The sequence below is a fragment of the Enterococcus sp. C53 genome, assembly GCF_040887425.1.
GTDB classification, from domain to species: Bacteria; Bacillota; Bacilli; order Lactobacillales; family Enterococcaceae; genus Enterococcus_B; species Enterococcus_B hirae.
The window spans coordinates 57,672-113,554 of sequence record NZ_JBFOFT010000002.1 but is presented as its reverse complement, the minus strand read 5'-3'; the positions used below and the strand labels follow the sequence as shown (position 1 = coordinate 113,554).

The following is a 55,883-nucleotide window of genomic DNA, read 5'->3' as shown; positions in this document are numbered from 1 at the left end:
TATTTTACGTGCCCTGTTGTATGGTGATCCTACAGCTGGTTGGCCTTCCATGGTCTCGATTTTCTTGTTTATCGGAGGTATCCAATTATTGTGTCTTGGAATAATTGGTAAATACATTGGAAAAATCTTTTTAGAAACCAAACAACGTCCAGTGTATATTATCAGAGAGACTGAAAAAATTAATCCAAAAAACTATCAAAGCGAGAAATAAAAAAACTCAAGTTGTAACGATCTCAATAGTTAGTGTTCTAACTGTTGGATTTCCTACAACTTGAGTCTTTTTTTATTTTCATCTATTTATGATGGTCAAAACAATGGTCCCAATCCCCAGCATAGTCAAACTAAATTGTACGAGTTCTGCTTTTTGCGGATTCCAGGTTTTCAACAATTCTTTTACCAGCATTAACACTAAAATTCCTACAACAATATATAAAATATAATAAGTTCTCATTCCTGAAGCCCAGATCGTAGGAGAAAATCCCATAATTATTCTTGAACAAGCGCCCATCATCATTAACAATATAAGAAAAGATGCTGTTTTTTTATTTTCAAAACTTAAGTAAATCCCTAGAAGCAAACAAGCCAATAAACCTAAAACAAGTAGAGTCGCTAGCCATGATCCAGGACGGGTAAGTGACAGATTCGTTCCAGTATCGGTAAATAGCTTTGTTAAGTGACTGCTATCCCATATTTGTGCACGACTATTGCCACGAATGTGTATAAAACTTTCACCCATCGTATTCCCTAGATAGATAATCAGATTCAAGAAAAAAGGTATAGCAGATAATAAGCGGCCATAATAATTTTTGCACTTGTTATAAGAAAGTAAAAAAACAAATAAGAACAAAATTAAGAACAATACATTTGTATCTAGAAAAAAAGGCTTTCCAAAAGAAGAAATACCCAAATCCAATTTAGTAATAAACCCAAATTGATCATATTGAGGAAACCACTTACTAATTTCTTGAGATGTCCTGATGGCATTCCCCGGTGTTGTCAACGAAAATAGTAACTCAATAAAACTTATGAGCAGTGGGAAAATCAATAAGCGATGATATGCTCTTTTATATAATAAATAGCCAGTTATAATGGCCGTTAAAGTAAAAAAGCACGCATTCACTTGTTCTTGGTTAGCAGCAAATATCAGGAAAGGAAAACTAAACCAATAAATACTAGGAGTGATAGCTCTTCCTTTTAAGCGTTGGAAGAATGGGAAAAAAGCGAATAAGCAAAATGAAACGGACCATTGATAATTCAAAGTTGTCGACTCCCAGCCTGTTTCCCCCATCACGGTAAGTGGAACTAAGCAGTAGACAGATGTAACTAGCAACACGTTCTTACCATCCAATTTTTCAAAAACATACTTACAAATCATCAGAACCGTGCCCAACATGATGATTGAATTGACAAATTTCCACAGCAGAAAATGTTTAGAAAAAAACATCATAAACAGCTCTATGATCATTCTCGAACTCCAAGTTTTATAATGTTCGATCGAAGCTCCTAAATACCCTAGTTGGTCTAATCTATTTGAGTAAACTAAATCGTCTGCTCTAAATGATGGCATATATAGATTGAAAAATAAAAAACCAAGCCAAATAACTAAAAGCAAAAAAAATAATTCTTTATTAATTCTTTTTTTATTCCAGTACATTATTAAACTCCTTTTTATAATTTATCCCAGCAATTATAACACAGAGGCTTCTGTTTCCTATATTTTTTTCATCCTTTTATTTTTAAATAATGAACAAACTGGTCACTTTATCAAAAATAAACATAACAATTAACAGGTTTCATTCATTGGTTTTCCAAAGCGTTTGATCAACCATATTCGGCTAAAAGAAGATTCATTACTTGTTAATAAAACTTTACAAGAAAAATAAGTACTCCAAACAAATAACACCGCATAATTTTTGAAACATTCATAAATTCTCCATTCTAAATGATATCGTTCATGAAGAGACAAAAGTTACAATAACTATCGATAGGCATCTGACGGAAATTCGGAATACAAAAAGAGGTTATGAAAACTTTGGGTAGCTCCAATGACAATAAGCTTCTGCTTAAACACTATTGATTCATTTTTTGAGTAAAGTGTGAGTTTAATATCTCACCATAAAAATATTCTTTCAGGGGAGTCAAAAAATATTTCAGATAAAAAAATACAACAAAAAAGACACGACCTAAATCGTGTCTAACCGTTGGTATATAAGGAAGGTACAGGATTTATATATAACTGGCAATAAAAGAAAATTACTAACATATTTTAGCAAAATACCCTATTTTTTGCTTCTAGTTATAAAATACTAGCACTAACTAAATTTCAAAACGTAGTCAAAAACGTATTTAAAATTCTAATCGGGTAAGTGTTCGACAAACGGTTAATGAACTGAATTTATCTTATGTACCCTGTAGGACTCGAACCTACGACCGGACGGTTATGAGCCGTCTGCTCTGACCAACTGAGCTAAGGGTACAGGTTATTACCAACAATGTGTTTACTAAAAAGGAGGAACATTGTTGGCAACCAACCTATTATCGCATAGCTCGAAATATGATTAGTTATGAGTGAGAGTAAAACTATGCGATAACATCACTATTTTATCGAATAATTTTTATAGTTGTCAATACGGTTATGTACTGCTCCTCAACGAGGAGCTATTTTTATCGTTTAGGAATATTTAAATACCAACGTTTGTCATGGAAATCTTGCGCACCGCCTTTAGTGTTTCCTTCTGGATCATTCGTTGCCCGCATCATGACATAGACTTTCTTATTAGGGAAGTTGCGCATGTTAAAAGATACATGATAGCCAACGTTTCCAAATGTCCCATACGCTTGATTTACATCTGGTCTATAAATTCCATCAGCTTTTACTCTAGCTAATTCTTTCCCAGTATTGTAATCCATAATGAAGATATACTCGTATTTATAGTTAGCAATGTGCCATCCAGCTACATGCAAGTTTGCGTTTTCGATTTCTCCAAACTGATCAATGTGGGCGTAATTTGTTCCATCTGTCAGCGTAGGATTTGCAGCACCTGCTCTAGTTGGATCAATGACTGGTTTATCATCTGAAGTAGTTGGATTTTCATCGGTAAATCCATGAGCTAAATCATATGCTAATTTTTCTTTACTTACGCCCATTTCAGAAAGATAACCGTAAGGATCTGTATGATCCCCCCAAATATTTTGTGTTACCCATAAATGCGATTTGATTCCTGGTTGGTTATAAGGCGTGTCCAATGTTAATGGAATACCATATTTCATTGCTGAATCTCTAGCCAATTCAACGTATGCCTTGTAGTTTTTCTCAAACGTTGCTTTATCATGTGTGTGCTGTAACTCAATCTGCACAGGACTGTTGGCATTAGCGTACGAACCAGCACCGTACTGTACATAACCAGGTTGACCGACTTGATAAACAATTCCGCCATCTCCCACAATGTAAGCAGTGTAAGCACTAGTCCATGAACGTTGCATATACTGCGCTTCATTGCGTCCGGTTGCTGTTTCGTTAGCCGTTTCATGAAGTAAAATATACTGATTATTTGCTACTTGTGAGCTACCTTCGTTTGGGCCCAAATTAAATTCATTGTTAATCGTATAGGCGAACCCATTAATTGGCAATAAAAAAAGAGCCGTTAATAGGCTCATCGCAGTAATAGTAATTTTCTTCTTCATTTGTTTCCTCCTATTTTTTTAAATTATAAGCCGACACACCAGTGATAACGCCTAAAAATGTTGCTACTGCATTGATAGTGAGTACTGTCATATCTGTTCCATTCCATCCATATGCTTTCCCTAACGTCGCTACTAATACAGATGCAGCTGGCAATACTGTTAAAACTGTCCATTTAATAATTTGATAATATTTATCGGGTAAAATCATTACTTCTCGCCTCCTTTCATTTCCTGAATATCATGTTCTGCTTCATTCATCCGTCCTTCTAATAGAAAAGTCCGTTCAACAATATGGTTATGCTTTTCAACTTTTTTCTCCAATTGTTCAATTCGATAAATGGTCAGTTTGTTTGAAAAAACAATGCCTGCAAACGTACCAACTAAGGTTCCTGCAATACTTAAAGCAGAAATAATCGCATCAATACTCATAGTTCACCAACTTTCCATTAAATAAAAAATGCGCTGATCAGCGCACTGTAATTGCCTTTTTTTAACGAATAACCGCTTTAAGATGGCCAACTATCATTTGTAAAATAGCTGACGGTTCCAGAACACTCTTGATTTTCTGGTAAATTTGTAGTAGAAACCATCACAACAATTCCCGAAGCATTCGCATAAACAGATAATGCAGGATTTCGATTGGTTTTATTCGCCAAAGTTCCACCCCAATCCTTTAGCGAAGTTGGAGTATATCCTTTTGGAAAAGCCATTAAGTTTTTCCATCCAGCAAAATTTGCTGATTTATTTGTGATCGAAAAATTGGCTACTACACTTCGTCCATCTCGTTCAAATCTGACTGAACTTTCATTGGTGAAATCTGTTGTATTCGTTGTTTTTACTGTTTTTGAAACAAAACGATCTAAAGCTACTGGTACATTATTCACTGTTGGTGTTTGTCGAAAGTCTTTAAAGCCATCAATAGATTCATTTCCTGAAGAATGCACAACCGAAGCATCACTCGCTAATTTGCTCCAAGGATTCCATGCCATAGGATAACCGATCATCGCACGTTTATAAAACATACCATTCGATAAAAATTGTTGGATAATTACTCCGGCAGATTTAATGACAATAAGATTACCGTATAATGGGCCTTGAACAGGCATATTTTCACCGGTTGCACCAGCACAATAATAAATCCCACTCTCTTGAATATCATCCCAATTTTCGGTTGTAATATATTGATTTTTATATACCATTAAGCCTTTTTCAGTGCTAGATTTAGTGACAAAATATTGTTCACCATAATCAGGCGTGATATTCCAGCTGTAATCATTTGGATTATCGCTATCTTTCAAGCCTTCACCGAAGTATTTAAACTGACTAATATTAGGGGTTCTGGTGTCTCCTTTTTCAATCTTGAGCCAGTCTATTTTTACAGTACCTTTTGTTTTACTTGGAAACTGATATACAGCTAGAGTTCGTAGTGCGCCTGCGTCTATGCTAGCCTGTGTTACTGTGAACTCTCCTTGCCATGTATCTGTTAATCCTTCAACTGGATACAAAACAGCAGCTTTAATTGTACCGCCGTTTAGATATGCTATAAATCGCTGAGTTGCTGGCTTGGTTGCTTTCATAGTTAACACATATTTCTGGTTAACTTTGTAGTCTTCTACATTGGCTTTTGAATAAACAGAGTATTCAGTTGTAGTAATAGGAAACTGAACATCTTTGTTTGCGATATTCTCACCCAAAGGCGCTTTACCCAACCAGTAAGGGGCATCAAGTAAGTTTGGCTGATATGGTGTGGCTGTAGAGCCACGTTCTAACTTAATTTCATAGCTTAGCTCTATTTCACCAGATAACCCTTCTTCTACTAAAACTTGGAAATAGTAGCTATTTGGGTTAATCAATGTATCTGTAGTAAACGTTTTTGTGTAAGTTGTAAACTCTTCAGTTAAGCTAGTGCTATCCAGGATTAATTCTCCAAGATTATTTGTAACCACATTTTGATTTAATCTATACCTTACAACTATACGCTTGCCAGGTTGTGGTACAAAATTTGAAGATTTACGTAGAACATAAGTTATTGTGTAAGTAGTGTTTGAAAGTACAGGTGTCAAATAATAGGCACTATTTTTGTATCCTGCAATAATATATAAATTATTTCCTGGGGTCTTATTTATTTTTAAAAATTTACCACCATCACTTAGAGTTCCACTACCTACTTGAATAGCAAAATCAGAAAAAGAGAGGTTGTTCATTAAATTCGGATTACCACTATAATCATAGCCCCCGAAATCGATGCTGTTACTGTACATTTTCTTCAGCTTGCCTAGATCGCCGATTTGCTGATTGGTTTGGTTCATCTTATCTTTGATTAACGTTAATTCATTTTGTGTTGAAACAACGTTTTGAGAAACAGTATCAATATTAGATTGAGTTGTTTTTAATTCCTCTGTTACCTCGACAACATTTTGATCAATTGACTGTGCTGCATTCTCTACAAAGTTATTTATTTGCTGGTTGGCCTTTTCGATTGTAGAATCTACATTTGTTAAGGCCTCATTCACTGCATCTGTTGTTTCTTGCTTGATTCCATCGAGCAGTTGTTGAAAGTCTTTGAAATAATATTCTCCATTTAGTTGAACATCTCTATCGATGATAGATTTCTCAATATTGAAAGTAAAAGCCAAGTTGTCGGTGTGACTGCCATCTGGAAAGTCAATATAAACATTCGCATCAACTTTGCCTTCATAAGCAAGTAACATATCAGGAATGAAGTATTTTACAATACCTTGCATGTAGCTTTCAGTAATGATTTGGTTGTCAAAAATAGGAAATTCTTTTTTCTCTTCACCAGAATAGATATACATAAAAAGACGGACAGTCGCATTGATTAAATCAGTTGGACTTCCGTCTTGATTTTTAATTTCAAATTGTAATAAGCCAGCTTTTTTGTCATAGGATTTGAAAGTAAATCCAGTGACTTTCGCTGGTGGATTTGTCGGTTCTGTTGGAACAATGATTTCTCCTGTCTTTTTTTCCATTGAATCACCTTCCTTAATAATTAAATAGAGGAGTCACCGTATTAATAAATCCCTTCGATACCTGCAATCGTAAAACCTGTGTCATCTGTAAAATCTATAGTTCCATTTCCATGAATAGTGGCCAATCGACATTTAGTAAAACGTAACACCACGTTGTCACGATAATTAGTAAGTTCTATTCGAATATTCCAAATACTTTTTTCGGATGAACCTATACCCGTGAACATAATAACTGGGTTATCTACCGCTGGTGTTTCAAGCGTAAATTGTGTACCTAAACCCTTGACATGAAATCGTAAACGACTAAAACGACGTGTACTAGCCGTTAAATTCATGTTTTGTCCTACCTTACAATCTGAATCGCCCGCTTTCCACAGTTTCGTTACTTGTTCAATTCGTTTCCAATTTCTTGAATTGTAGCCACCTTCTCCGCCTTCCTTGCTTGAATTGATATAAAAAATACTTCCGTTTGATACGTCAATCATCACATAAGTCTTACGTTGAGAGTGTTCCCCGAAAACGTGTAACTGGATAATTTGTCCAGGGATCATTGGATCGGGCGTTCCCATTTCGTCAGCCCATGCCCACACAGTAGCGTAATGCCCAAATGGAATATTCCAGAAACTATACTTCTCACTTAAGTAATTATCCTTAATTAAATGACCGGTTGCTTGTGCTACGGTCTCAGGTGAAGCAAAACCTGCATTTCTCTCAGTAGCAAGCGCATGTGCTTGTTGGTCGTTACCATCACAATGAATAGCAAATTGTTCTAACATGTGATTAATTGCTTGATCTCTTGTCATATTTTCAAACATTATCCACCACTCCTTCAATATAAAAATGATCGTTTGGTTGCTCGTCCCACACCGTTCATTATCAATTTTCTTGCTGTCTTATCAATTGACAATTGATAAAAAGCTTCAAAATCAACACTAGTGTCTTTAGTAAATGCACAAGTTCCAACTATCATTTTCAAAGTACCGAGATTTCTCACCGTTTCCCAATGTTCATGCCCGCAAATGTAGGCAATAATGACACCTGGTCCTTTTGTGCTAAAATCAAATACTTCACTTCCTATAACGGATTCCGATGGTTCTCCAGTTAGCGAATCATAATCAATGGTTACTGACACACCTTGTTTAAACCCATCAATAAGTGTCCGTAATGCTGCAGTATTCCATACACCTGTTGCGGAATCATCTAATGGAATATGACCTACTAATAAAACATGATAGCTACGATCTAAGTTCGTGAGGAAAGTACCGAAGTCTTTCAATTGTTCTGCTCCGATTTTCCCTATTTCCCCATCTTTTGTATGGCCACTGAATTCTTTATACTGACCGTTGCTATCAAGTGCATCACTATAATCATCTGTATCAATGCGATAGATTGCAATTCCTTTATCTGGGAATAAACGACCACCGAATGTGCCATTATATAAATGGTGCATATCCGCACTATTTAAACAAGTTTCTGGTGTATGCCCTATCCAAGCATAAGGAATTTTTCCAGTATCATGATTTCCACGACAAACGATGACATCTTTTTTCCATACACTAGCAAAATTTGCGAAACGTTTTTGTATGGCCATTGAATGTGTTCGCCCAAAGTCACGAACACCAATCTTGAACTCTCCTGTACGCCCACTATTACAATCACAGTTATCTCCACCGTAAACAGTCACATCACATTGTTTGGCCATTTCTTTAAATTTTGCTAAAGTACTCCAACGCCTTGGATTCGTCGAACTATCTCCTGTTGTAAAAGCACTGTCTTTCCCCATCCCATCGACGTGAGTATCTGTGATGAACGCAACGTTAAATAACTGATGATCAATGTTGGCAATAACTTCATCAAAATTAGACGGAACAGAATATCCACCGTCTGTAATCTGTCGCACAGAACTAGACACAGAAAGGTTTTTATTTTGAATGTCATTTAAGCGATCAGCTAAACTATCATAATTTCCTTTCGCTTCATTCAGAATGTTAATGATCGTACCACCAGGATCTATGTTTTCCAGTAATTCACGATTCTCTTCTAACCACTGCTCCCAGTCATTTTTGCCCTGAACCATGTAATCTTTGAATTTTCTTAGCAAATCCTCAAAGGTCCACACATAGCCAGAATCACGTAACTGGCTTCTAGATATTCCAGAAATGACTCGATAGGTAAAATCCTGTGTGCTAAATTGTTCACTCCAAGTTCCATCACCATTAAGTGATCGGAAACTGAAATGTGCGGTGTTTTCACCGCCCCATTGCCAGTCAGGCTCACTTAACGTATAAACAAGCCTTGCTTGTCCTGGACTGTATTCTTGTACTTTTTGTTCAACAGGTTGGTTTTCGCCAAATTTTGTTGTGTTAATAAAAAATGGCACTAGGCCATCGAATGTTTTTAATATCCCATGTTCCACCACTTCAACAACCAATTTTTGGGTTGAAACATCTCCTTGTCGAACTTGAATCATCCCCACATAATTATATGGTTCTGTTGTACTTAAAACGACATTCCATTTACTCATAGAATCACCACCTTAAAATTGGATATAATTTCTTGGATTCTCAAAATCAACAACTGGCTGTGGCCAATAATTTTTCATAATTTGAAAATGTAGATGTTCTCCTGTAGATGGACCAGTTGTTCCCATCAAGCCTATTTGAGCACCTTTCTGGACTTTTTGTCCAACAGAAACATCAATACGAGACAAATGAGCATAACCTGTCCACTTCCCATTATTATGTTTAATAACCACGTAATTACCATACCAGTCATAATAATTAGCACCAGCCTGAACAACTTCCCCATCTAATGCTGCAAAAACAGGTGTATTAGGATTTCCATTTACAAGATCAATTCCATTATGAAATTCTTGGCCGCCATTTATTGGACTAGTTCTCCATCCACATTCTGAAGTAACTGTCACTGGTTTTTGAATTGGACAAATGAAATTCCCTCCAGGTTCTGGACTAGTTAATCCATGTAATTTGTTAAACCAAGATTGGGCATAATTTTGGCGTTCTGGATGTGCAGAAGCTGGACGTTCAAAGTTCATTTCAAAAGCATATGCTGCACTTTTGGCATCATTGATCGATTTAAATCCTGATACTGTGGTTGGATTTACTTTTCCGAGCCATTGACCGTTGAACATACACCAATCTAATAATTTTACTTGGGCTTCAATACTTCGATAATCTTCTTGAATCCCTGCGGTGTTCATCAAACGCTGAACATACTCTCGTCCGTGCCAAGTTGGTGATCCGACTAACGGATAAGCAGAACCATCCCATTGAACAATCCCATAAGCTGGACCACCAAGTTGTTCTGTATCAGGGTTCATACTTGCTCCAACTTCCCCTTGAATATTTCCTAGAATACCTGCAGCTGCATATTCAGAATAGCCACGAGCTTTCAGCATTGTCCAAATTTTCCATGCTCTTTTTTCAGCTTCCGTTGTTAATTGAGGGGGAGTAGTTCCAGGATCACTTCCTCCGCTTCCTCCACCGCCTTGGCCTGGAAATACTTTTTGTCCATTGATTCTAAGTTCACCTTGAATATTCAAATTGCCTAAGTGCAATGTTGATTTCCCTTGTAAAATAAATCCATAATCTTCTTTAGAAGAAATTAAGATATACTTAGGGGAATTGTCAGTTCCGTTAGTTTTAATTACTAATGAATTATCTGTTAAAGGCACAGGTGTAGATTCGTCTGAAACTTTAGGAAACGGATTACCGGCAGAATCGGTTGTTCCAATCGTTCCGATAGATCCCTTACTGTTCCAAAACTCCATACCTTTTTTTGTTAATTCCATAATTTTTTTGTTCTCATTCCAGATTTGCAGTGTGCCTTTTACAAGTTTTAACACATCACCATAAGAATTGAAGGAAGATTCAAATACTTCTGCGTTGATTGTGCCGACTTTAATAAAATCAGCAACAATTTCTCCTTTAGAAGTCATCGCAATACCGAATGGACCATTTACGCCATTATCTGAATAACCTAACCCATTCAAATTCCAGCGCCACACACGTTTTGCACTCGCTACGTCATCGGTATCCATTATAAGTATCTCGGATGGTGCTTTCTCTGGACGAAAAACGACATGTCCACCAGAATTTCCAGTGATCCATGCCGTTGCATTTAGTACGTTTTGCACTAATGTTTCTGTCCGATTATCAATTTTCTTTTTGAGTTCTTGAGTTTGCGAATTGACTGTCGATGTGTAAAGAGATAGATCATTGCCTAAAACGAGGTCTTTATACTTTCCTAACGTTGGAAAATAGGTATATTCAACGACCCTTTCTTTTATCTCGATATTTAGCTCTTTCGCTCTCACGTGAGCGACATCACCAAAGCTTAGAGTTGAAAGCTTTCGATACATTTCACCGTATTCAAGCGTATGCTCAAGCGAAACCATGCTTACCTGATGAGTGGCTTTTGGTTCGTGGATTCTGTCGTTATCAAATAGTGTTTTCCCCCACTTAATAAGCTCATCGATAGTTTTACAATCGGCATTTTCTCTTTTACCGATTCTGCGGTTTTCATCTGTTACGCCTGCCACCTCTAAATAGCCATACGAAATTGGTTCTTTGTCCTGGTCATAGTCATTATCAGGAACACCACCAACTAGAAACAGACTATTTACAATAGATTCCTCGTCTATTTCCTCTTCGATTGATTCTAAATTGACACCAAAATCAATGCGAAATCCGTTATCTGCACCGATCTGCTTCACTAGATTTAAATTGTAATTATTCATGTCCAATTCTGCACTAGCAACACCAGTCAAATTTTGATTTCCGTTGTTCGAACCAATAATCGCTTCAACTGGTGGGACTTGCTTCGCAGTGAATTGATGAGTGGTTCCGACATTTGACAGGTAATTGAATTTTTGTTTGAACGCCAAATTATTTTTTAAGCTATTCATAATTTGCGTACCATTCCCATTGCTAGTAAATGATTCCACGATGAAATTTTTGTTGGCCATAAATCCAATATGACGAGCCGTAACAGATACCGAAGTCAAATTCTTTTTGATATTGTAAATTTCGAAATATTGCCATGAACCATCAGGAACTTTTGCTTTTAAAAAATTTCCTTTTTTCAAATAGGATCGATATTGACCATTCCTAGCGTAATTTCCATAAAAACGATACTGACCGTTTAACACTCGATTAATTTCTGGCAAGTCTTCCCAATCAACCAGAGAAAATCCATTCACAGATAAATCATCTGGCATTTTGTCATAAGCATAAATAAATTCTTTTGTCACAGATACACACTCCTATTCCAAAATCGAATTTGATTGAACTTACCAGATAATTCGATGGTGTTTTTTCCTGGTGCCAAAATCGGCCAATCGCCTTTTGTAAACAGCGATAAACCTTCCTGAACAACTTTACCCAGTTCAGTATCAACCGCCACAGTTCCAGTTACAGTGTTTAAAACAGTTAACATTCGATCGCCAATTTTTATTGAAATGTCCCCACCTTTTGAATCAATTTCAAGATATGGTTGGGCTTTTTCGTCTCCATGATCATAAATTTCAACTTTAGACACATTGAAGTTTTTAGGTGTTTCGCCAACTTTTCTTTTGAAAGGCTGGCAGCGAAAAGTAACATCAAAGGTATAAAAATAGCCCCATTCATTTTCGAACAGAATTTCTTTACTCATGCTACAGATAGCATCTAAATATTTATCTGGATCATTATGCGTAATTAGTCTACTACTTCCAGAAAGCCACTTTTTGACCTCTCGAAGTTTAGAATGGGGAACAGTGATATTCTCTATTTTTAAATCAAAAGATTCATAATCACCAAAAGTTTCATTCAATTCACCATTTCTACCTTGAACAGTATATGTTTCATATCTTTTAGCTGGCATGACCTCAGGAAGTTCACTCTCGATAATACAATTCATATCGAGAGTAGCATTTAAGTTTTTCCAGATAAAATTTGGCTCATCTGGTTTCATGAATCGTTGACTCATTCCGGAATACCTCCCAAATCATAAATAGCTTGTCGATTAGCTCTTGCAAATTTACGGTTCATTCGATCTAATTCCGATGGATTATTTGCATCAACTTTGCCAATATGGATATGTTGCTCGATATTACCACCAGAAACTTTTCCACCGATACCTCTACGTTTTTCTTCATCAGATAATGGAGTCACAGTAGTTTTTCCATTTTTAGCAGTTAGTAACTCTGGTCCAGCTTCACCAACAATCGCTTGTCCATTGATTAAATGACCACCTTGAGCTAAATATGGGAGCTTGGATATAGAAAATGATTTGCCACCAATACCAGGAACCCATTTTGGTATTTTGATATTATTCAGTCCACCAATAAAACCATTAATCAAACCAATCATGGCATTGATGGGAGCTTTTCCAACAGCAACAATGCCATCGAAAATACCTCCAAAAATATCAACCAATCCTTGCCACGCTCTTGACCAATCACCTGTAAATATACCAGTAATAAAGTCAATAAATCCTGTCAGTATCCTCTTTCCTGCATTATAAAAATTCATGAAATTAACTACTATTCCTTCGAAAACACCAGAAATATAGCCACCTATAAATTTAAAAACTTCTACGGCGACATCTGAAATGCCTTTGAAAAATGCATTAACTCCATCATGAAACCATTTCACTTTGTTATATGCCAATACAAATCCAGCAATCAATAAAGCTATTCCTGCGATTACTAAAACAAACGGATTCGTTGCAAGAAAACCAGATAAAGTCTGCCAAATCCCTATAAAAGATTTAACTCCACTAACAATTTTAGTAATTGAACCCATAAGTGTTCCTAAAATCACTAATAGTGGACCAATTGCTGCTACTACTAAAGCTATTGTTACTAACATATTTTTTTGCCCTTGATCAAGTGAATCAAGCCAAATTTTAAATCGTTGCAATGCATCTATTGCCAATTCGAAAAAAGGCAACAAAGCTATTTGTACGCTTTCTCCCACAGATGCCATTGCTAATTTTGCGTTGTTCATGGCCATATTTACCTTATCAATCGGATCAAGTGTAGCTTCATAAGTAGAACCAACAGAGCCACCACTTTCTGAGGCAACTTTTGCTAAATCTTCTAGATTAAGAGTTCCCCTTTTAATTGCATCAGCCATTCGAGGGCCGCCTTTATTACCAAAAATCTCAGCAGCAGCATTAATTGCTTCAGTTTCTGAGCTTGCATTTTTAATTTTATCTTGCAATTCTCCAAGTCCTTGTGACAAAGTTTTCCCATCTTTAGCATAGGTAACTGTGGCTTTAGATAGACTACTCAAAGCTGCGCTAGAATCAACACCAGCTTGCTCGAATTGCCCCATCAACGTAATACCTTCTCCAAAACTCAATCCTAATTGTTTGATTTGAGGGGCGCCATCAATTGCCTTTTGCATTAAATCATCTACAGATTGTCCTGTATTTTGAGCTGTCTTTGTTGTTACATCTAATACAGAATTTAAATCATCATAAGACATGTCATATGCTTCGATTGCTTGACGAGCGAAAATAGCTGATTGGGAAACATCTGTTTCATTGATTTCAGCGTACTGTAGTAGATAATTAGTTGAATCTTCCAGTTTTTTGTCCATGAATCCAAATTGCGTATTTACTTCACCAATGGCTTCTCCTACCGTTTGTAAAGGCAAGTGAGTATTTGAACCAACATTTTCGAAGGATTGCGATAGTCTATCAGCTTGATCACCTGTTGCTCCGGTTTTAGTAATAATAGTATCAAGAGCTTCATCTACTTCACTAAAAGCTGCTAGTCCTGCAGCACCTGCAGCAACAATTGGTGCAGTTACGCCAATAGACATTTTTTCACCGACACCTTTAACTTTTTCGCCAGCTTCTTCAATTTTTTGAAGTTTTTTTGCGGTATCAACAGAAACATTTCCCTGTTCTTTTAATGCATCATTAGTTTGCTCTAATGCAGAACGCAGTTTATTTTCTCCTGTTTCAGATTCCAAAAGTCTTTTATAGAGTTTTTGAGATTGGTCTGAATATTCACCAGTTTCTTTAACTGATTTTTCATACTCTTCCCTTAACATCTGGGTTCGCTTTTCTGCTAAAGAAAGTTGTTTTTCTAATTTTTTCTTAGTAGCTGTTAATTTCTCTGTTTGAGTTGCATTCTTATCCATGGCAGACACTTGGTTTTTGTACTCGGTAGCTGCTAAGTTCATTTCTTTATTGATTTCTTTAATTGTTTTTGAATAGCTAACTTCGCCATTCGTTTTAAAATTTAAAACAACATCTGATTCTTTCCCTGACATTTTAGCGCTCCTTTCCTACCACCACGGACTCTTATCCATAGTTATAGATTGAGGTGGCTCAAACTCAGTATTTTGCTGTAACCACTGTAGGTATGATTTCAGCCACAAGTTAGGCGTAGATTTCAAAAAGAAACTCTCACTCCAATTTAATAGAGTGAGAGCAACATAAATATAAAAACTCCAAGGAGTTCCTATTTCTTCCGATTCTTTTTGTTTTTCTTTCTTTTTGCTTGCGCTTTTTGAAAGTCTTGTGGCTTCTTGGATTTTTTTAGGTCTTCTACCTGAAATGTCTGACTAGCAAAAATTTCCATACAGGTACTATAAGCAGACAACACCTCTCCACTCATTCCTAAGAATTTAAAAATAGTTTCTGGATTTTCATCTAAACCACCAGTGCGCAACATTGCATAAATCAAGGCACGCATGATTTTTAAGTCACTAGGCGATAAGTTAGCAGAAGAAATTTTTCCTTCTTTTTTGTATAGCATGGTATTCATATCAGACTCAAATTGCGAATAATCTCCACCATATACATCTGCTATAAATTCCATTGTTTGCATAGTAAATGAGATAGGGAATTCTACACCTTGAATAGTGACAGTAGCAGAATTTTTTAAGTCTTCAACGTGAATTCCATAATCAGATAACCGAGCCATTAACCTGCACCTCCAACTTTAGCCAATGTTTTCCACTGTTCTTCATCGTATACAGGTTGAGCAATGAATTTATTAAATAATTCGAGAGAAGCTCCGTCTCTATTTGAATCAAAGCTTGAATACATTACGTTGTTATACTTCAATCCAGATGAAATGAAGTTCGCAGTTACATCATCAATTTTCGTCTCATCATCAGCAGTAGCATATTCTTCATCAATAACATTGGACAACTGTGTTTTGGGATACCAAACAGCTTTCTTTCCACCGTTTTCAATATTTCCAATAAAACCAAATGCGAAGTAAGGAAATTCACGAGCAGTATTTTTGCCAAAGGTTACACCACTTTCAGCAATCAAACCTTTCAATTCGTCCATAACAGCAATTGGAATTCCTACATGATCCAGAGCTAACTCATGTTTTGTTTCTCGACTTACGCGCCGAAACATTTTGCTAGATGCCCATTTTTCAAGAGCTGTTCCATTTCCCTTTATTCCCAATTTTGTAGCAATTGGTAAACGAACAATCTCGCTATAAGTTGGTGCTTCTCCAACAGTATCAGGAGTAGTCATCATACCAATCAATATATCGTCTAATCCTTCAAAATAGAAAGTATCTTGCTTTCCCACTTAAATCACCCTTCCCACATTTTAATAATTTTCTTTGTCATAATCTCTTCAATCTGTTGCTTATTTTGCTCATATGTTCCACTTGCAAAATGTTGAGCGCGTTGCTTTGTTGTCCCATTTTCGGCAAAACGCCAGTAAAAGGCTGTATCTTCAAATTGGACTTTTACTCGATCATCTTCTACTACAACTTTTACATGATCTTTCATATGTTTTTTCTTTAATAACGACTTAGGTATCTTAGGCAATAGTTGCTTCATGTAAAAATTAGCAGCTTCTTCTAAAGATTCTATTGATATTTTTTTCGGATCTACCTTTGAAAGATTTCCTAAATAATCCGCCATATCAGCAAATCCGTTCGCATTATTGGCCATTTTCCATACACCTCACATATGTGTAATAATTGGTCACGGTATCGTCGTTCTCATCACCTTGTATACCTACAAAATCAGCATAAGGGATACAAGCTTTTTCAAATGCTAATTCCAAAATTGACAAATCTTTTTCTGTTCCTGTTGTATAGAGTGAAACTTGATAATACGGCAATCGTCGATGAACTTTTGAAGATGCCATTTTTTTACTTTTGCTCACATTTGAATAAACGATATATGGAAAGTTCGTCTCTTTAGCTGCTTTGTCTCTAAACACCGGTAACTTAGTTGATTTCAATGCTTTTATTAATTCATTGAAGTTATTCGACATAAGCTAAACTCAACTCCATTTCTCTTGTATCGGGATTTGTATAAATCCGAGTAATGTTATACGTCACAGAATCAATTTTGAGGGCATTTAGCTTCTCTGTGATAGATTTATCCCATCGAACTTTAATTCGCCTGACAACGTCTGTCTTGGCTTGCTGTGATAAATATTTTTCTTGAGAAGTCACACCGAGTTCCTCATAAAATATTGGACGCTTAAATTCGTAAACTGTAGTTGGACGATCATTTTCGTCAGTCCCTGATTTGATATCTAGCAACTCTGCTCTCCATCTGAAATTGTTAGTTTGTCTCTTCGGCATTTTGAATTGCTCCTTGCACAATAAATGGAGTAATAGCATTCATTGCTTTATCTAGTTCATCTTCTGAAGCTCTATATTCATAGGCAATGCCGGCAACCATCAAAATAAGATATTCTTGTTGGCCACCAGTTGCTGTTTTAACATAGTCTTTTGCCATATCTAAATAAAAAGAGAGCAAAGAATCATCCATGCCCTCTTCAAAATGAATATGTGATTTGAATTTTTCCTCTAAAGACAATTCTTTAGTTTGCTCTTCCATCTTAATCACCAACTGGTTTTGTAATTTCATAACGATATACTGCAGGTTCAAATGGGGAATAAACCAATTGTCCATCTAATAAATTGTAAATTTGGAATCCAATTTGATTTTTACCAGAGAATTTTTCAACAAGTTTTTGAATCTCTAAGGCACCAATAACTTCTTGAATTTTGAATGCAGAAAAATCGCCAAAATATAAAACTGGCGTATCTGGTTCACCTTTTTTATCCGCTGCATCTGTCCAATCTACAGGATAGCCAACTAATTGGTAACCAATTCCACCTTCTGCTTGTGTGAATGGTCGCAATAAAGGAAATCCATCGTCTGTTTTCATTTTTTCAATAGCAGTCAAAGCAGCTCGATTAATAATAAAGCGACCTTTTTTCATTACTTCTGTCACTGGTGTATTTTTAAATTCAATTAATGCATCATATAATTTTTGTCCAGCACCTTGAGCAGTCAAATCTAACGGTTTTTCAAATGACACAGCTTTTTTAGCCAATGCACCTGGATTTTCATTTCCAGCATCATCTCCATTAAACATATAATTGATTTCTTTTCGTACATAAGCTTTTTTCAATTCTTCGACAACAATATCTTCAACTGGAACACCAGACATTTTTAGTAATTTCTTAGTTACTGTTGCCAATGCATCAAACTCAGCCGGATCAAGTAAAATTTCATCAAACTGAATAGCTGTCTCAGTAATATCAGTTGAACGTTCTTTCTTATTGACATTCGCGTCTGCTTTTTTCACAAGAATTGGATATTTTACATCACCTGATGTTCGCACCACTGTTCTGTATTTACGAAGTAAATTTTCTTCTTGAGCATAAGTAATAACTTCAGATGCAATTACTTCTGGGACAGTAACTGAACCGTTGCCAGCTTCAATCCCTAAAGCTCGAGCTTCTGCTTCAGAAATATTTCCAATTACAAAATTAGCAAATGCTTTTCGTAATTGTTGATCTTTTTGTGTCTTGGTCATTTTACTTCTTGCCTCTAATCCTGATTTAATGGAATCTAGCAATCCATCACGTTGTTCTTGCGAAATCATGCCTGAACGATTTTCAGGATTATCTTCTCCCTCTCCACCTTCATCAGCACCATCTCCACTAGATTCATCGCCAGAACGATTGTCAGTATCATCAGTGCCATTTCCTACACCACCATCTTTTCCATCTCCTGCATCGCCAGGATCACCATCATCTACCAACGCATCTTTGATTCCATTTAATTCTTCAATGACTGCATCAATTTCTTGTTGCACACCTTCGATGTCTGCTTCACGCAATTCACCAGATTCGATTTTTCCACGTAACTCTTCCAGTCTTTGCTCTTGACGTGCTTTCAGTTTTTTTAATAATTCTTTATCCATAATCTTTTCCTCCTAAGCTCCTAGTGCTTGATTGATTTTTTTGATTAAATTTTTTCTTTTTTCGACTACTTTTTCTAAGTCTTCCTTGCTTCTTAAAGCTGCTTCGGTATCTTCATATGCTGGCAACGGCACGATAGAAACTTCATACAATTCCACCTCGTGAATCGTTCGAAGCATTGGTGTAGAGTTGTAGTCCCATGTTTCTTCAGTTGGTATGAATCCAAAACTGCATTGATTGATATCGCCACGTTCCATCGATTTGATCAAATCCCTAGCAACTGTTGTATCCGGAAGATCAACTTCAAATTTCAACCCACGTTCATCTTCTGATAAACGTAGCGTGCCACTTTTTGTACGTCCTAAAACATTGGACCAATCATGATTGAAAAGGCAGCGAACATCTGAACTACTAATAGCCCTTGAAAAGGCACCGGGAGCTATCACTTCATCCAAGTCTTCCCATAATCTTGTTGGGCTATTAAATACTGCTGCATAACCACTAATCGTTCTTGTTTGTGTTTCTTCATCAGAACGTGTTGAAAGATTGGTGATGTCAATCGTTCGAATTTCCTTTTTCTTCATTTCCATCACCTCCCTTCAAGTTTTGATCATTCGTTGGTAAGGAATCATCTGTAGCATGTTTCTTGCCGATTTCTGTCAGATCATTTGAAATATAAACAGCTTCAGTTTTTGGCGTTCCTTGTTTAGGGAACCCAAGCATTTCTGCCACATTATCTGGACTTGTAATTCCAGTACGAACAATGTTGTATCCTATATTTGTTTTTGTTGAATAAGGAACAAAATCCAAAATGTTGATTTTCCATTCCACTCGATAACCAGAATTAGGCATAAAAAATAGAGCGGTGTAATGCTCGCTCTTGTTCTTCAATATTGGTTTGATTGCTTTATTATGCAGATACATCATCGCTTTCTCGATGTCTGTCTTCATTAGTGATTGATAGGTATCAACATTTATACCCAAGAATTTCCCTAAATCCTTTTTGTACACGCCTAGATAGTTCAAGATTGCATCATCATCTACTGGACTTTTCAGTGTATCAATTGAGTACCCTTTACCAAGAGGGATCATTTTGACCGAGTGATTACTGTCATCTTGTGTTCTTTCTAACTGATCAAGTATTGCCTTAACAATTTTCGTTTGGGCGCTGTTATTCGGGTTGATATGCGCATCCAGTTTAAGCATAAAAGCGAGTAAACCGCCTTTGGTATATTTATCCGTCAAAACCTTTTCTGCGCTTAGAACGCCTTCTAGCGTGCTTCTTGCTAAATCGATTATCCCTGCACCTTTTAGAGAATCTGTACCGATATTCTTAATGTGACGAATCATCTGACTTGGTATTTTTTGACCATTCATTTCAAACTCTTCTTGTAGACGTTCATTTATTTTAGTTGTCACACCGTATGCTAAATGAAGTTGATCTCGGTCAGTCAATGGGAAGGTTTCTCCGTTGATCAGTAGCGTGTTCGTCTCAAGCTTTGAAAACTCAAAACCCGTTAGATAATCATTTGGACTTTGCAATGTTTTAAGCAAAAAATGATTCTTTACTTCGTTACCATCAGGACCAATCACAACTGGTATTGCAAGTGCTACTTGGTTTGAAATATCTTGAACCAATTCATACACATCAGATGATTCCATAATTGAATTGTCTGTGACATATCTTTGAGTGTAGCGAGTGGTTTGACCGAATATATCTTCAATGTAGCCTCGTTTTTCCATGAATGAATATACTGCGTTTGATATTCTATCTCGAATTCTCATCTTTTCTCACCGCCTTTCTAATTACCTGTAAATACTATCGAGATATTCATCCAATTCGTTCGAATCAATATCTGTCATCTTATTCATCGTTTCTTTATGACCACACAAAAACGCCACGAAACCGTCAATCTTTTTCTTCGACTGGCGTTTACTTGGCGCTTTTTGTCCATTGATGTTAGTAATTGCTACAACGTTCAAAGTGCAATATAGGAATAAGGGATTATCAAATTGTATCCGTTTCTCATAAAATAATCTTTCAACATCATCAAATGGCGAATTCAATACTCTAGGAAATTGAGGTACTTCAACACATTCTAGCCCTAAGTTTTCCAATTTTTCTACAAGTTTGTCACTCATTGCCGGATCGTAGTTCACTTGCTGTATATCGTATAAATCCATGCAGTCCTCTATGTACTGCAAAATCTGATCTTGATCAATCATTTTTCCATCGCAAAATTCAACGAAACCTTGTTCAGCCAAATCACTATAAGGAACATTATCTTCTTTTTCTCGAAACTCTAAATTTTCATTCGGAATAAAATAGAGTTGCTTTACTTTAAGAATCGCTTTACCATCTTCATCCCATGTTGGAAAGTTTAAAGATACACAGGTCAAATCTCGTGTACGTGATAAATCTAAACCGATATAGCATGGTTCATTACTTAAATCACCAAGTTCTTGCGTGGTAACTAAACATGGCTCTACTTGATCCTGTTCAAAGAAATTATCTGCGCCATTCACAAATACATCCAAGTGTTTCGTTAGAAATTCAGCTTTGGAATGAGCTGACCGTTGCGCTGTTTTAAATGCTGATTCTAAAGCAGATAAATTGACTGATATTCCCCAGTTAGGATTGCACATTTCCCAGACTTTTCTATCCGTCCAATCATAATTTTTATTTGGCTCATAGATTAGAACAAAGTTTGAATCATTATCATCACGTTTCAACACTTCTTTTGCTTCGCGATATACACGCATTCCAACAGACGACGAACCTTTCCCAGCAGTTGAGATATTAAACATCAATGGCTGTGGTAAAGATATTTGAGCAGACTTAAAATTGTCATACTGTTCCATTTTCTCTTGCTTATGCAATTCATCATTCAACACAAAATATGGATTTGAACCCTCGATATTATCAATATTCTTGGTTTGAACAATAAATTTATTTGAGTAAGCCATATCTTCATGAATATAGTCATAAGTAATACTAGAAACAGTTCCCTTTGGTCCTTTAAATATTTTTGTTCCTTCAAGTAGAATTGGATTGTTTAAAATGGTAGCCGCAAAAGGCTTAGCAGCATATTGAGCTTGAGCAAAATCAGAGGCACACGCATAACAATCGACTGATAAAGCACCTTCACCGTACATTGCATAACCTAATGAAGCTACGGCAATCAATGTTTTACCATTCTTTTTTGGGATTTGAACATAAGCCTCACGAGTAACGCGAACAGTTTGACCTTTTTCATTTTCTTTAACCCAACCATAAATCCAAGAATAAATAAATTTTTCCCAGGATTCTAACAGAAATGGTTTTCCTACCATTTCTCCTTTTGTGTGAACAATAAATGTTTCTACCCAATCCATCATTTCATTCGCCCGATCTACATCAAACCAAATGTCTTTTCTTTTTTTCCACCTATACCAACGATCTATTGCTAAACGAACGGTTTTAGGATACTTCTTAGGTTGCTTTCTTACTTCTTTTGCAAATAAATCAGCATAATTTACACCAGGTTCAATCATTTTTCAGCACCTGCCTTCTTACGCCATTTATTTCTGTGCGCTGCTAGTTCATCTACTGGTTTTACTTCCGGACGTGTAATTTCTTCATCTTTTCTTGCAGTCGATCCTCCAGTAATTTGTCTACCATTTTTTGCTTTGTTCGTTAATCCTAATAAATCCAGAGCTTTCATTTTCTTATCAGCCCAAGTTTCTACTTGTTGCGCTAACGGATGTTTTGATTGATTAGTAGCACCTGATTTATTCGTGAATTTTTGAGTTTCTGGAAAACCTTTTTCTTTCCACAATAAATATTTATGTTGGTATATTTCAAAAATATCCAGATATGATTCAATCAACGGATCAAGAGTGATAGTGTACAAATCAGACTTACGCATTATTTCTAAAATACGAGCTTTTTCAGCACTTACTTTTTCATCAATAATCGCTTTACGTTGCGCTTTAGTCGTCATTTTTGTATACCCCCCCCTTTGTTTTTGAAAAATTTGACCTAACGATGCGCGTGACTCCCCGCTACCCTATCCCCCCACGAAAAATTTTTTTGAAAACGAACAGGGGGGCTTCAATTGAAATACGAAGGAAAAACTTTTTTGTCTTCCGTTTCATTTTCAACAATTGGATGACATTTTGAACATAAAAGCATGAGATTGTTTGGATCAAGCTTAAGCAGTTCATTGTCTTTGATTGGTACAATGTGATGGACGTGTGCTCTCTTTCCAAAGATGAACTTACCGCATCGCTGACAGTGGCCATCTTCTCTTTCATAAATAAATTGACGCATATCTTTCCATGCCTGTGTTCGATAGAATGGTTTGTTCTCATGATGATAAATCGTCTTTGCTTGTTGCTTCTTCTTGCGTGATTTACTTGATCGTTTGTGTTCAGCACAATAGATCCCCTTTGCTATCTTGTTCGTGCATCCATCAAACTGACAGTATTTCATTCTGATTCACGGATAAACTTTAGGATGTCTCCTTTTGCACGGATAGCACCAGGAATATCAACGCCATGTTTCTTAGCATATGCACGTAATTCTTTTACAGTCATGTTTTCCAGTTCATTCGTTTCTTCAACAGTCTGATCGTTAGTAACTTCGCCTTCACCAAAGCCAGCAGTAGTGTTTCCATCACTGTCTAGTTCTTCACCTGACAAATGAATTTCTTCATCCCCCTTGAACAAGACACCATCGCCAACGATCGCCTTGGCAACTACAGTCTTATCAGATTGTTCACTTGTATCAAAGTTAGGTTCTTGACCGTTTGGAACCACAACAGTCTTTTTCTTTTCTGAATCCCAATACTCAGTTCCAGTAATTGATGATCTAATTTTTTTCATTACCATTTTGATTCTCTCCTTTGTAATTTGTACTGATTACTTTTGCACCCATTCGTTCATACCACCCAACAGTTTCCTGCAGATTAGGTAGAGTGTGGGATAGTAATGTTATTACTAAAAACTCAAAACCTGTGCCTTTATTTACTACTTCAACATATGCATAATTACCATTCCAATTATCTCTCAACCCATTAGGACTATTCTCAGCTTCAATTGCTTTTTTATAAACTTGACCCATACCCGATGTAACATCAAAAGTAAGTACAGCCTCATGAAAATCATTCATAGATAAAACTCCTTTCAAAATAAAAAGACCACTCAACGAGTGATCTAATATGTAAAAACTACACCTCAGAGGAGCTCATGAGGTATAGCTCTAGCATGCTATATAATTGAGATTGCCTATTCATCTTGTAGTAGCCATAGAATAGTATATGGGTCTGATTGCCTCCACTACTACTCAATCTCAATGCGGTTTTACTTTCGGGATCTTGTACCGCAAACCCAAAGTCGCTGGAGTGGGATTGCACCACTCATGCACTAGTCCGCTCTAGTTTTGTACAAGGTCCCAGTAGTGCGCCGTACGCAACCTACCTTCACCTTCGCGTCTCTCTATTTCCGCCACAGCGACATAAGTGTATTGCGAAATTATTTTTAGTCGTTATATAATTAATTAAGGAGGTTTTTCATATGCCTAATTATGTTATTGATACAACATCTACAAAAAATAATACTCACATACTACATGAAATAGACTGTCCATATGCCCCTGACAAAAATCATTCGATTGAAATTGGATACTATATAGAATGTTCATCAGCGCTCCGATATATTCGTATCAAAAAACCAAATTTAAATGTTTCTGGATGCAAATACTGTTGTCGTTCTTGTTGCAGTAAAAAATAATTGTATTGCTAGCTATCTTTTGAGGATAGCTAATTTTTTTATATCAAAACAGACAGCAACCAGTTGATATAGATAAACAATGGAAAGTAAAGGAGGTTTTCACTTCCTTTTTCATATTTTTGCGATTGATTATTTGCTGTCTATCAAAGCATAATTTAAAACGATGAGAGAGATTTCTTCCCTTCGTTTATTTTGTCGATCCTTTTTCGCAATCTTTCGACACTATCATAATAAATCACTTGCTAGGTAGTTGATTGGTACAAAAAAGGTATAAAAAGGAAAGTATTTGGTTAGTAAATGGGTATAAAAAGTGTAAAAACTGGCTACTTAAAAGCAACCAGTTCTAAGGAAGAAGCAAATTGAATGATGATTTTGTTTGATTCTGCTTTAACAGATTCCTCGCTCGTATTATTTCTTTGGGCAGTTACATAAATTGACATACCGTTGATATAGCGATCGTAGAATATCTTTTTCCGTCTTTCTGTTATATCAGGTTTATGTGGATGCTGAATTGCTGAATAGCCACGAATAAATAATTTGTGCAAGTACTCAAATTCCTCTTGTGCTTCCTCTTTCTCAATCATCATTCGTTCTGCTTCAAATGTATTATTTGCTGTAGAAGGCGGAACCAAGGAGTAAGATGCTGTTACCTTAGGTTCACGAGGTTGACCTACCCTACATCTAGCTGACAGATATGCGGAAAGGAATACAGCGACATTGTGTTTCGTGCGTTCCATATCCACATCTTTTGCCTCTGGTGTCTCATACTTCTTTACATCGAAAAGTACCATCCATTGATTCCTCCAATTATGATATAATAATTGTGTCAGAATTATTAACCAAAGTCGGAGGAATCCGGCTTTTTTATTTTCTATTTTTCCATACAATTGTTTTTCCACAACAACATTTCGTTCGATTTTGACTATTTAATAAAAATTGGCCAGAATTTATTGTTCGTCTTTCCTATTATTTCTTGTTCCCCTCTTGGATGATTACTAGCATATAAACAAAAAATACAATAAAGATAATAGAATAAATCATTCTTTTTCCTCCAAGTCTAATCCAATATATTCATCTTCAGTAAACCAATCATCACATTATGGATTAATCACCCACACAGGTGATGTCTTATTTTTCATTACCGTAATACCAGCATTTAAACCGTTATTGAAACAATCCGCTCTCATGTCTTCACTTTTCATTTTAATGCTTTCTAATTCTTTGATTCCTTCTTGTATGTTCATCGCTGTTCCTCCAATAACTCGCTATTCTCGTATATATTTCCGATGACTTCATACGTGTATTCTTCAAACAGCTCTGTGTTAAAAATTTGATACTCTAAGTCTTCATCAACAGTGGCACAAACTAATCCGGAATAATCTATTGAATTTTTGACAATACAAACTTTATTATCTAAGTAATCGAATCCATTTCGCACGCTGACTGATACTACATCCCCTTCAAATATCTCCACACCATTCTTATCTTTCAGTCCTGTGGATTGCATGAGTTCAGCTTCGTCAAAGTTTCTAATATAATCAGAGTTGAACCAAGTGACAGATTTTTGATCAATCACTAGCTTTTTTTCTTTGAAAGATATTGATTCTATCTCTTGTATAGTTTCTGTTTTTTTATCCCACACTCTATACTTCGGTATCATTTGCTGACCTCCATGTATTCGTCTAATATCTCTTTATATTTCTCTACAAATTTGAAACGATCTTGATGAAGTTTCTTGCTCCAACCTGTTTGCTTATCCAGTTCGCACATCTGATCGAACCCTTTTTGAATCTCTTTGTAATAAAATTCGATGTTTGCTGTTGCTTTCCAATGTCTTGATGTCCGAACTCCCGATCCTGTTTCAGCCATTTCCAATTTAACTATTTCAGCTCGTTCTTTTGCTTTTTTATCATTCTGGATCTTCATCATGATTTTCTTGAGGATGATGTCACTGTATTGATTAATAAGATCCATTATTCGTGGTCTTTCTTTCGAATTAATAACATTGGTTCTGGCATAATCTGATCATCTTTCAAAAATTCATTTGGATAATGCTTTCGTAACTTTTTATTATCGGTAAATGTTTTCAGCAACCACTGACTCGTTTCACTTTTGTTCTTGCCAACAAAATAAATTTTTCCAGTTTGTATTCCTGCAAGTTGAATCATCATCTTCACCTCAAATCAAATTTTTTTCTGCTAAATGGAGCAAAAGTAATCCGACATCAAGAATCTTTTGATCCATTATTTCAGCTACTTTACTCGGCTTAACTCCTTGAGAAAAGAGCAAGCGTGCTTGCTCTATCTCTTCGTGAGTCCAAATAAATTTGGCTTCCTCAAGGATAATTACTGAATCAGTTGCTCTCATTGTTCTTCTGGAAAAATGATGTCATCCTTATGTTTAGACCAGGTATCTGCATATGGAGCAAAGTATTGTCTAGCTAATTCGATTTGATCAATTAAAGCTATTTCTGATAACTCATGATCTGCAGCAATTTCATTCATACTATCGCCTTCATCTAAACGGATAAGAACGTCTCGAATATTTACGGTGACATTTTCTGGTAGTTGTAATGTCGTTGCTGTTTTAATAAATTCATCAACGGTTTCTTTTGATACAAGGAATTCAATATTCTCAACTTCTTCCACTCCATCTCCAATATCCAAAGAAGTTTGCTCTTCTTTGAGCATTTCGATTGTGCCATCTGAATTCACCACGTATTCAATATTTGGTTTCTTCGTTTGCTTGTTTACTGGCACTGTGTATTCGATTGTTTCTGGTTGAATTACTACAGTCACTGTTGATCCAAGAAACTCAGTTAGATTTTCAGTGCTACCTCTCAATGATCCGTTGCTAACAACTAGTAATACTTCTGTGTTCCCATTTGATTTTGATGTTACTTTCTTTAATTCTGGTCTGAAATTCACTTGTTTTGTCATTTTATTTTCCTACTTTCTTTGATATGCTTTTTATTAAGGAGTTGAATAATTGTGTTTAATAAAATTAAAGAATCACTGAAAAAATATTTTAGAAAGATTCGTTATAAAACAGCGGAATCAAAACTCTATAAAAAATTTTTCAATAAACAAACAGACTCTCAAAAAATGAAAAAATTCCTAAAAAGAGTTGCTAATGGCAAATACACTGTAGAAGGTAATGTAGGACAAACTTATCCTGAACTTGATGACGATTTGTTTGTCGTGGAAATAGCAATTAAAAATGAATACGTACGTGGCATCGAATTAGTAATTCAAGACGATATCATCCCAATACTAAACGTGAGTTATCCCTCTGTTACTGTTTTAGGAGAAAATTTTTTGCGTAATCAATCTTTTTACAATAAACATCCTATTTGGTCAGCAATTTTAATAGCAATTATTTCATCGTTCTTCACTCTGCTCATAAGTAATTTTTTTAAATAACTAATTTTCATGAAGAAACTTCACACTGAAGTTTCTTTTTTCTTCGTTCCGTTTGTCTTTTCCGCTGCTGTCTTGCTGATTCAAAACAATCCATTTCAATGAATTTATTGATTTTTGAATCGAATTTAGCAAATGTCACTGGAAAGCCGTATCGATGAGCAAACATCTTCATTTTCAGCATAGAGATTGCATCTTGATAACCTTTGACATCAATCACTTTTTTCACTTGGCCATTCTCATAGATTACAAAATCTGCTCGGTAATAAATCGGCGCAATCTTACGATCGTTACATAAATATCCTTCTTGCAATAAAACATTCTCTTGCATTGCGCAATAGGTTTCAGATAAAGGTATAAAGCTCATGCCATTTCGTTTTAGCTTCATATAGTATCTAGCCTCTGCCTTTGAATCAAACATAATGCCGTCTACTTCATGTTTTTTATTTCCGTATTTGCTTTTTGTCACCATCTGCATACTTCCTTTTTAATTCTTTTAATCGCTCATCATGCTTTCGCCCATTTCTATTGCATACTGGGCAAGGTTCGCAAGTTGACCAGCCAAGCGACGTCTTATACCAAATGACAGTTTCATCATTACACCTTAAACAAGTCATTTTGAATCTCTCATCCATGCTTGATTACCCTTTGGAGTGCATTCTCTTTCTTTGCTGGCTTAGTTTTAATTTTTGCAAATCGTCGGTCAGGCTTAAACGTTTTGAATATTTCATCACCGCACGTATTTGCAACTAATTCAGCTGCTTCATAGCTCTCATAATGATATGCTTGTTCAGATGAAATAACGCCTTTTCCGTTTTTGTCTAAATAACACATTTTCTTAATTACAAAGGTCAAACTGGATTCCTCCTTTTATCTGTTGTTGATTTGAATACGGCAATGTTCCCTTTTGTTCCATTCATGACACGAGAGAACACTCGCTCGCCGTACGCGTGTTTTAATTGCTTTGATGATAAATTAGTCGTGAATATCGTAGCTTTGTTTAAACGGGCTTCTGTGAGCGATGTAAGAACATCGACATCGTATGGTGTTGCTTGATTGTTTTCTTCCATTCGACCTAGCTCCGCACCTAAATCATCAATTACCACAAAATCTGTCTTTTTTATTTCAGCCATCAACGATCCTGTCACAGCTTTTCTTGCTTCTGGATCATTCATTGCAAACTTCAACTGCTCTAATAATTCTCGATAGCTTATAAATGAACAGGCAATTTTATAATTAGATGCCCTCATCACTTCTTTGATCACTGCAGCACCTAGATGAGTTTTTCCGGCTCCTGTTCTACCAGTAATAACCGCGTGAATCGTGCTACCATCTACGATTTTTTTAGCCCATTCTTGAGCCATTCTTTTTATTTGTGCTGTTTCCTGATCAACTACTTTGTATCCATCAAAATCGAAGGTCCATATGGCATCGTCCGTAATCATTGAACTGTTAATCATTCGATTGATGGCATCCCTTTTCATTGCTTCATTCGCTTTTTTGATAGCTTCTTTTTGATTTTTCGTTACCATTTCTCGATATCCGCAACTCTTATTGATACATGTAGGACCGCATCGATCCGTACCATCTTTGTTTTTTGATTTCCACATGTACAATGGATCCCCGCATTTTGGGCAAGGATGATCAACAATCCTCAAACCGCCATAAGGTGCAGCCATTGCACTTAGTTTTTTATCCATTACCAATCCTCACCTGTTTCTGGTAACTCATCATTAGAAATATTTTGTTGCTTTCTTTTATTTTTTTGGATAGCCATCTTATCGAAATGCTTTCTTAAGCTAGTCGGTGATAAAATTACTCCTGACCAGAAATCATTGCTTGTGGCCCAAACAATCATGTCTTGAACTTCTCTACCGGTTCGTTTGTCAGATTCAATTGTTAAACGAATCGTATTCGCCCATTTATCCAAATCAGGTTCTTTGATGTTTTGATTTTTTCGAATGAGTTTTAATAAAAGAATGGCCAATTTTTTATTTGGATCGTCATCTGCGTACACGCGTTTTTTGCGTGTTGCGACATAATTATTATTCTTTTCATTCTTCTCATTCTTTTCATTCTTGTTTATGTTCAGTTCGTTGTCCTTTTGATGTTCAGCTAGTTGTTCAGTCTGTTGTTTTTTTTCTTCTGAAAATCCTTGATAAATGGCGTAGTTATTGACTTTATACGTTGTTCCATTTTTCCTGCTTTTTTCAATGCTTATCATGTCATCTTCAACAAGTAGACTTAAAAATTTTCTGACAGTATTTCTACTTACTCCCCAACGTTCAGCCAATTTTTGTTCTGAAGTAATTCTTTCCCCAACATCAACTTTTTTAAATGAACCATTAAAAAGAATTTTCTTTTCTTTGTGGTTGGCCATTAGAATTAAATCAAGCCACCACTTTAGATATTGCGGATTATCCCATATCCAATTTTCAGTTATAGAACGGTGAAGCTTGACCCATCCTTCAGCCATATAATCACCACCGTTCTATAAATCGTCCATGCTAGTGAATCCGGTTATTGGAAGATTACCCCTACAGTACTCGCATAAACCGCAATGGTTCGGCTTCTCTTCACCATTCTTCACTCTGACAATTCTTTCAATTTTTTCTTTTAACATAACCAGCTCATAATCCATATTGTCCTGGTCAATTGTGATCAGTCTTGCTTCACTTGGTGTTTGTTTAGAAACTGCTGCAATGATCGGTGTAAACGTCTTTCCGTATTGCTGTAAAAGTAACTCCTGATATATAGCCATTTAAAGTACATATCCAAAATTGACTAGGAATGTTTCTCTTGATCCATAATCTTCATTCCATTTACGTTCATGCATGTCTTTCGTTGTTTTGATATCAACAAAGTATTCTTCTTCTAAATTCAAGCAGTCAATTTTGCCTTTCCACTGAGTTCCAAATAATTCACCAGTTACAATCGTTTCTTTCTCACCTTGATAAATGTTCATGAAAGCTTCTTCTTGTTTTAATCGATCAATCATCTGTTCAGCAATCTGGAAATCTTTCAATAATCCATACGGCTTGCGACTAGAAAACATTTTGGATTTATTTTCTTCTTTGAACGCTTCGTGTATCTCTTTCGATTCAAAATACGAATGTACATAATTCCCGACTAAAAGAGCTTTAGGATTAGATATCGGTTGCCAATCCCCTTTGAGTTTGGCCAAGGCGGCCGCTTCACATTTTAAAAAGGACTTATATTGTGACGTTGACATGTACTGCCAGTCAGCTTCATTTGAGTAATAATTCTCATCAGAAAGGGTACTCATCGTCTTCAAATTCTGAGACATCATCTGCACCTTCCTCACGTCCGAAATCTGGAATATCTAATAATTCTTCTTGAATCGGTTCGTTCAATGTTTCTTTTTCAATCGGATGAGCTTGTTCAACTTCTAGATGTCCTGGCATATCCGCAATACGAGTATTTTCTTCTTGAATATCGTTAGGAATCACAATCTCTTCTGCTTCTTTTTGAATTGGTTCGACAGTTTTATTTGAAAAAAGTTTTTCTTCAAGTGTGGCCACTTTTTCAATTTGAGGTGTAACGTCTTTGCGATTGTAATCATAGTCATTTTCGGTCGTTCGGTTGAACGCATCTGAAAAAAGTTCAGCATCATCACTAGTATTGATAAATGGTTTAGCAGCACGATTAATCACTGTACGCTTGGCCATTTCTTCTGGGAAATCATTTTGAACACTTTTTGTCTTAGCTTTTGACCATGATTTTTCGATTTGTTTTTTTGTCATAATCGTATAAACTTTGTTTCCGTCAGACTTAGTGATTGTTGCAAATGCTCCAATAATTTCTTTATCCATGTTTTCAAAACTAGGAACAAACTTTGTGACTACTGTCTCGTTATCAATCGAACCAATCTCAAAGACATCATCTTTTCGGATTACTTCTGCTTTGACATCATTAATCTCATCAAGTCGTTTTAATGCTGCTTGAGTACCAAAGTACGATCTCGACATTTGAAGTTTTGGACCATAAGCAATGAAATAGCATTGATTTTTTCCAGGGTTCAATCCTTGCTGAATCATGTCTAATAACGCATTAGCTATACTAGCTTTACCAACTGGCGTATTACCATATTTTTCCATGTATAACCCACCACCTTCTCGTTGGCTTAGAGCTACCTCATTGATTTTGAAAAATGCTTGTTTTAATGCGTTCGCTGCATTGTAATTGTTCGGTAACTTAACACCTTGACTTTCCAATTCAGTTATTTTTCCTAAAACAACATCAGTAATATCTTTTTGTAAAGTAGCCATTTCATTTGACATATTAAACTCCTCCTAGTTCAATCTTTGGAAAATATTGTTGTACATATTCCAAAATATCCTCTTCTTGTACGTACCCATCTTCGGTTAAGTAGCAAGAGTCACCTTCATAAATAGGATTGTCTTGCCAGTCAATTCCGATAGGACTACTTTCTTTTGGTGGTTCTTGCATAGCTCCTAAAGAATCAAAGTCTTTCATCATGGCCTCCTAAAATTCCCAAAATAATTTGATGGTGTCCTCATCTTGCTTGATGTTTGAAATGCCTTCGCTTTCCAGTGCCACTAGAAATGATGGTGTAACTCCTTTTGAACGAACAGTGCAACTCGTTTGTCCATAGCTTGCTGTGGTTAGAATTTTTTCTTGGATGTCTTGTTGCGCTTTATTCATCATTACTTCGAATATTTCATCGCCTAATCCCTTTACTGAAATCATTTTTGTGTACCTCCCATTCCATTAGCTAAGAATTTAAGGAAGTCAGTAAAATCTTTGATTGTCTCTTCTGTAACTTCTCCGCTGTATTCACGTTCAATACCAAACCCTTTGAAAACTTCACGATGGCCAGGACAATCACAATCGCTATATTCCAATTTTTCTTTTGTTTTTTCATATTGTTCAAGAACCCCTAAGCTGACTAATATGTCGCTGCCTCCTTGTGCAATGATTGTTTCGCCTTCTGAATTGACAATACTTAACGACATTCCGGCTTCTTGCTCTTGTAGCTCATTCGCTAATTCTTTAATTAAGTTTTCAATTTTTACGTTCATGTGATAAAATCTCCTTGTGATTTTTATTTTTTTGGACACGATTATGCTTGCCGGCGGTCGTGTCTTTTTTTGGTTCTATACTCAGCTTCATCAAGACCTATGAAGATCCATACCATGTAAACAATCGTGCCGATTAATGCTTGTTTGCTTCCCCAAAGACCTAAAGCGTAGATAATTAGCGGTGCGCTAAATACTAATGATCGATTAAACTTGCCCATGTATTTCCCCTTCTTTGCTGTTATTATGTCCGAACACTTACCCGATATTTTATTGTGCTAGAACCCATGCTCTACATTTTTCTTTGTCGTAAAATTTTTGATCGCCTATACGCCCGAATGGAAGTCCTTTATCTTCCCACTTACGAATAGTTGCAGTTGATACTCCGAAGTATTTCGCTATCTCTATTTGCTTTAATACACGTTTATCAACTGAGGCATCTCTTCTTGCTTTTGCAATTTCATCAGTTATGATTTCATGAATGTAGCTACGTAGTGCTGCCTCATTTTCAGGCGTTAAGATTACTTCCATAATCCTGAACCTCCTATCAAATTTTATTTTTCTTTCCAAACTCCATACTTAATAGCGAAATCCTTGACTACAGATAAATAAATTTCTTTTAACCTTTTATCACTTTCTATTACATCTAACTTATTTGTCTTATCTCGCTTGGATTTTGAAATACCTTCGCCAGCCATACGGTTACGTAAATTGGTTAATCTAGTTTTGAGAGAAGAACCAGCTCTACGATCAACTTCTTCATATATTGCTGTTTGAATTTCTTGGTAAGCACCGTATCCGCCTTGAGTTTCCGCCATTTTATTTACGAGTTTTCGACATTCTCTACGCCAGTCAGTTGTATTCATCGCCACAATTTCAGTAATATTGTCCATTTGTGTTGCTAAACGTTTTGTCTCTAATTCTTGTTTAGCTACTGCATTAAATATTCCTTGGAACATTTGAAGTTCTGGACTTAGCTTTGAAGTATCAAGTAATTGTTGCTTATATTCTTTTTCTACCTGAATAAAATATTGACGAGCTTGTTTTCCTTTTTCTGTTCGTTGGAGCATTGAGATTTCTTTTGCCATATCTAACTTTAAAAAATGGTTTTTCTGAGGTCTTCCACCTTTTACTGATTTTTCAGTAAAACTTATAAAATCAACGTTTTCAGAGAATCCATACTCTCTCATTCTCGGAAACCAATCATTATACCGCTCTTTTACTTCCAAAAATTCATGTAACTCTCTACCACTTACTAACTGCTCATTCTCCTTATTTGTTGTTACTTTGATTAGTTCTTTCATTGATTACACTCCTTAAAAATGAATAAATACGTTTTTTATAAGTTATTTTATTAAAAATGAATCGTTATGAAGTTTACGTCGTATAAACTCGTCTTTGCTTCCAAAAAAAATATTTGCTGTTGGAAAATGGTATATTTCTGGTATTAATTGCACATATTTTTGCTTCATTTTATTCGGATCTTGTTCCCAATTTGCTAAGGTTTGATGGTGAACATCAAAGAGTTTTGCTGCTTCTTTTAAAGAATATCCCATCATAACTCTAGCTGCTTCCAAAGTAATTTGTAATTCCATTTTTATTCCTCCTTTCGTTTATGTAAATTATTTTATACTAGTTTATACTACCAGTCAACGATTTTTGACGTTTTTTAAATTAAAAAACACTGTTATAAAACTACTTTATACTTGTTTATATTGATTTAATTCGATATTATTAATAAAAAAGGAGGAGAAAATAACATGCCAAGAAAACCATTATCAGAAGAAGATAAAAAAGCTCGCTCCATTATCGCTAACAATTTAAAAAAAATTACGCATGGCTACACAAGAGCACAATTGTCAGATATGACAGGTATTCCTGTTACAACGCTATCGGGATATTTTACTGAAAAATCAACTATCAGTATGGAAAACGCTGAATTAATAGCTAAAGCTTTTAATGTTGATAAATCTGATATAGATCCAAGATATTCCAGAGAATACAATTATTATGATTTAAAGAAAGAAGTTTTAGATGAATTACAGGAAAACAATAAAAGTTTCGTTGCTGATAAATTTGTAGAGTTAGCAGAAAAAGCAAATGCAGCAGGGATGACTTTGAACAGAACTAAAACTGATAGAGGAAACATTATGACAGTTCTATCAAGTGATATTCAAGAATATAACTTTTTTGACACTTCTGTTGCTGCCGGCATACCTTCTTCAGTCGAAGCTTTTGATCAAGACCATATTGAGCAAATTGCTATTCCTGATTATGCCATGGGAAAATATGCAGGATATCAAGATGTATTTTTTACTAAAATAAACGGAGATTCCATGAATAACGTTATTCCTGATGGATCATTAATTGCTGTAAAGAAAATAGAGAGCTGTGATGAGTTAAAAGATGGGGATATAGTAGTCTTTAGCAACGATAACGAATTTTCTGTAAAAAGATATATAAATGATCAACAAAATAATCGCATCATTTTTAGACCTGATTCTTCTAACATTTCTTTCACTGATATTGTGGTTAATTATGATGATACTAAATACGTTCAAATTTATGGGAAAGTCGTTGTATATATTGTCCAACTATAATTAATTTGAGAGGGTATAAAATGAAAATTGGAATGAGAAAACCGAGCATAAAGAAATCTATCAGCGCTAGAACAACTGGTAAAGCAAAACGTACTGTAAAAAAATCAGTTATTCCTAGTTATGGGAAAAAGGGTTCGGGATGGATCAAAGATCCCAAAAAGGCTGCTTACAACAAAGTTTACAAGAGAGCTTCGTTTAGTTTTTGGGATTTATTTAAATAAAAAAGCCCGTGCTGGCACACGGACTAGAAACCTTATTTCTAAGATTCTCCAATAAAATCATATCATAGAGATAAGGAGTAGAAAATGAAATTTATTAAATTTGGAATTATTGGATTACTATCAGTAACAATTATGGGAGGATGTGGATCGTCAACAGCTGAAACAAAGGAATCAAAAAAATATAGTGAGACAAACAGTACTATCAAAGAAGTAGGCTCTGATCAAACTGCTGAGTTTGCAACTATTGCCGAGAAGCACATTAAAGAAATATATTCAATAGATAATTTGAATATGGATTTAAAATCTATCAAAGTTACTCAATTTCCTGACGATAAAAATGCAGAAACAGGTGAAGAATATAAAAATATCTACAATGGTATTGGAGATTTCACTTGGCAAGACAAAAAATATAATTTTTCTTTGATCTACTCAAAAAAGGATGCGGATAATTACACTGTCCTATATCTATATAGTAATTTAGACCCTAATAAAGGCATAGATACACCATTAGAAAGCGATCAATAAAATAAAGACACGCCCCACCGACCAAAGTAAGAGCGTGTGCGAAGAAAAAACAAACCTACACAATAGGCTTCTTTATGTTGCCTATTGTATCAGAGAAAGAGAGGGAATGCATCCATGATTTTCGCTTCACGTGAAACCCGTACTGTAAAAACTGGCGAGAAAAGAAATGATGGCAAAAAAGGACCTACTCCATTACCAGCTCGTCCTCAACCTCGCCCATAGGAACAATGTAAAGTTTTACTCGTTTTTCATAATCAACAAGAATGTTGATATCGTATTTCTGAAATAATTTTTCAACATCTTCAATCGTCTTTGTAAGCTCTGGCTCTTTAGGAGCATACAATAACAGTTCATTGTATTCATCTATATCATATTGATAGACATTTAGATAACCAGAAGCTATATACTTACCATCAAAATCAAATAGATAAATATATTTTAATGTTTTTCCATCTAGGGCCTCATCTCGAATTGGTTTTCTAGTAAATGGCAGTTTATTATTTTTTGTACGAAGTTTATTGAACCATTCGAAAAAGGAACTAAGTACTTTAGGGAAAATATATACTCCTAGAACTAAGATTAAGACAAAGCTTATAACTGCCGTAACAGTCGTTAACCAAGCAAAATCTAAGTGTGGTAGGATATTCTTCAAAATTTGTTGCATTATCCAATAGATCGACCAATTTAGAATAGATAAAAACGACACGATGGCCGTCTTTTCTTCTTTTTTTGCATTTGACAAAACTAACAAATCATTACTTTTCAAAAGGAAATACGTAAAATATCCTGTGATAACAGATTGGAACAGTGCAGTTAAAATATTGAAGTTGTTGAAAAGCATATATTCACCTCTAGTTGGCTGGAGTTTTTTCAATCAATTATAACACAATATCATCTACTGTACGAATACACATTCCAAAACGAGCATATCATTTTAAGGAGGTGATGCCAGCTATTTTAGTCCGAACACTTACCCGAGCGAAAGGACGAAAAAAATGGCAACATTCGAACAATACAAAAAGAAAAACGGTAAAAAATTGTGGAAGTTTCAAACTTATTTGGGAGTAGATCCCTTGACTGGCAAACAAGTTAGAACTACACGAAGAGGTTTTAAAACAAAAAAAGAAGCTCAATTAGCGCTGACCAAACTGCAATTGGAATACGAAAATAATGGTCTAAATAAGTCTAAAGAGTTAACTTTTCAAGAAGTATACGATCTATGGATCGTAAATTATGAGCAAACAGTAAAAGAAAGTTCTTTCGTTAAAACAAAAGAACAGTTTGCGAATCATATATTACCAGCATTTGGTGCTCTTAAAATCAACAAAATATCGATTGATATAGCTCAAAAGTTCGCTAATGAAAAGGTAAAAAAATTTGTGTTGTATAGAGAATTCATCAATAATGCTTCGCGTATATGTGATTATGCTATTAAATTAGGATATCTACAAGATAATCCCTTTAAAAAAATCACAGTTCCGAAAAGGAAGGTCTCTATTCATGAAGAAGATACTTTAAACTTTTTTAGTAAAGAAGAACTAGAAATTTTTTTGAAATCAGTAGAAAAGAAAAAAGATATTCGTATGTATTCTTTTTTTCGGACACTAGCCTTCACAGGGATGCGCGTAGGCGAGCTCTTAGCTCTCACATGGAAAGATATTGATTTTAACGATAATTATATCAAGATAAATAAAACTCTCGCTAGAGGAAAAAATAGACGCCTTTATGTAGAGCAACCTAAAACCAAAAATTCTAAGCGAGATATACCAGTCGATGATGAAACTATGAACATCTTGAAGAAATGGCGATTAGAACAAAGAAAATGGTTGTTAACATTGGGAATTAATACGTTAAGCAAAAATCAACTGGTATTTTCTAACCAGAAAAACGAATATCTCCAATTATCTAAGCCTCGTAAATGGTTAGAAGTGATTATCAAACAAAATAATCTTAAACGTATTACTATTCATGGTCTTAGACATACACATGCTAGTTTACTTTTAGAAGCTGGTGCAAATATTAAGGACGTACAAGAACGTTTAGGCCACTCGTCTATTCAAATCACTATGGATCTATATATCCACATTACAGACAAACGAAAAGAAAAAACAGCAGCGCAATTCGCAAAATATATCGGTATTTAAGCAGAACGTATTCAAAGACGTATTCAAACAAAAAAACAGAGGCGAAAACATTGCAAGCAAATGCCTGTATATCAATGTTTTCGCCTCTATTATGAAATGTTATATAAGGAAGGTACAGGATTTGAACCTGCGCGCCGGTATTAGCCGGTTCGCCGGATTTCGAGTCCGGTGCATTACCACTCTGCCAACCTTCCATACCTATTATTTTTAAACTTTTTTTAGTAAAAAGTCAAGCCTATTTCCCGATAGAAATCAAAAACCGGCATATTTATTTTATGTGGAGACAAAAAAACACAAGAATCATTTTCTGCTCCTTCTTAAATAGTGCCCAATGTGAAGTAAGAAAGAGTATTGGAATGAACCTTGTGTTATCACACTTCATAAGTAGATCTAACTAATTGTTTCAGGATTTTCTAAAGAAAGAATAGAATCAATCGTTCGCTTGATGAACGAAATAATTTGTTCTTCAGTTGGGTGCATGATGTTTGAAGACATTAAAGATGCGATTCCGGTAACTGCAACCCAGGTTCCAGTGTGTAATGCATCAACGTATTCATCTGACAACTGGTTGTATCGATGATCTTGTTTGACGATTTCACGGAAATAGTTATAAGAAAAATCATGCACTTTTTGTCCATCGCCATGTTCGTCGATATATAATGCCATGTAAAGACTATGATGTTTTTTTGCAAAGTAGATATAGTTTAATCCTAGGTCAATAATTTTATCTCCAGTACGTTCAACTGGAAAAACATTTTCTTTGAGTTGTTCAAAAATTGAGTCTAATAAAGTATTTTTTAGATCCTCCATGTTTTTGAACTCTAAATAAATAGGTTGTGTGGATATACCCATTTTTTTAGCAATATTTCTCGCAGTAAACCCTTTAAAACCTTCCTTTGCAACAACATCATAAGCAGCTTTCAGAATTTGATCTTTAGTATAGACTTTTCTTCTCATTAAAACTCCCCCACTTCTTACTGCAGTATATGTTGTTTTATTGTAACCGATATACACAGTTTTTGGCAAATAATTTACTCAAAACGTTATATTTTAAGTTTTTTTCTTATTTATTTTTAACAATGATACAATATTATTTAAGAATAAACAAAAATACTGTTTCCCCTTACAAAAATTGACTTTTCTGTAACTGTTAGTTGACCAAAAGATTTCTTTCACGTTATAGTTAAAGAAAACGACAAAGAAGGTATGTAATGGTTAATAAAAACGACGTTATTTATATTCACCCCATCAAAAAAAAGCCATCTCAAAAAAATAAGTATTTTTATTTAACATTTACTGGCTTGTTTTTTCTAATAATCGGGCTTGTTTCTGGACATCCGGTTGAAACTATTGAGGGACTCAACAATATCCTTACTTCTCCTAGTAATCTGATGACCGATTATTTGGCAATAGGTGGTTTTGGAAGCGCATTTATCAATGTTGGTGTCCTGACTTTGTTGTCCGTACTTCTTTGCTATCATCATAAAGTCTATCTAAATGGACTAATCTTTGCTTCTGTATTAATCGTCACAGGTTTTTCTTTTTTTGGAAAAAATCTGTATAACTCTCTTTCCATTATTTTGGGTGTCTATCTCTATGCACGTTTTGTACATAAACCATTTTCACAGTATATTATGGTTGGCTTATTTGCTAGTGCCTTGTCACCTGTAGTTAGTTATATCACTTTCGGTATGAACTTACCATTGGGCTTAGGTATTTTATTTGGTAATCTGACTGGTATACTCGTTGGTTTTTTACTCCCTCCTTTGGCATCGCATACCCTTATTTTTCATCGTGGATTCAATTTGTATAATATTGGTTTTACTTCTGGATTGATCGCCATGGTCGTGGCTGGTATCCTTCGGTTATTTGATTTTCCAATTGAAGTTCAATCGTTCGTTTCAACAGGCTACCATCAAGAACTTACATTAGTCATTTTTCTTTTTTTTAGTTTAACTACGCTATTTGGTCTTTTTATTAATTCATGGAAGCTCACTGGTTTACATGACATTTTTCAAACTTCAGGAAAAGTAACTACTGATTTTATGGCGATCTCAAGTATCGGTGCCACCTTACTAAACATGGGGTTAGTAGGGCTGATGCTTTCCATCTATGTTCTTCTTATTGGTGGTGAATTCAACGGCCCGATTATTGGTGCAATCCTATCTTCAGTTGGATTCAGTGCCTTTGGTTGTCATCTAAAGAACAGTTTTCCCATACTTATAGGGATTTATCTTGCTTCATATCTGGCTACTATCCATGATGCCTCTCAAACAACAATGATCGTAGCAGCGATATTTGGTACTGCACTTGCTCCTATTAGTGGTTTTTATGGTAGTATTTTTGGTATTTTAGCTAGATTTTTGCATATTGTCTTAGTCCATAACGTCAGTGCATTACATGGCGGATTAAGCCTATATAATAGTGGATTCTCAACTGGATTCGTTGCAGGTTTTCTTGTACCGATCTTAGGCAGCCTGACTGTTGGCAGAAAGGAAAAGGATGGCATTGGAAAAAGAATTATCAAAAAGAATCATTAGTGAATTTTTAACCTATCTTTATTCTCACGAGATCACTGAAATAAGGATTGGGCTAGAATCAACACCCGAAGGATTATATATTGAAATTCAAGGAACTTGTTACTCTCCTCCTTCTGATTTGCATGAGTTAGCGGAAATGCTCAATGAACCAAGAAATCCTACTATGGATCTATATTACCAAGAGCTTGGAAATGTTTTTCTGGATCAATCAGATTTCCGATTACTTGGAAGTCTGATTGATGATGTGGAACTCATGTACGAACTTCCCATCTTAAATATAAAAGTATTTAGATGAATCCTTTGATTCAACAGGCTTAGTGAAAAGACAAAATGAGACACTGATTTTCACTCCCCTGAGATATTCCCTTTAGCTTTCATATAGTTATGGCGTTCAGAGTATTCTATCCACGTAAGTAAGCTAGAAACGCATAAGAGGTAAAGCAAAAACTTCTTCTTTTAGTTTCCTCAGCTTATTTTAAAGATTTAATACTTGAACGCCGATTTTTCATTTAATAGAGGATATTTTTCCTAAAACTACAGGCACAAAAATAATACTTCAAATACATCTTTAGTTGGATGTTTTTGAATCGTTTTTAAATTATACTTATTACAACTTACAAAATTGTTTGATAACTGTCATTTAAAATAGTGGCACAAAGAGTCACTAATAAAGTACATTAGTAATATAAGAAAACGTATCAAAGGAGTTGATAGACGTTGAACATTGCGGCATCACGGAAATTGATCAATTTTATATCTATCATTGGATTAGTAATTTCGATAGGCTTAACGATTTATTTTATCAATTTGGGTGTATTTAAAGATTTAAATTCTTTAAGAGGATTAGTTGGAGATTCAATTATCTTAGGTCCTATTATTTTCATCTTAATCCAAATCCTGCAAGTTGTTATTCCAATCATTCCTGGAGGGATAAGTACAGCAGCCGGTGTATTAATTTTTGGACCTTATGCTGGTTTTATTTATAATTATGTAGGGATTTGTATCGGTTCGATCATCATCTTTTTACTTGGTCGACGGTATGGTAAACCATTTATTTTATCTATGGTCAGTGACAAGACGTATAACAAGTATGTTGGTTGGCTCGATAACCAGAATCGCTTTGAAAAGTTATTTGCTTTAGCAATTTTTCTACCAGTGGCCCCTGATGATGCGCTTTGTTTAATGGCTGGTCTAACAAATATTTCTGTAAAAAAATATACTTGGATCATTTTATTGGCGAAACCCCTCTCGATTTTCTTATACAGCATGGCTTTGATTTATGGTGGACATTTCTTAAGTGGATTACTAGGATAGTTCATTATAAGTGGGCGTACTGCGTTAAGTATTTGCGCAATCTGTCCACTTATTTTTATTTTTACGTTATAATATTTATGGTAGGTGATTGAATGTTAATTTATTTAAAAAGAAGTTTAGGAAATGCTTGGGACTTTCTTAAAGGAACTCAAGCATATTTTCGTGATGTTTTGATTATGCATTTATTTATTTTATTTATTTGTTTACCCTTATTGAATAGTACGACCAGATTCATCTTGAATCGAGGAGCCATTGATTATATATCTAGTGATAATATCTCTACAATCCTTTCACAGCACCCAGGTGTCTTATTGTCTTTGACTGCTGTCTTATTAACTATCTTACTCCTAGTTTATTTTGAGTTTACTTTTTTATTGATGAGTGTTTACTTTATTAAGAAACAAACACCTATCTCGTTGAAACAGTTACTTCAAGCAACGTTTCGTCAATTAAAAAAAATACGCCCATTGACTTTTCTTTTTTTCTTAGCTTATTTCGTACTTATTTTACCGATTAGTGGGTTAAGTTTTAATTCTGATTTATTATCTAAAGTCAAAATTCCAGCTTTTATCATGGACTTTATTTTTACTAATCGTTGGATCGTGGTTAGCAGCTTCATTCTGTTTTATATCTTTTTAGCTTACATTGGTATCCGTCTCATTTTTGCCTTACCAGAAATGATTCTACGTGATCGACCATTTAAACAAGCGGTTAAAGAAAGTTGGTATTTAACCAAATCACGTTTTTTTGCAATCCTTGGACAGTTCATCATTATTGGTGGTAGTATTTTACTCATTTCATTTGCCGGCTATTTAATTGTGCTCCTCGCACAAATAATTGTAGAACAATTTTTCCCTAATTATTCATTGATTAGCGCTGTTTTTGCAATGACGATTCTTCAAGCTATCCTTTTATTCAACATCGTTATGTCAACAGTCGGAATTTTTTACATTATTATTGATTTCATGGATGATGAAGGTTTTCTTCCTGAGACTCCTAACTGGTTTCGTTTAGAATCTCCTAACAAACGTTTTTCTGTTCTTAAAAATACAAGCTTAGTTTTATTTGCTGTATTTTTTGGTGTAGGTGTTTGTCTCTACAATATGGATTATTTGACTTCTGCTTCTCAAACGAAACCTGTAACGATTTCTCATCGTGGTGTCAGTGGAGGTAACAGTGCCCAAAATACTTTAGCTGCTTTAGAAAAAACAAGTCGTACCTACCATCCTGATTATGTGGAAATGGATGTACAAGAAACCAAAGATGGTCAATTCGTTGTCATGCATGATTTTAACTTAAAAAAATTAACAGGGATAAATAAAGCACCACAAGATCTAACCTTGAAAGAATTAGAAAAGTTAAAAGTAACTGAAAACGGTGCGAAAGAACCTGTCGTTTCCTTTGATACTTATTTAAAGAGAGCCAATGAATTAAATCAAAAACTTTTAATCGAAATCAAAAATTCAAAAAATGATTCTAAAGATATCATTGAACGCTTTGTCAAAAAATATGAAGAAAACATTTTAACTCATCAGCATATTCTACAAAGTCTTACGTATCAGACGGTATCTGATCTGAAAAATGCCAATCCTAATTTTTATGTAGGCTACATCCTACCATTCAATATTGTTGGACCACCAGTTACTCCGGCCGACTTTTTGACGATGGAGTATAGTACGATCAATCGGAATTTTATTGATTCAGCTCATCAAGATGGTAAAAAAGTGTATGTCTGGACGGTTAACGACTCAGATGGAATCAGTCGTATGATGTTTTATGGTGTTGATGGGATCATTACTGATCAAATGACTATCTTAAATGAAAATATCAAAGCAATGGATGAAGAGATCACCTATTCAGATAAATTATTGAATTTCGTTTTAGGTGTTGGTTAAAAAAAGAGCCCCATGGATTGAATCCATGGGGTTCTTTTTCAATTACTTTATCTTTCTCTCGCGCTTTTCACCGCACGAACCACTGCTAAGATTGCCGGAATAGCAGAAATAACTGCTAAGATAATGCCCATTTTACCTGAACTCTTTCTTTTTTGCATGTTTTTTCGCTCCCTTCTCTCTCCTCTAATTATAGAGAAGTTTACGATATTTCTCAAAAAAAGTGTTTATGAAACCAAAGCAGATTCTGCTACTGTATAAATTTCGTCCAGTTTAACTAGTAGACGAAACTTACTATCGTAAACAGCCAACCGATCTCTCTGATCATAGCTTTCTACAAAAATAACAGCCGTATTAGTATATGTACGTTCCACGCAACCAATCACTTCATAGTTCACTCCAATCGGTTTGCATATGTATGACTAGCCTATTTCTAATTTTAACATTTCTCAATTCCCTCCTTTATTTTGTAATTCTTTAATTTATAATAACAAAAAAAAGAAGATTTGAAAACGATTTATTGAATTTTTTTATATTTTTTCTTAGAATTACACGATTTCAATCTAGTTTCCCCTTTTTCTCACATAACTAATACCAAGATATAATTGTAATTTATAAGTGACAGATTTGTTTGAAACTGTTAGCCTTTTGTTCGTGTAAACCTCCGAAAAAGCATCTAAACTATTCTGTGAGGAGGGAATTTCATGATTGTTATTCAAGCTATTGTATTTATCCTGTTATTGATTGGATTGCTTATTGGACTCACAGAAAATTAAGAATCCCTTGTTGACATAGCAATTAATTGCGAAAAAAAAATAAGGGTGCTACACTGATTACAGGAAGGAAAATTTAACAGAAAATTCCAACCACAATTTACATTAATAAAAAAAGAGGTGACTTACATGACATTTACTAAAACAAATATTGAATACCGAGTTGCATTTGATACTGTATCCAATCAATTTATGGCAATTGATGCTACAAATGAAAACAACGTAGCATTTGGTATCACGATTGAACAAGCTGTCCGTGCATTAAATGAATCCAAATAAGGAGTGAATCATTTCTAATGACCGAAAACAACTCGGGATCGAAAAAAGAATAAAGACGTTTGCAACTAATACAGTTAGCAAACGTCTTTTATTATTTATTCAATTTGAGTTTGTGCTTTATTTTCCCCCATGAAATTTTGCTGATTCCCAGAAAGATTAGAACCATCGCAATTTGCATGATTGGTACTCCTGCCCCCGTATACACACTTAGAAAATAATCTTTTTGCTCTGGCGAGTAGGAACAAAACCATGAAACCCCAAATAAAAATAAAAACTGGGTCAATATCAAACCACTAGTAATGACTAGTGCAGAACAATAAAAACCACGATCTTTTTTAGCATAGATTGAACCTAAGATCAAAAATAAAAATCCTAAAATCGCTAAACATAGAACAACACCACTTGTCTTTTGATAAATCGCAATCATAATATTAGAGATTTTCGCTGTTTTTGATAAAACTAAAATCGGCGGTTGTGGATCTTCACTATTAATCCAATTATTCAATAAAGGAACCCGCAAAAAGTTTTGCGCTGCTTCTACATCCGCATGGGTTCCAAAACTGTAATTCCCTCCTTGATGAAAATCTTTGTAAAATAAATTATCACTATAAGCTGTCCTAAAAAAATCTAAGAGTACTGGAATATCCTCGGCAATCTTCCCATCTCCTGTACTCATTAAGTAGACTTCACGTTTCTTCTTCAAATCTCCCTTACGATAAGCAGCCCTTAACTCTTGATTGACTTGTTTCCAAAATTCATTGGTTTCTTTTGCGTTATTTTGATAGTAGCCAGACTCATTCAACACATCTCGCAGTGCCCAAAAAATAATGTCTCCCTTTAATTCCTTTACTTTTCCTGCCTGAGTCCAAGCATGTGTCGTATATAATTCTTTGATTCTAGCAGCTTCTTTAGCAAAAGCAGGTGACACAGCTAATGCTTTATTTAACGCTTCATGAGAAACCCAAATCCTACTGTTCTCTTTGTTTATGTTCGTTCCATCATCTATTCGAATCAAGTTCTTCATCAATTGAGCAAACTCTCCGCTCGTACGATCATTGACTACTGCAAGATGATAGACTTCTTCATTTTTATGCTTAATCATTTGGTTTGTCACGATAAAGCTGATCATAGGAAGAAAAAACAAACTGAGTTTGATCAGTTTTCTTCGATCAAAGGTAATTTGTGAAAGAAACTTTTCAACAGTTTTCGTTGGTCTAAAATCCACTCCTAATAAAATCTGAACAAAACTAATGATTAAGGCTGCCAGAACAAACGGCAACAACCAGAGTGAATCTTCGCGAATATACCAGTAAAATGGAAAGATTAGAGACAACAAGAAAAACCAAGGTAAAATAGTTTTTGTTGCACGATATTTACGATAATAAATAGCTAATAAACAAGCAACGATAATTACGACAGATGGAATTACAATGGCGTTTCGATAAATACGTGTCGAATATTCATGGGTAAAACCGATTGGTGAAAATAAAAAAAAGACATAGATAAAAAACAAGATACTATTCTTTTTAACGATCGGCTTTACACTCAGTGTAATCAGCACGCTAGCTAAAATATTAAACCCACCTAATAATAGCGAGTATGGTAGCTGAATTTTATTGGCAAAAGCTAAAAATAAGCTATAAGAAATACCTTTTGATAAAGTTTTAGCATTGTACTCTCCTAACCACTGCCCGTCCACTAAGTTACGGGCATAATGAATAAAAAGCTGGTCATCATAGCTAGCTGTCATATCGATGCTGTAAGTCGCTTTGTAATAGAGATAAAGACGTATTAGTGTAAGAATTAGAGCGATACCACAAATAAAATAAAGTTGTTTTTGCCTAACATACTGAAGCATTTCCTTTACTCTATCCATGTACCCTAACCTTTCCTCCGCCTTTCTTCTTGATACTAATCATATTTGATAATTTATTTTTAACCAATTCACTCAACTCCTTATTCAATAAGCCTCTAATAAGTATAGCAAAAATTCATTTCATTGATATTAACCTTAAAAGATTCTTATTAACTTGTTTGATTGCTTTTTTAGCAGGTTCTAAGCGTTAAAAACAAGAATTATACTGTACTAACTTAATGACTGATCTTTTCCACTTTGTAACTATCGTAATCTTCTGTTGTGCAAATCATTTCCTTTATATATCTATTTTTATCAATAGGTGATCAAAAATTCACATTTTTTATTTTGTAATTTAATTTTTAGATAAAAAACAACTTTGTATATCTTTAGAGAAGTATTACAGAATGATATATTTTTTTATTAGGAGGTTTATTTCTTTCATTCCTACATGGAAGGAAAATATTTTTATTTTTGGAGGAAAAAAATGGGAACTTTTTTAGTGTTAGTAGGTTTAATTGGTATTTGTTGGGGGTTAGTAGGACTGATTCGATCATTTTTCAAAAAAGGGAATAAAAAACGAAACTTTATTATTATAGGAACAGCATTTATTCTTATGATTTTCGGAGCGTCTATCTCTCCTACCAGTCATTCCGATAGTTCAAAAGCAAGCACACAATCTGAAAAAAAGATCGAAACAAAAAGAACATCAAGTACTTCTAGTGAAGAACAGCTGAAACAAAAAGCTGAACATAAAGAAAAAGAAAAACGGAAGCTTGATGCTGAGCGTAAGAAACAAGAAGAAGAAAAACAAAAACTTGAGGCTGAGCGCAAAAAACAAGAAGAAGAAAAACAAAAACTTGAGGCTGAGCGCAAAAAACAAGAAGAAGAAAAACAGAAAATTGAAGCTGAGCGCAAAAAACAAGAAGAAGAAAAACAGAAAATTGAAGCTGAGCGTAAAGCACAAGAAGAACGTCAAAAACAAGCTGAAAATGAAGCAACAACAGCACTTCATCCAACTAGAGAAAACTATAACTCAGCAGCTACTTTAATCCAGGCTATTCCAAACGGCAATCACACTTGTCTGCTCGACTAGCTACAGTAGATGCAACGATCAAAGCAAATGAGGCAGCTGAAGCAGAACGACAACGGCAAGCTGCGGCCGCACAAGAACAAGCCAATCAAGTTGCAGCAGCACAAACACCGCAACAAAACAACGAACAAACGGTTTATATTGCTCCAGATCATGGTACAAAATATCATTTAAATCCGAACTGTTCGGGACTTAACAATGCAAATTCTGTCGTAGCTATCTCGCTGCAAGAGGCCCAAGCACGTGGATATACGTTGTGTAAGCGTGGTTAATCTAAAATAATAAAATGAACTGTGACAGCAGTGTCTAGCTCTGATAACTAAGCCGGAGAATCCGAAAATAGTCTCTACTATTTTGGACTCTCCGGCTTATTTCAAGGAGTTGATGCTTGAACACCGTGAATCAGAGGTTGTGAAAAGAGCGTTTTGACCTGAACGTTAAGGATGAAAATCTCGAAACAGCTCTCCATGTTTTGAGATTTTTTGACTTATCGCCGAAGGTCAGCTCTTTGAACACCGTTTATCCATTTTCAAAGCACAAAATAAGATTTATCTCCCTAATTTATTTTTTTTGTGAACATTTCCGGTGTTCGGTCTCTCCTAACTTTACTTAAGCATGGTCATACAAAAAAACAGAAAATTTTTACAGCCATTCCCCTGATATTAATAGTCGGATATTAGCTTAAATACCATAAATTTTTTTGCGTTTCTCCTTTACAAAAAGAACGTTTGTTCGTATAATACTATTAAAGAATATTTATGGATTGGCATCCTCGAAATCGCTCATAAGGGAGAGTCCACAATGATTAAGAAATATGGCACAGTAACAAAAATAAAAATACTACAAATTGGGGCTCGTCCCTTGATAAGATTTAGCTTGAATGATACGAACTGTTTAATCGCTGGTCATGGTTTAAACTTTCTTGCTGAAGTAGATGAAGGAATGAAATTAGTAATCAGTGGCTATTATAATCAAAGAAACCAATTGGTCGTCAAAGAATATCATGTGCTCGGTCCCACGAAAATACTGATTGATTTTAAAAAAATCAAGAAAGAATTTATTGGTAAAAAATAAAAATTGGTTTTGAAGTATATAACTCCCGTCTAAAAAAATCAGAACTTTTTTGTCAAAGAAAAAAGGTATCCATCTGTCTCAGCGAGTAGGTTTGGATACCTTTTTAAATCAGCAAAATTAGGTTTATTTTTTATTTATACATAAATGCTGTTCTAGGATTACTTGTTGTTCCTATCTCTTTGGTACCTTTCTATCTTTAAACGGATGATATGGTTAATTGCTTACTTGATTAAAGTCAGAAATGATATCATTCAACTCCGTTTGAAGTGTCGAAACAATCAAATGAAAATTTTCTTCATCCGTTTTATCGTATGGGGATGTTTTTGTTACATAAAGTAGCTTCTCGTTTTCTATTTTCATTAGAACCTGTGTTGCGGTTTGTACTTTGTTTTGATAATTAAACGCAGACATTCCACTTTGAATAATCGTTATGATTGCGGAAGCAATCGAAACGACTAATAACAAAGACTTATGATCAGATGCCTCGTGAATTAAAATAGGGATAGCAGCAGATAATACGATTTTTATAATATTCCCTATGCCAATGATTCTATTATACGATTGAATATCTTTTTTTAATTTATTAATTGTAGAATCAATCGATTCAATAAACGCTTTTTGATCCATATCATTTCTCCATTCACTTTATTAAAATTTGGTCGTAAAACTATTATAATTGGATTTACCTATGTTTCAGCTAATTACAAATCAAAACAAACGGCTATTAAATAACAATAATTATTTTATCAAAATAATGATATATTTGTCAATGATAGTATTCGTGCACGGATAAAAGCTATTGAAAAGATCTGAACAAAGATTTAATCATTACAGACGACATAAAAATCACATTTGATGTATGCTCACAATCTCTGACCAACCGAGCAAAGTAAGCTTGATTGATTTAAAAAATTTAAACTGTGAATACTATTGCCCACAGAATTGACAAACGTGCCCATCTCTCCCCTAACTGTCCATAATGGTAGATATGTGTAAGCAGTGCCTAACCGAAAAGTTGGCATGAAGCATGAAGATATAAGTCATAAAGATATCTCTATTATTCAACTATATGATCAAGTGTCATATGAAAGTATTGAACGAACTTCGATAAGTCCAATGACTATATCAATAATCAACAACGAAAATTTTCTGGACAAAATATTTCTCTGCCAACAAACCAAAAAAGGATGGCTATAATTAGCCATCCTTTTTTATAAATACCTCAATGAGTATCATTTTTCATTTTAAAGGCAAATTGTTTTGGATAATTATTTTTAATAATTACCTATAACTCCTTATCTTAAAGACGTTCGTTCAATTCTTTGGCAAGGTCTTCAAAGCCTGGTTTACCTAGAAGTGCGAACATGTTTTTCTTGTATCATGTGTACATTTATTACTTTTTTTCTCTTTTGTACCGTTAGAAAACGCTGAAACATCAGTATTTTATCTATCTCCTGCTTTTTCCATCTTTTCTGGTTTTTAATATCACTATCACCAAAACTATCACTAGTTTTTCTATTATTTTTACTTTTTTATATGCATATTGAAACCGGAGTTAGAACAATTAATATAAGAACGAAAAAAACTCAGCCAAGAATGATTGGTTGAGGTCTTTAGCTACTCAAAGTCAGATTTGAATCTTTCGGTTTTAAATTTAGCAAAGGATTTAATGAAATCATTGATTTAATCTCTAAAGGCACAATTTCACATCTCATATTATTTTTCCTTATTTGTAAAATTTTTTCTAGGTATTCTCTACATATATACCTCCGATTTGTAAGTAACGTTAATGGTATAGAGATACCACTTAAGACAAATAACCGATCACAATCCACCAGAACTGGCATGCGAAATGGCGATTTAATTCTAGAAGTCTCTTTATTTGGTAAAATTTCAAATCTATTTAAAGGTGGAAGACCTTTTTTAATATGTTTTAGTCTTTTTGAAGTACAAACAAAAAGACCTTTCTCCGTTTCCTGTCGTTCAGCAAAAATATAAATATGTACTTCCCCTCCATTTTGAGAGGAGATATTTTTGTAGAATATTCAAATAAAAATTATTTAGCAACAAAATACTATTTTGTTAAAGAAATTTAAACTAAAAAATACATCTATTTTCCTGTATGTTCAGTCACGATTTCTTGTGATCTGTTTGCTGTGTCTTCTACATCGCTTTTGGCTTTTTCCAGTTTTTCAATATAATTATTCAAATTACTGTTTTCTGATTGCTCTTTTTCTAGTTTTTGTTGAGTACTTTGCAATTGGTTTTTAATAGTATTTTTTTCATTTGACAATTGATTAATTTGTTGATTTAAACTATTAACAGTATTTTGAGCATCATTAAATTTATTTTGTTCTGTTTGTAAACGATTATTCCAATCAGTGTTTAATTGATTTATTTCAGCTATTTTTTGATTTATTTCATCAATTTTAGCATTGATTTCATTTTGTTTACCTTGCAATTCAGCATTTTTTCCTGATAATTGATTCTCTAAATTTGTTTTATCTATAGTTAATTGATTTTTCTCATTTTCCAAAGTCAACACTTTTTGTTTATATTCTTCAACGTTAGCCTTTACTTGCTCAAGTTCTTGATTATTTGAAGATAATCGTGAATTTAAACTACTAATATTTTGCTCTTTATTTTCTAGTGCTTTATCTAATGACTCCAAATTATGATTGATTTGTTCAATATTATCTTCTCCACCCCATAACAAAATGTCATCGGCAAAGTTTTTCCCTGCGATCCCTGCTAACACTAATCCACCTATAATTAATCCACTTACTACAATTTTCTTATTCATATCACCATTCTCCTTAACACAAACTGAACCAATTATAGTTAATGATTTCACAATCAGTCAATTTAAATATGTATTTTTTTATTTTATTTTTATAAATCTTTTTCTTAATTCGGATAAAGTCAGATGTAACTGCATACAAACATTATTTTTAAAACATTGTATTAATTAATTTAAAATTAGATATAGTTATTAAATTCACATAAAAAAGTCTACTCTTTCGGATAGACCAAAACATCTAACACATTTATTTTACCAATTTAAGAGATTATATATTCTATATTTTTGAAATAAAAAAATACCCGAAGGTGTATAAAAAATGGTTTAGTTATAGATAAATTAACTTAAGAGTACTGTTACTACAAGTGTTCTTCTCACTCTATAGGAAAAACTATCCTATCAAATAAAATAAGCACATTATTTTCTTATAAAAGCGGAGTCTTTTGCGGAAATATTTTTTATATCTGTTACATATCTTTCAACTTTCATATGCAAATCATATTTTTCTCTAAGTTTAGTAATATGAGCCATCATCGGAGATTCATGATGTTTGTCTAGTGCATCTTGATCTGTCCAACTATCAATTAGAAGAATTGTGTCCTCATCATTCATTGAAAAAAAGTATTCATATTTAATATTGCCTTTTTCTGCACGGATATCTTCTACAACTCCAGTTGAAACCATCTCTTTTGCAAATTTTTTCGCATTTCCATTTGTACCACTATAATAAATGTTCACAGTAATAGCCATTTCTTTACCTCCTTGTATATTTATCTATCCTTATATACCCTGTAGGACTCGAACCTACGACAGGACGGTTATGAGCCGTCTGCTCTGACCATTAGCAATAGAAGATAGCTTATTAATTAATCTCTATTATTCCAATAAAAACTACTTTAAAATCCCTGCTGCGAAAACGAGAATGAAGAAAGATGTATATTTGATATCGTGACGAATGTGTCAGACGCACGGAGCGGTCATCGGCGTTATGACTATATAAAGTATACTTTCGTTGATCCAGAAAGGTATAAAGATTAAAGTAGGCTACCTAAAAAGGTAGCCCGGAACGGATTTTATCACCATACTTATAAAAGGAGATATTTTTAAGTTAGTATTAAGATTGTGTAATATGATGATATCTATATTTTATAGTACCAGTGCTATAAAACCAAAAATAAGTCACTAATTAACTACCACTCCAATTATAAGTCTTTTTCCCATTATTTTTTATAGTTATATGGTATGCTTTATAATGGCTTCAAATATAAAAGAGTTTAAAGCGTAATACACTTATGGGGAAGTGGTTTGGGGTGCGCTTTAAACTCTTCTTTATTATTATCTCACAGCATGCTTAAAAGGTCTATAGATTAAGTTATGTAAAAAAGTGCCTCTTTAAACGTCCTAAAATCCAAACAAGGATAGCATAATATACACTATCGTTGATCCAGAAAACAGGTAAATAAATTTTGCAAAAGCAATAAGTTAAAAACATTACAAAAAAGACAAGGATATCACATCAAGAAAAAATGTTTTGAAAATATCTTTGCCTTTTTGTATTATATCTATATTAAATAATCAATCACAACACATTAACTAATTTATATATTTAATTTGTTGTTTTTCTATAATTGGATAACTAATTAACTTATGACTATCTAAGTCTTCTTTATTCATATCAATTGCAGTAATTTGACTGTCTTCATATGTTCGATAATAATAGATTCCTTTGTCAACATTGCAACAAGAAGAATAAATTGTATATTCATATTTTCCATCACCAACATCACACAAACCTTTTTGTTGTTCTACTGAACCTAAGATATGGAAAAATTGACTAATACTTTCTGACTCTGAATCTCCAGATACAGAATTCAGCTTCGTAAAAGTCGCTTTAACAAAACGAGATACTGAGGATAAATCTCCAGGCAAGCCTATCCCTCCCATACCGCGGCTATAGGCATTCAAACTTATTTGATTTGAAAAATTATTTTTAGGAGTTTCACTCGATAAGACACGATAATTGTTTAAATTAAATAATTGATAGTCAAATGAAGGATTATTGGTAAGAACGCCCACAGGGTTATCATATATATGAAGTCCATCTTTCATACTTTCAATGACAATTGATTTTTCTTTATCAGCTAATAGCCAATGTAAAGGGGATAAAGGAAGTTCATCACTATAATTTATATTTGCTAAATTGATATTTTTTAACAATTTTTTAGCTTCTCCTACTGTTGAGCATTGTCCTAAAATCCAAGGAATAAATTCAAAAGGAGATACATTGTCTTTCCCTTCTTGTATTTCTTTATAATCAGCATACCCAGAAAAATTTAGCCCAGCCATACTCAATCCTTTTTCATTTGTTGCATCGTAATAAAGAGGGTAGTCAGCTATACCAGCGGCAATACCAATCATTGCATAATGAGTATCCAAATCATTTACCTTTCGAAAATTCAACTTATAATTTCTTGGAGTAACAGTGACTACTTCATTGTAAGATATTTCATAATCAAAATTCCTTCCAAAATAATGATCACTTGTTACATAAGTAATAGACGTACACATAGTTCATTCCTCCTAAATATTGTTCTGTCCACGTTCATTTTACTCCAAAGTTTTCCTCATTTCAAAAGAAAATCACAGAATACACGAAGAAGCGTTTCTATTTGTATAAACTATATCAAAGTTCTATACTTAAATTATCAAATAAAAAGGACGTGAATATAAATGTCAAATTTAGAAAACAAAGAAGAAAAAGTTGTAAACAAAATTGTTTCTGTTGTCAATAAACTGGATAAAGAGTTAGACGAACTTGATACGTTATCTGAAAATCCAGAAAAAAAACATAACCTAAAAAAATGGTTAGTTGAACGAAAGGCTATTCATGAAATTAAAAAAGTTCTTCATGAAGCTGATAAATATGAAAAATATGATGAAAAAGAACTTGATAAAGAATTTAAAGAAATCAATGACTTATTACTATAATTGATTTATACGACTCATTTTTGAGTCGTCAGACTGCAAACAACACTCTAAATTTAGGAGTTTGTCTACAGTCTGAATAAATTTTAAATTTATTGTCCATAATGTTATTATGAATTTATAGCATTAAGAAAAGAGATAAGACTTTACATTTTTTTAGGAATGTAAAGTCTTATCTCTTTTCTTAATTGTACAATTAGTATTATCTGCACTACTTTCTAATTAAATAAATTTTTAGTTATTAACTTGATTAAAATCAGAGATAATATCAATTAATTCAGTTTGAAGGGTTGTAACGATTAAATGGAAATTTTCTTCATCTGTTTTATTATATGGGGATGTTTTCGTTATATATAACAACTTTTCTTTTTCAATTTTCATTAATAACTCTGTCGAAGTCTGTACTTTATCTTGATAATTAAATGCAGACATCCCACTTTGTATAATTGTAATTATTGCTGAAGCAATTGAAACAATCAATAGTAAAGACCTGTGGTCGGAAGCCTGATCAATTAATATTGGGATACTAGCTGATAAGACTATTTTTATAATATTTCCGATACCAATTACTCTATTATAAAATCGAATTTCTTTTTTTAATCTATCGATTGTAGAATCAATAGATTCGATAAACGCTTTTTGA

General features: G+C 34.4%; 67 protein-coding genes, 2 tRNA genes and 2 pseudogenes (2 of these 71 cut by a window edge). 16 read left to right on the top strand and 55 right to left on the bottom strand.

The window, feature by feature from the left end; genetic code table 11:
- Positions 1-211, top strand: partial view of a glycosyltransferase family 2 protein gene (locus AB3I42_RS03475; RefSeq protein WP_010718832.1) — the final stretch only. The gene continues 737 nt to the left of window position 1, outside the view; only the last 211 of its 948 coding nucleotides appear in the window; its start codon lies beyond the left edge, outside the window; its stop codon occupies positions 209-211.
- Between the two features lie 78 nt (positions 212-289).
- Here AB3I42_RS03475 and AB3I42_RS03470 read toward each other — a convergent pair whose 3' ends face one another.
- The 32 genes from AB3I42_RS03470 to AB3I42_RS03315 form a co-directional block, all read right to left on the bottom strand.
- Entirely contained in the window at positions 290-1,654 is a 1,365-nt protein-coding gene (locus AB3I42_RS03470; RefSeq protein ID WP_010737810.1) for a DUF6056 family protein, read from the bottom strand.
- A 749-nt stretch (positions 1,655-2,403) separates the two neighbouring features.
- Positions 2,404-2,477, bottom strand: a tRNA-Ile gene (locus tag AB3I42_RS03465).
- Between the two features lie 187 nt (positions 2,478-2,664).
- On the bottom strand, positions 2,665-3,684 hold the full coding sequence (locus tag AB3I42_RS03460; RefSeq protein WP_368022282.1) for an N-acetylmuramoyl-L-alanine amidase: 1,020 nt from the start codon (positions 3,682-3,684) through the stop codon (positions 2,665-2,667).
- A 10-nt stretch (positions 3,685-3,694) separates the two neighbouring features.
- Positions 3,695-3,892, bottom strand: a complete 198-nt coding sequence (locus AB3I42_RS03455) for a phage holin (RefSeq protein ID WP_002319084.1) — start codon at positions 3,890-3,892, stop codon at positions 3,695-3,697.
- Positions 3,892-4,113, bottom strand: coding sequence for a hypothetical protein (locus AB3I42_RS03450; RefSeq protein WP_010718827.1), 222 nt, complete (start codon positions 4,111-4,113; stop codon positions 3,892-3,894). Before AB3I42_RS03450 ends, AB3I42_RS03455 begins: the two co-directional genes overlap by 1 nt.
- 77 nt (positions 4,114-4,190) lie before the next feature.
- Positions 4,191-6,674 (bottom strand): BppU family phage baseplate upper protein, encoded by a 2,484-nt coding sequence (locus AB3I42_RS03445; protein WP_368022281.1) that lies wholly within the window; start codon positions 6,672-6,674, stop codon positions 4,191-4,193.
- A gap of 41 nt (positions 6,675-6,715) precedes the next feature.
- A complete protein-coding gene (locus tag AB3I42_RS03440; protein WP_368022280.1) occupies positions 6,716-7,489 on the bottom strand; it encodes a hypothetical protein in 774 nt (257 codons plus the stop codon).
- Between the two features lie 14 nt (positions 7,490-7,503).
- Complete coding sequence (locus tag AB3I42_RS03435; protein ID WP_368022279.1) at positions 7,504-9,198, bottom strand: BppU family phage baseplate upper protein; 1,695 nt, start codon at positions 9,196-9,198, stop codon at positions 7,504-7,506.
- Between the two features lie 12 nt (positions 9,199-9,210).
- Positions 9,211-11,946: a phage tail tip lysozyme gene (locus tag AB3I42_RS03430; protein WP_368022278.1), complete on the bottom strand. Its 2,736-nt coding sequence runs from the start codon at positions 11,944-11,946 to the stop codon at positions 9,211-9,213.
- Positions 11,943-12,662 carry a phage tail domain-containing protein gene (locus AB3I42_RS03425; protein WP_081127382.1) on the bottom strand — a complete coding sequence of 240 codons (720 nt, stop codon included), beginning with the start codon at positions 12,660-12,662 and terminating at the stop codon, positions 11,943-11,945. The genes AB3I42_RS03430 and AB3I42_RS03425 overlap by 4 nt, the downstream gene beginning before the upstream one ends.
- Positions 12,659-14,962: a phage tail tape measure protein gene (locus AB3I42_RS03420; protein WP_368022277.1), complete on the bottom strand. Its 2,304-nt coding sequence runs from the start codon at positions 14,960-14,962 to the stop codon at positions 12,659-12,661. Before AB3I42_RS03420 ends, AB3I42_RS03425 begins: the two co-directional genes overlap by 4 nt.
- 191 nt (positions 14,963-15,153) lie before the next feature.
- Entirely contained in the window at positions 15,154-15,618 is a 465-nt protein-coding gene (locus tag AB3I42_RS03415; protein WP_081127378.1) for a hypothetical protein, read from the bottom strand.
- Positions 15,618-16,244, bottom strand: coding sequence for a major tail protein (locus tag AB3I42_RS03410; RefSeq protein WP_081127376.1), 627 nt, complete (start codon positions 16,242-16,244; stop codon positions 15,618-15,620). The genes AB3I42_RS03415 and AB3I42_RS03410 overlap by 1 nt, the downstream gene beginning before the upstream one ends.
- A 5-nt stretch (positions 16,245-16,249) precedes the next feature.
- A complete protein-coding gene (locus tag AB3I42_RS03405) occupies positions 16,250-16,615 on the bottom strand; it encodes an HK97-gp10 family putative phage morphogenesis protein (RefSeq protein ID WP_034867623.1) in 366 nt (121 codons plus the stop codon).
- A complete protein-coding gene (locus AB3I42_RS03400) occupies positions 16,605-16,943 on the bottom strand; it encodes a hypothetical protein (RefSeq protein ID WP_081204311.1) in 339 nt (112 codons plus the stop codon). The genes AB3I42_RS03405 and AB3I42_RS03400 overlap by 11 nt, the downstream gene beginning before the upstream one ends.
- Positions 16,933-17,259 (bottom strand): phage head closure protein, encoded by a 327-nt coding sequence (locus tag AB3I42_RS03395; RefSeq protein WP_081127372.1) that lies wholly within the window; start codon positions 17,257-17,259, stop codon positions 16,933-16,935. The genes AB3I42_RS03400 and AB3I42_RS03395 overlap by 11 nt, the downstream gene beginning before the upstream one ends.
- Positions 17,240-17,518 carry a head-tail connector protein gene (locus AB3I42_RS03390; protein ID WP_081127370.1) on the bottom strand — a complete coding sequence of 93 codons (279 nt, stop codon included), beginning with the start codon at positions 17,516-17,518 and terminating at the stop codon, positions 17,240-17,242. Before AB3I42_RS03390 ends, AB3I42_RS03395 begins: the two co-directional genes overlap by 20 nt.
- A 1-nt stretch (position 17,519) precedes the next feature.
- Complete coding sequence (locus AB3I42_RS03385; RefSeq protein WP_368022276.1) at positions 17,520-18,896, bottom strand: phage major capsid protein; 1,377 nt, start codon at positions 18,894-18,896, stop codon at positions 17,520-17,522.
- Positions 18,897-18,908: 12 nt separating this feature from the next.
- Entirely contained in the window at positions 18,909-19,478 is a 570-nt protein-coding gene (locus tag AB3I42_RS03380) for an HK97 family phage prohead protease (RefSeq protein WP_010752177.1), read from the bottom strand.
- The gene (locus tag AB3I42_RS03375) at positions 19,450-20,679 is read right to left on the bottom strand and encodes a phage portal protein (protein ID WP_081127367.1); all 1,230 of its coding nucleotides are present in this window, start codon (positions 20,677-20,679) and stop codon (positions 19,450-19,452) included. Before AB3I42_RS03375 ends, AB3I42_RS03380 begins: the two co-directional genes overlap by 29 nt.
- Positions 20,680-20,700: 21 nt before the next feature.
- On the bottom strand, positions 20,701-22,428 hold the full coding sequence (locus tag AB3I42_RS03370) for a terminase large subunit (protein ID WP_368022275.1): 1,728 nt from the start codon (positions 22,426-22,428) through the stop codon (positions 20,701-20,703).
- Positions 22,425-22,877 (bottom strand): P27 family phage terminase small subunit, encoded by a 453-nt coding sequence (locus AB3I42_RS03365; protein ID WP_010718806.1) that lies wholly within the window; start codon positions 22,875-22,877, stop codon positions 22,425-22,427. Before AB3I42_RS03365 ends, AB3I42_RS03370 begins: the two co-directional genes overlap by 4 nt.
- A 110-nt stretch (positions 22,878-22,987) precedes the next feature.
- Positions 22,988-23,368, bottom strand: a complete 381-nt coding sequence (locus tag AB3I42_RS03360; RefSeq protein ID WP_081127364.1) for an HNH endonuclease — start codon at positions 23,366-23,368, stop codon at positions 22,988-22,990.
- Entirely contained in the window at positions 23,365-23,766 is a 402-nt protein-coding gene (locus AB3I42_RS03355) for a Rho termination factor N-terminal domain-containing protein (protein ID WP_081127363.1), read from the bottom strand. The genes AB3I42_RS03360 and AB3I42_RS03355 overlap by 4 nt, the downstream gene beginning before the upstream one ends.
- Positions 23,747-24,046 (bottom strand): hypothetical protein, encoded by a 300-nt coding sequence (locus tag AB3I42_RS03350; RefSeq protein ID WP_081127355.1) that lies wholly within the window; start codon positions 24,044-24,046, stop codon positions 23,747-23,749. The genes AB3I42_RS03355 and AB3I42_RS03350 overlap by 20 nt, the downstream gene beginning before the upstream one ends.
- Before the next feature lie 943 nt (positions 24,047-24,989).
- Complete coding sequence (locus AB3I42_RS03345; RefSeq protein ID WP_010720123.1) at positions 24,990-25,457, bottom strand: ArpU family phage packaging/lysis transcriptional regulator; 468 nt, start codon at positions 25,455-25,457, stop codon at positions 24,990-24,992.
- A 306-nt stretch (positions 25,458-25,763) separates the two neighbouring features.
- Positions 25,764-25,910, bottom strand: coding sequence for a hypothetical protein (locus AB3I42_RS03340; protein WP_368022274.1), 147 nt, complete (start codon positions 25,908-25,910; stop codon positions 25,764-25,766).
- Positions 25,907-26,326, bottom strand: coding sequence for a YopX family protein (locus AB3I42_RS03335; RefSeq protein ID WP_081127352.1), 420 nt, complete (start codon positions 26,324-26,326; stop codon positions 25,907-25,909). The genes AB3I42_RS03340 and AB3I42_RS03335 overlap by 4 nt, the downstream gene beginning before the upstream one ends.
- Positions 26,323-26,640 carry a DUF1140 family protein gene (locus tag AB3I42_RS03330; protein ID WP_368022273.1) on the bottom strand — a complete coding sequence of 106 codons (318 nt, stop codon included), beginning with the start codon at positions 26,638-26,640 and terminating at the stop codon, positions 26,323-26,325. The genes AB3I42_RS03335 and AB3I42_RS03330 overlap by 4 nt, the downstream gene beginning before the upstream one ends.
- Complete coding sequence (locus AB3I42_RS03325; protein ID WP_081127349.1) at positions 26,640-26,837, bottom strand: hypothetical protein; 198 nt, start codon at positions 26,835-26,837, stop codon at positions 26,640-26,642. The genes AB3I42_RS03330 and AB3I42_RS03325 overlap by 1 nt, the downstream gene beginning before the upstream one ends.
- A 7-nt stretch (positions 26,838-26,844) precedes the next feature.
- The gene (locus tag AB3I42_RS03320) at positions 26,845-27,033 is read right to left on the bottom strand and encodes a hypothetical protein (RefSeq protein ID WP_368022272.1); all 189 of its coding nucleotides are present in this window, start codon (positions 27,031-27,033) and stop codon (positions 26,845-26,847) included.
- Positions 27,030-27,605: a hypothetical protein gene (locus AB3I42_RS03315; protein ID WP_368022271.1), complete on the bottom strand. Its 576-nt coding sequence runs from the start codon at positions 27,603-27,605 to the stop codon at positions 27,030-27,032. Before AB3I42_RS03315 ends, AB3I42_RS03320 begins: the two co-directional genes overlap by 4 nt.
- Positions 27,606-27,656: 51 nt before the next feature.
- Between AB3I42_RS03315 and AB3I42_RS03310 the strand changes: the two genes are divergently transcribed.
- Positions 27,657-28,088: a hypothetical protein gene (locus AB3I42_RS03310; RefSeq protein ID WP_181934939.1), complete on the top strand. Its 432-nt coding sequence runs from the start codon at positions 27,657-27,659 to the stop codon at positions 28,086-28,088.
- Positions 28,089-28,095: 7 nt separating this feature from the next.
- On the opposite strand, the gene AB3I42_RS03305 is transcribed toward AB3I42_RS03310, so the two are convergent.
- The 13 genes and pseudogenes from AB3I42_RS03305 to AB3I42_RS03245 all read right to left on the bottom strand — a co-directional run bounded on the left by AB3I42_RS03305 (position 28,096) and on the right by AB3I42_RS03245 (position 34,740).
- Complete coding sequence (locus tag AB3I42_RS03305; RefSeq protein WP_113792702.1) at positions 28,096-28,557, bottom strand: DUF1064 domain-containing protein; 462 nt, start codon at positions 28,555-28,557, stop codon at positions 28,096-28,098.
- A gap of 155 nt (positions 28,558-28,712) precedes the next feature.
- Positions 28,713-28,940, bottom strand: coding sequence for a hypothetical protein (locus AB3I42_RS03300; protein ID WP_368022270.1), 228 nt, complete (start codon positions 28,938-28,940; stop codon positions 28,713-28,715).
- On the bottom strand, positions 28,937-29,785 hold the full coding sequence (locus tag AB3I42_RS03295; RefSeq protein ID WP_226062942.1) for an ATP-binding protein: 849 nt from the start codon (positions 29,783-29,785) through the stop codon (positions 28,937-28,939). Before AB3I42_RS03295 ends, AB3I42_RS03300 begins: the two co-directional genes overlap by 4 nt.
- On the bottom strand, positions 29,785-30,561 hold the full coding sequence (locus AB3I42_RS03290; protein ID WP_368022269.1) for a replication/maintenance protein RepL: 777 nt from the start codon (positions 30,559-30,561) through the stop codon (positions 29,785-29,787). The genes AB3I42_RS03295 and AB3I42_RS03290 overlap by 1 nt, the downstream gene beginning before the upstream one ends.
- 15 nt (positions 30,562-30,576) lie before the next feature.
- Positions 30,577-31,392: pseudogene (locus tag AB3I42_RS03285) on the bottom strand (PD-(D/E)XK nuclease-like domain-containing protein).
- Positions 31,355-32,386, bottom strand: coding sequence for a recombinase RecT (locus AB3I42_RS03280; RefSeq protein ID WP_081127338.1), 1,032 nt, complete (start codon positions 32,384-32,386; stop codon positions 31,355-31,357). Before AB3I42_RS03280 ends, AB3I42_RS03285 begins: the two are co-directional and overlap by 38 nt.
- Position 32,387: 1 nt before the next feature.
- Positions 32,388-32,582, bottom strand: a complete 195-nt coding sequence (locus AB3I42_RS03275; protein WP_081127336.1) for a hypothetical protein — start codon at positions 32,580-32,582, stop codon at positions 32,388-32,390.
- 9 nt (positions 32,583-32,591) lie between these two features.
- Positions 32,592-32,816, bottom strand: a complete 225-nt coding sequence (locus tag AB3I42_RS03270; protein ID WP_368022268.1) for a hypothetical protein — start codon at positions 32,814-32,816, stop codon at positions 32,592-32,594.
- Entirely contained in the window at positions 32,813-33,148 is a 336-nt protein-coding gene (locus AB3I42_RS03265) for a hypothetical protein (protein WP_081127333.1), read from the bottom strand. Before AB3I42_RS03265 ends, AB3I42_RS03270 begins: the two co-directional genes overlap by 4 nt.
- Positions 33,149-33,189: 41 nt before the next feature.
- Positions 33,190-33,366, bottom strand: a complete 177-nt coding sequence (locus AB3I42_RS03260; protein WP_164907431.1) for a hypothetical protein — start codon at positions 33,364-33,366, stop codon at positions 33,190-33,192.
- A 49-nt stretch (positions 33,367-33,415) separates the two neighbouring features.
- Complete coding sequence (locus tag AB3I42_RS03255) at positions 33,416-33,676, bottom strand: hypothetical protein (RefSeq protein WP_002323902.1); 261 nt, start codon at positions 33,674-33,676, stop codon at positions 33,416-33,418.
- Positions 33,677-33,699: 23 nt separating this feature from the next.
- Positions 33,700-34,449: an antA/AntB antirepressor family protein gene (locus AB3I42_RS03250; RefSeq protein WP_368022267.1), complete on the bottom strand. Its 750-nt coding sequence runs from the start codon at positions 34,447-34,449 to the stop codon at positions 33,700-33,702.
- A 42-nt stretch (positions 34,450-34,491) separates the two neighbouring features.
- Complete coding sequence (locus tag AB3I42_RS03245) at positions 34,492-34,740, bottom strand: helix-turn-helix transcriptional regulator (RefSeq protein WP_087625948.1); 249 nt, start codon at positions 34,738-34,740, stop codon at positions 34,492-34,494.
- A gap of 165 nt (positions 34,741-34,905) precedes the next feature.
- On the opposite strand from AB3I42_RS03245, the gene AB3I42_RS03240 reads away from it, so the two are divergent.
- From AB3I42_RS03240 to AB3I42_RS03230, 3 genes are all read left to right on the top strand, one after another.
- Complete coding sequence (locus AB3I42_RS03240) at positions 34,906-35,745, top strand: XRE family transcriptional regulator (RefSeq protein ID WP_002301773.1); 840 nt, start codon at positions 34,906-34,908, stop codon at positions 35,743-35,745.
- A gap of 20 nt (positions 35,746-35,765) precedes the next feature.
- On the top strand, positions 35,766-35,966 hold the full coding sequence (locus AB3I42_RS03235; protein ID WP_368022266.1) for a hypothetical protein: 201 nt from the start codon (positions 35,766-35,768) through the stop codon (positions 35,964-35,966).
- Between the two features lie 84 nt (positions 35,967-36,050).
- Positions 36,051-36,491: a hypothetical protein gene (locus tag AB3I42_RS03230; protein WP_368022265.1), complete on the top strand. Its 441-nt coding sequence runs from the start codon at positions 36,051-36,053 to the stop codon at positions 36,489-36,491.
- A gap of 184 nt (positions 36,492-36,675) precedes the next feature.
- On the opposite strand, the gene AB3I42_RS03225 is transcribed toward AB3I42_RS03230, so the two are convergent.
- Positions 36,676-37,332, bottom strand: a complete 657-nt coding sequence (locus tag AB3I42_RS03225; protein WP_053766677.1) for a hypothetical protein — start codon at positions 37,330-37,332, stop codon at positions 36,676-36,678.
- Between the two features lie 154 nt (positions 37,333-37,486).
- Here AB3I42_RS03225 and AB3I42_RS03220 point away from each other — a divergent pair, with 154 nt between their 5' ends.
- Positions 37,487-38,635, top strand: coding sequence for a tyrosine-type recombinase/integrase (locus AB3I42_RS03220; protein WP_368022264.1), 1,149 nt, complete (start codon positions 37,487-37,489; stop codon positions 38,633-38,635).
- 106 nt (positions 38,636-38,741) lie between these two features.
- On the opposite strand, the gene AB3I42_RS03215 is transcribed toward AB3I42_RS03220, so the two are convergent.
- Together AB3I42_RS03215 and AB3I42_RS03210 are read right to left on the bottom strand one after the other, a co-directional pair.
- Positions 38,742-38,829, bottom strand: a tRNA-Ser gene (locus AB3I42_RS03215).
- A 196-nt stretch (positions 38,830-39,025) separates the two neighbouring features.
- Complete coding sequence (locus tag AB3I42_RS03210) at positions 39,026-39,592, bottom strand: TetR/AcrR family transcriptional regulator (protein ID WP_081123332.1); 567 nt, start codon at positions 39,590-39,592, stop codon at positions 39,026-39,028.
- Between the two features lie 254 nt (positions 39,593-39,846).
- Here AB3I42_RS03210 and AB3I42_RS03205 point away from each other — a divergent pair, with 254 nt between their 5' ends.
- The 4 genes from AB3I42_RS03205 (at position 39,847) to AB3I42_RS03190 (ending at position 44,384) form a co-directional block, all read left to right on the top strand.
- Positions 39,847-41,175: a DUF1576 domain-containing protein gene (locus AB3I42_RS03205; protein WP_368022263.1), complete on the top strand. Its 1,329-nt coding sequence runs from the start codon at positions 39,847-39,849 to the stop codon at positions 41,173-41,175.
- Entirely contained in the window at positions 41,144-41,470 is a 327-nt protein-coding gene (locus AB3I42_RS03200; protein WP_144775909.1) for a hypothetical protein, read from the top strand. Before AB3I42_RS03205 ends, AB3I42_RS03200 begins: the two co-directional genes overlap by 32 nt.
- A 422-nt stretch (positions 41,471-41,892) precedes the next feature.
- Positions 41,893-42,489: a TVP38/TMEM64 family protein gene (locus AB3I42_RS03195; protein ID WP_010737813.1), complete on the top strand. Its 597-nt coding sequence runs from the start codon at positions 41,893-41,895 to the stop codon at positions 42,487-42,489.
- A gap of 92 nt (positions 42,490-42,581) precedes the next feature.
- Positions 42,582-44,384: a glycerophosphoryl diester phosphodiesterase membrane domain-containing protein gene (locus AB3I42_RS03190; protein WP_131773446.1), complete on the top strand. Its 1,803-nt coding sequence runs from the start codon at positions 42,582-42,584 to the stop codon at positions 44,382-44,384.
- A gap of 224 nt (positions 44,385-44,608) precedes the next feature.
- Here the strand turns inward: AB3I42_RS03190 and AB3I42_RS03185 are convergent, their stop codons facing one another.
- Positions 44,609-44,797 carry a hypothetical protein gene (locus AB3I42_RS03185; RefSeq protein ID WP_368022353.1) on the bottom strand — a complete coding sequence of 63 codons (189 nt, stop codon included), beginning with the start codon at positions 44,795-44,797 and terminating at the stop codon, positions 44,609-44,611.
- Between the two features lie 486 nt (positions 44,798-45,283).
- On the opposite strand from AB3I42_RS03185, the gene AB3I42_RS03180 reads away from it, so the two are divergent.
- The gene (locus tag AB3I42_RS03180) at positions 45,284-45,433 is read left to right on the top strand and encodes a hypothetical protein (RefSeq protein WP_010718765.1); all 150 of its coding nucleotides are present in this window, start codon (positions 45,284-45,286) and stop codon (positions 45,431-45,433) included.
- A gap of 91 nt (positions 45,434-45,524) precedes the next feature.
- On the opposite strand, the gene AB3I42_RS03175 is transcribed toward AB3I42_RS03180, so the two are convergent.
- On the bottom strand, positions 45,525-47,309 hold the full coding sequence (locus AB3I42_RS03175) for a hypothetical protein (protein ID WP_010737816.1): 1,785 nt from the start codon (positions 47,307-47,309) through the stop codon (positions 45,525-45,527).
- A 466-nt stretch (positions 47,310-47,775) separates the two neighbouring features.
- On the opposite strand from AB3I42_RS03175, the gene AB3I42_RS03170 reads away from it, so the two are divergent.
- The 3 genes from AB3I42_RS03170 to AB3I42_RS03160 all read left to right on the top strand — a co-directional run bounded on the left by AB3I42_RS03170 (position 47,776) and on the right by AB3I42_RS03160 (position 49,455).
- Positions 47,776-48,384 (top strand): hypothetical protein, encoded by a 609-nt coding sequence (locus tag AB3I42_RS03170; protein WP_368022262.1) that lies wholly within the window; start codon positions 47,776-47,778, stop codon positions 48,382-48,384.
- Complete coding sequence (locus tag AB3I42_RS03165) at positions 48,369-48,653, top strand: hypothetical protein (protein WP_228012170.1); 285 nt, start codon at positions 48,369-48,371, stop codon at positions 48,651-48,653. Before AB3I42_RS03170 ends, AB3I42_RS03165 begins: the two co-directional genes overlap by 16 nt.
- A 529-nt stretch (positions 48,654-49,182) precedes the next feature.
- Positions 49,183-49,455: a hypothetical protein gene (locus tag AB3I42_RS03160; protein ID WP_010737819.1), complete on the top strand. Its 273-nt coding sequence runs from the start codon at positions 49,183-49,185 to the stop codon at positions 49,453-49,455.
- Positions 49,456-49,668: 213 nt separating this feature from the next.
- Here AB3I42_RS03160 and AB3I42_RS03155 read toward each other — a convergent pair whose 3' ends face one another.
- From AB3I42_RS03155 to AB3I42_RS03145, 3 genes are all read right to left on the bottom strand, one after another.
- Complete coding sequence (locus AB3I42_RS03155; RefSeq protein WP_010718761.1) at positions 49,669-50,082, bottom strand: DUF4231 domain-containing protein; 414 nt, start codon at positions 50,080-50,082, stop codon at positions 49,669-49,671.
- 1,483 nt (positions 50,083-51,565) lie between these two features.
- Entirely contained in the window at positions 51,566-52,258 is a 693-nt protein-coding gene (locus AB3I42_RS03150; protein ID WP_081123338.1) for a DNA-directed RNA polymerase subunit omega, read from the bottom strand.
- 414 nt (positions 52,259-52,672) lie between these two features.
- Entirely contained in the window at positions 52,673-53,005 is a 333-nt protein-coding gene (locus tag AB3I42_RS03145; RefSeq protein WP_010718759.1) for a putative quinol monooxygenase, read from the bottom strand.
- A 91-nt stretch (positions 53,006-53,096) separates the two neighbouring features.
- Here AB3I42_RS03145 and AB3I42_RS03140 point away from each other — a divergent pair.
- Positions 53,097-53,293: pseudogene (locus tag AB3I42_RS03140) on the top strand (DUF5960 family protein); the annotation flags it as partial.
- Between the two features lie 555 nt (positions 53,294-53,848).
- Here the strand turns inward: AB3I42_RS03140 and bsh are convergent.
- The gene (gene bsh, locus AB3I42_RS03135) at positions 53,849-54,823 is read right to left on the bottom strand and encodes a choloylglycine hydrolase (protein WP_002287105.1); all 975 of its coding nucleotides are present in this window, start codon (positions 54,821-54,823) and stop codon (positions 53,849-53,851) included.
- 162 nt (positions 54,824-54,985) lie between these two features.
- Between bsh and AB3I42_RS03130 the strand changes: the two genes are divergently transcribed.
- Positions 54,986-55,243, top strand: a complete 258-nt coding sequence (locus AB3I42_RS03130; protein WP_002295273.1) for a hypothetical protein — start codon at positions 54,986-54,988, stop codon at positions 55,241-55,243.
- Positions 55,244-55,474: 231 nt separating this feature from the next.
- Here the strand turns inward: AB3I42_RS03130 and AB3I42_RS03125 are convergent, their stop codons facing one another.
- Positions 55,475-55,883: the 3' portion of a DUF4231 domain-containing protein gene (locus AB3I42_RS03125; protein ID WP_181914422.1), read on the bottom strand. It continues 23 nt past the right edge of the window; 409 of the gene's 432 nt are visible here — the last part of the coding sequence; its start codon lies off the right edge, out of view; the stop codon is at positions 55,475-55,477.

Excerpts from the sequence above, each read along its gene's own strand:
- AB3I42_RS03470 (WP_010737810.1), bottom strand. The coding sequence starts at position 1,654 with ATGTACTGGAATAAAAAAAGAATTAATAAAGAATTATTTTTTTTGCTT.
- AB3I42_RS03460 (WP_368022282.1), bottom strand. The coding sequence starts at position 3,684 with ATGAAGAAGAAAATTACTATTACTGCGATGAGCCTATTAACGGCTCTT.
- AB3I42_RS03455 (WP_002319084.1), bottom strand. The coding sequence starts at position 3,892 with ATGATTTTACCCGATAAATATTATCAAATTATTAAATGGACAGTTTTA.
- AB3I42_RS03450 (WP_010718827.1), bottom strand. The coding sequence starts at position 4,113 with ATGAGTATTGATGCGATTATTTCTGCTTTAAGTATTGCAGGAACCTTA.
- AB3I42_RS03445 (WP_368022281.1), bottom strand. The coding sequence starts at position 6,674 with ATGGAAAAAAAGACAGGAGAAATCATTGTTCCAACAGAACCGACAAAT.
- AB3I42_RS03440 (WP_368022280.1), bottom strand. The coding sequence starts at position 7,489 with ATGTTTGAAAATATGACAAGAGATCAAGCAATTAATCACATGTTAGAA.
- AB3I42_RS03435 (WP_368022279.1), bottom strand. The coding sequence starts at position 9,198 with ATGAGTAAATGGAATGTCGTTTTAAGTACAACAGAACCATATAATTAT.
- AB3I42_RS03425 (WP_081127382.1), bottom strand. The coding sequence starts at position 12,662 with ATGAGTCAACGATTCATGAAACCAGATGAGCCAAATTTTATCTGGAAA.
- AB3I42_RS03420 (WP_368022277.1), bottom strand. The coding sequence starts at position 14,962 with ATGTCAGGGAAAGAATCAGATGTTGTTTTAAATTTTAAAACGAATGGC.
- AB3I42_RS03415 (WP_081127378.1), bottom strand. The coding sequence starts at position 15,618 with ATGGCTCGGTTATCTGATTATGGAATTCACGTTGAAGACTTAAAAAAT.
- AB3I42_RS03405 (WP_034867623.1), bottom strand. The coding sequence starts at position 16,615 with ATGGCCAATAATGCGAACGGATTTGCTGATATGGCGGATTATTTAGGA.
- AB3I42_RS03400 (WP_081204311.1), bottom strand. The coding sequence starts at position 16,943 with ATGTCGAATAACTTCAATGAATTAATAAAAGCATTGAAATCAACTAAG.
- AB3I42_RS03395 (WP_081127372.1), bottom strand. The coding sequence starts at position 17,259 with ATGCCGAAGAGACAAACTAACAATTTCAGATGGAGAGCAGAGTTGCTA.
- AB3I42_RS03390 (WP_081127370.1), bottom strand. The coding sequence starts at position 17,518 with ATGGAAGAGCAAACTAAAGAATTGTCTTTAGAGGAAAAATTCAAATCA.
- AB3I42_RS03385 (WP_368022276.1), bottom strand. The coding sequence starts at position 18,896 with ATGGATAAAGAATTATTAAAAAAACTGAAAGCACGTCAAGAGCAAAGA.
- AB3I42_RS03380 (WP_010752177.1), bottom strand. The coding sequence starts at position 19,478 with ATGAAGAAAAAGGAAATTCGAACGATTGACATCACCAATCTTTCAACA.
- AB3I42_RS03375 (WP_081127367.1), bottom strand. The coding sequence starts at position 20,679 with ATGAGAATTCGAGATAGAATATCAAACGCAGTATATTCATTCATGGAA.
- AB3I42_RS03370 (WP_368022275.1), bottom strand. The coding sequence starts at position 22,428 with ATGATTGAACCTGGTGTAAATTATGCTGATTTATTTGCAAAAGAAGTA.
- AB3I42_RS03365 (WP_010718806.1), bottom strand. The coding sequence starts at position 22,877 with ATGACGACTAAAGCGCAACGTAAAGCGATTATTGATGAAAAAGTAAGT.
- AB3I42_RS03360 (WP_081127364.1), bottom strand. The coding sequence starts at position 23,368 with ATGAAATACTGTCAGTTTGATGGATGCACGAACAAGATAGCAAAGGGG.
- AB3I42_RS03355 (WP_081127363.1), bottom strand. The coding sequence starts at position 23,766 with ATGGTAATGAAAAAAATTAGATCATCAATTACTGGAACTGAGTATTGG.
- AB3I42_RS03350 (WP_081127355.1), bottom strand. The coding sequence starts at position 24,046 with ATGAATGATTTTCATGAGGCTGTACTTACTTTTGATGTTACATCGGGT.
- AB3I42_RS03345 (WP_010720123.1), bottom strand. The coding sequence starts at position 25,457 with ATGGTACTTTTCGATGTAAAGAAGTATGAGACACCAGAGGCAAAAGAT.
- AB3I42_RS03340 (WP_368022274.1), bottom strand. The coding sequence starts at position 25,910 with ATGAACATACAAGAAGGAATCAAAGAATTAGAAAGCATTAAAATGAAA.
- AB3I42_RS03335 (WP_081127352.1), bottom strand. The coding sequence starts at position 26,326 with ATGATACCGAAGTATAGAGTGTGGGATAAAAAAACAGAAACTATACAA.
- AB3I42_RS03330 (WP_368022273.1), bottom strand. The coding sequence starts at position 26,640 with ATGGATCTTATTAATCAATACAGTGACATCATCCTCAAGAAAATCATG.
- AB3I42_RS03325 (WP_081127349.1), bottom strand. The coding sequence starts at position 26,837 with ATGATGATTCAACTTGCAGGAATACAAACTGGAAAAATTTATTTTGTT.
- AB3I42_RS03320 (WP_368022272.1), bottom strand. The coding sequence starts at position 27,033 with ATGAGAGCAACTGATTCAGTAATTATCCTTGAGGAAGCCAAATTTATT.
- AB3I42_RS03315 (WP_368022271.1), bottom strand. The coding sequence starts at position 27,605 with ATGACAAAACAAGTGAATTTCAGACCAGAATTAAAGAAAGTAACATCA.
- AB3I42_RS03305 (WP_113792702.1), bottom strand. The coding sequence starts at position 28,557 with ATGGTGACAAAAAGCAAATACGGAAATAAAAAACATGAAGTAGACGGC.
- AB3I42_RS03295 (WP_226062942.1), bottom strand. The coding sequence starts at position 29,785 with ATGGATAAAAAACTAAGTGCAATGGCTGCACCTTATGGCGGTTTGAGG.
- AB3I42_RS03290 (WP_368022269.1), bottom strand. The coding sequence starts at position 30,561 with ATGGCTGAAGGATGGGTCAAGCTTCACCGTTCTATAACTGAAAATTGG.
- AB3I42_RS03280 (WP_081127338.1), bottom strand. The coding sequence starts at position 32,386 with ATGTCAAATGAAATGGCTACTTTACAAAAAGATATTACTGATGTTGTT.
- AB3I42_RS03275 (WP_081127336.1), bottom strand. The coding sequence starts at position 32,582 with ATGAAAGACTTTGATTCTTTAGGAGCTATGCAAGAACCACCAAAAGAA.
- AB3I42_RS03270 (WP_368022268.1), bottom strand. The coding sequence starts at position 32,816 with ATGATTTCAGTAAAGGGATTAGGCGATGAAATATTCGAAGTAATGATG.
- AB3I42_RS03265 (WP_081127333.1), bottom strand. The coding sequence starts at position 33,148 with ATGAACGTAAAAATTGAAAACTTAATTAAAGAATTAGCGAATGAGCTA.
- AB3I42_RS03260 (WP_164907431.1), bottom strand. The coding sequence starts at position 33,366 with ATGGGCAAGTTTAATCGATCATTAGTATTTAGCGCACCGCTAATTATC.
- AB3I42_RS03255 (WP_002323902.1), bottom strand. The coding sequence starts at position 33,676 with ATGGAAGTAATCTTAACGCCTGAAAATGAGGCAGCACTACGTAGCTAC.
- AB3I42_RS03250 (WP_368022267.1), bottom strand. The coding sequence starts at position 34,449 with ATGAAAGAACTAATCAAAGTAACAACAAATAAGGAGAATGAGCAGTTA.
- AB3I42_RS03245 (WP_087625948.1), bottom strand. The coding sequence starts at position 34,740 with ATGGAATTACAAATTACTTTGGAAGCAGCTAGAGTTATGATGGGATAT.
- AB3I42_RS03240 (WP_002301773.1), top strand. The coding sequence starts at position 34,906 with ATGCCAAGAAAACCATTATCAGAAGAAGATAAAAAAGCTCGCTCCATT.
- AB3I42_RS03235 (WP_368022266.1), top strand. The coding sequence starts at position 35,766 with ATGAAAATTGGAATGAGAAAACCGAGCATAAAGAAATCTATCAGCGCT.
- AB3I42_RS03230 (WP_368022265.1), top strand. The coding sequence starts at position 36,051 with ATGAAATTTATTAAATTTGGAATTATTGGATTACTATCAGTAACAATT.
- AB3I42_RS03225 (WP_053766677.1), bottom strand. The coding sequence starts at position 37,332 with ATGCTTTTCAACAACTTCAATATTTTAACTGCACTGTTCCAATCTGTT.
- AB3I42_RS03220 (WP_368022264.1), top strand. The coding sequence starts at position 37,487 with ATGGCAACATTCGAACAATACAAAAAGAAAAACGGTAAAAAATTGTGG.
- AB3I42_RS03210 (WP_081123332.1), bottom strand. The coding sequence starts at position 39,592 with ATGAGAAGAAAAGTCTATACTAAAGATCAAATTCTGAAAGCTGCTTAT.
- AB3I42_RS03205 (WP_368022263.1), top strand. The coding sequence starts at position 39,847 with ATGGTTAATAAAAACGACGTTATTTATATTCACCCCATCAAAAAAAAG.
- AB3I42_RS03190 (WP_131773446.1), top strand. The coding sequence starts at position 42,582 with ATGTTAATTTATTTAAAAAGAAGTTTAGGAAATGCTTGGGACTTTCTT.
- AB3I42_RS03180 (WP_010718765.1), top strand. The coding sequence starts at position 45,284 with ATGACATTTACTAAAACAAATATTGAATACCGAGTTGCATTTGATACT.
- AB3I42_RS03175 (WP_010737816.1), bottom strand. The coding sequence starts at position 47,309 with ATGGATAGAGTAAAGGAAATGCTTCAGTATGTTAGGCAAAAACAACTT.
- AB3I42_RS03170 (WP_368022262.1), top strand. The coding sequence starts at position 47,776 with ATGGGAACTTTTTTAGTGTTAGTAGGTTTAATTGGTATTTGTTGGGGG.
- AB3I42_RS03160 (WP_010737819.1), top strand. The coding sequence starts at position 49,183 with ATGATTAAGAAATATGGCACAGTAACAAAAATAAAAATACTACAAATT.
- AB3I42_RS03155 (WP_010718761.1), bottom strand. The coding sequence starts at position 50,082 with ATGGATCAAAAAGCGTTTATTGAATCGATTGATTCTACAATTAATAAA.
- AB3I42_RS03150 (WP_081123338.1), bottom strand. The coding sequence starts at position 52,258 with ATGAATAAGAAAATTGTAGTAAGTGGATTAATTATAGGTGGATTAGTG.
- AB3I42_RS03145 (WP_010718759.1), bottom strand. The coding sequence starts at position 53,005 with ATGGCTATTACTGTGAACATTTATTATAGTGGTACAAATGGAAATGCG.
- bsh (WP_002287105.1), bottom strand. The coding sequence starts at position 54,823 with ATGTGTACGTCTATTACTTATGTAACAAGTGATCATTATTTTGGAAGG.
- AB3I42_RS03130 (WP_002295273.1), top strand. The coding sequence starts at position 54,986 with ATGTCAAATTTAGAAAACAAAGAAGAAAAAGTTGTAAACAAAATTGTT.